The 52,921-nt window shown below is 63.9% G+C and carries 43 protein-coding genes and 1 tRNA gene (2 of these 44 cut by a window edge); 15 read left to right on the top strand and 29 right to left on the bottom strand.

What is annotated here, in order from left to right:
• Nucleotides 1-974, top strand: partial view of a M23 family metallopeptidase gene (locus tag H2509_RS16485; RefSeq protein WP_182167264.1) — the 3' portion only. It extends 994 nt beyond the left edge of the window; 974 of the gene's 1,968 nt are visible here — the last part of the coding sequence; its start codon lies beyond the left edge, outside the window; its stop codon occupies nt 972-974.
• 88 nt (nt 975-1,062) lie between these two features.
• On the opposite strand, the gene clpB is transcribed toward H2509_RS16485, so the two are convergent.
• From clpB to H2509_RS16465, 4 genes are all read right to left on the bottom strand, one after another.
• Nucleotides 1,063-3,660, bottom strand: a complete 2,598-nt coding sequence (gene clpB / locus H2509_RS16480) for an ATP-dependent chaperone ClpB (protein WP_182167262.1) — start codon at nt 3,658-3,660, stop codon at nt 1,063-1,065.
• A 164-nt stretch (nt 3,661-3,824) separates the two neighbouring features.
• Nucleotides 3,825-5,018: an adenylate/guanylate cyclase domain-containing protein gene (locus H2509_RS16475; RefSeq protein WP_182167260.1), complete on the bottom strand. Its 1,194-nt coding sequence runs from the start codon at nt 5,016-5,018 to the stop codon at nt 3,825-3,827.
• A 417-nt stretch (nt 5,019-5,435) separates the two neighbouring features.
• Entirely contained in the window at nt 5,436-6,047 is a 612-nt protein-coding gene (locus tag H2509_RS16470) for a L,D-transpeptidase (RefSeq protein WP_182167258.1), read from the bottom strand.
• Between the two features lie 102 nt (nt 6,048-6,149).
• Nucleotides 6,150-7,067: a sugar kinase gene (locus H2509_RS16465; RefSeq protein WP_182167256.1), complete on the bottom strand. Its 918-nt coding sequence runs from the start codon at nt 7,065-7,067 to the stop codon at nt 6,150-6,152.
• 141 nt (nt 7,068-7,208) lie between these two features.
• On the opposite strand from H2509_RS16465, the gene H2509_RS16460 reads away from it, so the two are divergent.
• Nucleotides 7,209-7,991 (top strand): alpha/beta fold hydrolase, encoded by a 783-nt coding sequence (locus tag H2509_RS16460; RefSeq protein WP_182167254.1) that lies wholly within the window; start codon nt 7,209-7,211, stop codon nt 7,989-7,991.
• Nucleotides 7,992-8,013: 22 nt separating this feature from the next.
• On the opposite strand, the gene H2509_RS16455 is transcribed toward H2509_RS16460, so the two are convergent.
• Together H2509_RS16455 and H2509_RS16450 are read right to left on the bottom strand one after the other, a co-directional pair.
• Nucleotides 8,014-9,198: an NAD(P)/FAD-dependent oxidoreductase gene (locus tag H2509_RS16455; protein WP_182167252.1), complete on the bottom strand. Its 1,185-nt coding sequence runs from the start codon at nt 9,196-9,198 to the stop codon at nt 8,014-8,016.
• A gap of 105 nt (nt 9,199-9,303) precedes the next feature.
• A complete protein-coding gene (locus tag H2509_RS16450; RefSeq protein WP_182167250.1) occupies nt 9,304-11,136 on the bottom strand; it encodes a PHA/PHB synthase family protein in 1,833 nt (610 codons plus the stop codon).
• A gap of 339 nt (nt 11,137-11,475) precedes the next feature.
• Here H2509_RS16450 and H2509_RS16445 point away from each other — a divergent pair, with 339 nt between their 5' ends.
• The gene (locus H2509_RS16445; protein WP_182167248.1) at nt 11,476-11,985 is read left to right on the top strand and encodes a phasin family protein; all 510 of its coding nucleotides are present in this window, start codon (nt 11,476-11,478) and stop codon (nt 11,983-11,985) included.
• Between the two features lie 26 nt (nt 11,986-12,011).
• Here H2509_RS16445 and H2509_RS16440 read toward each other — a convergent pair whose 3' ends face one another.
• The 4 genes from H2509_RS16440 to H2509_RS16425 all read right to left on the bottom strand — a co-directional run bounded on the left by H2509_RS16440 (nt 12,012) and on the right by H2509_RS16425 (nt 14,545).
• Nucleotides 12,012-12,491 carry a DUF1178 family protein gene (locus H2509_RS16440; protein ID WP_182167245.1) on the bottom strand — a complete coding sequence of 160 codons (480 nt, stop codon included), beginning with the start codon at nt 12,489-12,491 and terminating at the stop codon, nt 12,012-12,014.
• Nucleotides 12,488-13,342, bottom strand: a complete 855-nt coding sequence (locus tag H2509_RS16435) for a carbon-nitrogen hydrolase family protein (RefSeq protein ID WP_182167243.1) — start codon at nt 13,340-13,342, stop codon at nt 12,488-12,490. The genes H2509_RS16440 and H2509_RS16435 overlap by 4 nt, the downstream gene beginning before the upstream one ends.
• 27 nt (nt 13,343-13,369) lie before the next feature.
• Entirely contained in the window at nt 13,370-13,627 is a 258-nt protein-coding gene (gene grxC / locus H2509_RS16430; protein WP_182167241.1) for a glutaredoxin 3, read from the bottom strand.
• Between the two features lie 123 nt (nt 13,628-13,750).
• Nucleotides 13,751-14,545 (bottom strand): ComF family protein, encoded by a 795-nt coding sequence (locus H2509_RS16425; protein ID WP_328805099.1) that lies wholly within the window; start codon nt 14,543-14,545, stop codon nt 13,751-13,753.
• 119 nt (nt 14,546-14,664) lie between these two features.
• Here H2509_RS16425 and H2509_RS16420 point away from each other — a divergent pair, with 119 nt between their 5' ends.
• Nucleotides 14,665-15,552 carry a class I SAM-dependent methyltransferase gene (locus H2509_RS16420; protein WP_182167239.1) on the top strand — a complete coding sequence of 296 codons (888 nt, stop codon included), beginning with the start codon at nt 14,665-14,667 and terminating at the stop codon, nt 15,550-15,552.
• 19 nt (nt 15,553-15,571) lie between these two features.
• Here H2509_RS16420 and H2509_RS16415 read toward each other — a convergent pair whose 3' ends face one another.
• The 5 genes from H2509_RS16415 to H2509_RS16395 all read right to left on the bottom strand — a co-directional run bounded on the left by H2509_RS16415 (nt 15,572) and on the right by H2509_RS16395 (nt 19,407).
• Nucleotides 15,572-15,796 (bottom strand): Flp family type IVb pilin, encoded by a 225-nt coding sequence (locus H2509_RS16415; RefSeq protein WP_328805098.1) that lies wholly within the window; start codon nt 15,794-15,796, stop codon nt 15,572-15,574.
• Nucleotides 15,797-15,863: 67 nt separating this feature from the next.
• Nucleotides 15,864-16,262, bottom strand: a complete 399-nt coding sequence (gene mutT / locus H2509_RS16410) for an 8-oxo-dGTP diphosphatase MutT (protein WP_182167237.1) — start codon at nt 16,260-16,262, stop codon at nt 15,864-15,866.
• Between the two features lie 75 nt (nt 16,263-16,337).
• Entirely contained in the window at nt 16,338-17,114 is a 777-nt protein-coding gene (locus H2509_RS16405) for a GNAT family N-acetyltransferase (protein ID WP_182167235.1), read from the bottom strand.
• A gap of 16 nt (nt 17,115-17,130) precedes the next feature.
• Nucleotides 17,131-18,363 carry a bifunctional glutamate N-acetyltransferase/amino-acid acetyltransferase ArgJ gene (argJ, locus tag H2509_RS16400; protein ID WP_182167233.1) on the bottom strand — a complete coding sequence of 411 codons (1,233 nt, stop codon included), beginning with the start codon at nt 18,361-18,363 and terminating at the stop codon, nt 17,131-17,133.
• Nucleotides 18,364-18,498: 135 nt separating this feature from the next.
• Nucleotides 18,499-19,407, bottom strand: coding sequence for a peptidylprolyl isomerase (locus H2509_RS16395; RefSeq protein WP_182167231.1), 909 nt, complete (start codon nt 19,405-19,407; stop codon nt 18,499-18,501).
• A 303-nt stretch (nt 19,408-19,710) separates the two neighbouring features.
• Here H2509_RS16395 and secA point away from each other — a divergent pair, with 303 nt between their 5' ends.
• A complete protein-coding gene (secA, locus tag H2509_RS16390; RefSeq protein WP_182167229.1) occupies nt 19,711-22,497 on the top strand; it encodes a preprotein translocase subunit SecA in 2,787 nt (928 codons plus the stop codon).
• 208 nt (nt 22,498-22,705) lie between these two features.
• On the opposite strand, the gene H2509_RS20815 is transcribed toward secA, so the two are convergent.
• The 5 genes from H2509_RS20815 to H2509_RS16365 all read right to left on the bottom strand — a co-directional run bounded on the left by H2509_RS20815 (nt 22,706) and on the right by H2509_RS16365 (nt 29,714).
• Nucleotides 22,706-23,587 carry a DUF4167 domain-containing protein gene (locus H2509_RS20815; RefSeq protein WP_182167221.1) on the bottom strand — a complete coding sequence of 294 codons (882 nt, stop codon included), beginning with the start codon at nt 23,585-23,587 and terminating at the stop codon, nt 22,706-22,708.
• A gap of 462 nt (nt 23,588-24,049) precedes the next feature.
• A complete protein-coding gene (gene prmC, locus H2509_RS16380) occupies nt 24,050-24,940 on the bottom strand; it encodes a peptide chain release factor N(5)-glutamine methyltransferase (protein WP_209002004.1) in 891 nt (296 codons plus the stop codon).
• On the bottom strand, nt 24,937-26,010 hold the full coding sequence (prfA, locus tag H2509_RS16375; protein WP_182167219.1) for a peptide chain release factor 1: 1,074 nt from the start codon (nt 26,008-26,010) through the stop codon (nt 24,937-24,939). The genes prmC and prfA overlap by 4 nt, the downstream gene beginning before the upstream one ends.
• Nucleotides 26,011-26,101: 91 nt before the next feature.
• Nucleotides 26,102-28,369, bottom strand: coding sequence for a phosphoenolpyruvate--protein phosphotransferase (gene ptsP, locus H2509_RS16370; RefSeq protein WP_182167217.1), 2,268 nt, complete (start codon nt 28,367-28,369; stop codon nt 26,102-26,104).
• A 94-nt stretch (nt 28,370-28,463) separates the two neighbouring features.
• Nucleotides 28,464-29,714, bottom strand: a complete 1,251-nt coding sequence (locus H2509_RS16365) for an aspartate kinase (RefSeq protein WP_182167215.1) — start codon at nt 29,712-29,714, stop codon at nt 28,464-28,466.
• 204 nt (nt 29,715-29,918) lie between these two features.
• On the opposite strand from H2509_RS16365, the gene ubiG reads away from it, so the two are divergent.
• Both ubiG and H2509_RS16355 read left to right on the top strand, forming a co-directional pair.
• Nucleotides 29,919-30,677 carry a bifunctional 2-polyprenyl-6-hydroxyphenol methylase/3-demethylubiquinol 3-O-methyltransferase UbiG gene (ubiG, locus tag H2509_RS16360; RefSeq protein WP_182167312.1) on the top strand — a complete coding sequence of 253 codons (759 nt, stop codon included), beginning with the start codon at nt 29,919-29,921 and terminating at the stop codon, nt 30,675-30,677.
• A 15-nt stretch (nt 30,678-30,692) separates the two neighbouring features.
• Complete coding sequence (locus H2509_RS16355; RefSeq protein ID WP_182167213.1) at nt 30,693-31,379, top strand: alpha/beta fold hydrolase; 687 nt, start codon at nt 30,693-30,695, stop codon at nt 31,377-31,379.
• 11 nt (nt 31,380-31,390) lie between these two features.
• Here H2509_RS16355 and H2509_RS16350 read toward each other — a convergent pair.
• Nucleotides 31,391-31,467: transfer RNA gene (locus H2509_RS16350), tRNA-Arg, on the bottom strand.
• Between the two features lie 369 nt (nt 31,468-31,836).
• Between H2509_RS16350 and H2509_RS16345 the strand changes: the two genes are divergently transcribed.
• Together H2509_RS16345 and H2509_RS16340 are read left to right on the top strand one after the other, a co-directional pair.
• A complete protein-coding gene (locus tag H2509_RS16345; RefSeq protein WP_182167211.1) occupies nt 31,837-32,733 on the top strand; it encodes a thermonuclease family protein in 897 nt (298 codons plus the stop codon).
• Nucleotides 32,734-32,804: 71 nt separating this feature from the next.
• Nucleotides 32,805-34,253, top strand: coding sequence for a M48 family metalloprotease (locus H2509_RS16340; RefSeq protein ID WP_328805097.1), 1,449 nt, complete (start codon nt 32,805-32,807; stop codon nt 34,251-34,253).
• 57 nt (nt 34,254-34,310) lie between these two features.
• On the opposite strand, the gene H2509_RS16335 is transcribed toward H2509_RS16340, so the two are convergent.
• From H2509_RS16335 to H2509_RS16315, 5 genes are all read right to left on the bottom strand, one after another.
• Nucleotides 34,311-35,186 (bottom strand): RNA polymerase factor sigma-32, encoded by an 876-nt coding sequence (locus H2509_RS16335; RefSeq protein WP_182167207.1) that lies wholly within the window; start codon nt 35,184-35,186, stop codon nt 34,311-34,313.
• Between the two features lie 514 nt (nt 35,187-35,700).
• A complete protein-coding gene (locus H2509_RS16330; RefSeq protein WP_182167309.1) occupies nt 35,701-36,291 on the bottom strand; it encodes a CarD family transcriptional regulator in 591 nt (196 codons plus the stop codon).
• Between the two features lie 451 nt (nt 36,292-36,742).
• The gene (gene fdxA / locus H2509_RS16325; protein ID WP_182167205.1) at nt 36,743-37,081 is read right to left on the bottom strand and encodes a ferredoxin FdxA; all 339 of its coding nucleotides are present in this window, start codon (nt 37,079-37,081) and stop codon (nt 36,743-36,745) included.
• A gap of 279 nt (nt 37,082-37,360) precedes the next feature.
• Nucleotides 37,361-37,738, bottom strand: coding sequence for an RNA-binding S4 domain-containing protein (locus tag H2509_RS16320; RefSeq protein WP_182167203.1), 378 nt, complete (start codon nt 37,736-37,738; stop codon nt 37,361-37,363).
• Nucleotides 37,739-37,775: 37 nt separating this feature from the next.
• The gene (locus H2509_RS16315) at nt 37,776-40,892 is read right to left on the bottom strand and encodes a helicase-related protein (RefSeq protein WP_209002003.1); all 3,117 of its coding nucleotides are present in this window, start codon (nt 40,890-40,892) and stop codon (nt 37,776-37,778) included.
• 723 nt (nt 40,893-41,615) lie between these two features.
• On the opposite strand from H2509_RS16315, the gene pyc reads away from it, so the two are divergent.
• Complete coding sequence (gene pyc, locus H2509_RS16310) at nt 41,616-45,059, top strand: pyruvate carboxylase (protein ID WP_182167201.1); 3,444 nt, start codon at nt 41,616-41,618, stop codon at nt 45,057-45,059.
• A 79-nt stretch (nt 45,060-45,138) separates the two neighbouring features.
• Nucleotides 45,139-45,534 carry a DUF2794 domain-containing protein gene (locus H2509_RS16305; protein WP_182167199.1) on the top strand — a complete coding sequence of 132 codons (396 nt, stop codon included), beginning with the start codon at nt 45,139-45,141 and terminating at the stop codon, nt 45,532-45,534.
• An 82-nt stretch (nt 45,535-45,616) separates the two neighbouring features.
• Here the strand turns inward: H2509_RS16305 and H2509_RS16300 are convergent, their stop codons facing one another.
• The 3 genes from H2509_RS16300 to H2509_RS16290 form a co-directional block, all read right to left on the bottom strand.
• Complete coding sequence (locus H2509_RS16300) at nt 45,617-46,372, bottom strand: Bax inhibitor-1/YccA family protein (protein WP_182167197.1); 756 nt, start codon at nt 46,370-46,372, stop codon at nt 45,617-45,619.
• 220 nt (nt 46,373-46,592) lie between these two features.
• Nucleotides 46,593-49,184 carry an ABC transporter permease gene (locus H2509_RS16295; protein WP_182167195.1) on the bottom strand — a complete coding sequence of 864 codons (2,592 nt, stop codon included), beginning with the start codon at nt 49,182-49,184 and terminating at the stop codon, nt 46,593-46,595.
• Between the two features lie 4 nt (nt 49,185-49,188).
• Nucleotides 49,189-49,926 carry an ABC transporter ATP-binding protein gene (locus H2509_RS16290; protein ID WP_182167193.1) on the bottom strand — a complete coding sequence of 246 codons (738 nt, stop codon included), beginning with the start codon at nt 49,924-49,926 and terminating at the stop codon, nt 49,189-49,191.
• A gap of 108 nt (nt 49,927-50,034) precedes the next feature.
• Here H2509_RS16290 and H2509_RS16285 point away from each other — a divergent pair, with 108 nt between their 5' ends.
• The 4 genes from H2509_RS16285 to H2509_RS16270 form a co-directional block, all read left to right on the top strand.
• Complete coding sequence (locus H2509_RS16285) at nt 50,035-50,673, top strand: arylesterase (RefSeq protein ID WP_235975022.1); 639 nt, start codon at nt 50,035-50,037, stop codon at nt 50,671-50,673.
• A 75-nt stretch (nt 50,674-50,748) separates the two neighbouring features.
• Complete coding sequence (locus H2509_RS16280) at nt 50,749-51,801, top strand: aldo/keto reductase (RefSeq protein ID WP_182167189.1); 1,053 nt, start codon at nt 50,749-50,751, stop codon at nt 51,799-51,801.
• A 233-nt stretch (nt 51,802-52,034) separates the two neighbouring features.
• Nucleotides 52,035-52,616 carry an RNA 2',3'-cyclic phosphodiesterase gene (gene thpR, locus H2509_RS16275; RefSeq protein ID WP_182167187.1) on the top strand — a complete coding sequence of 194 codons (582 nt, stop codon included), beginning with the start codon at nt 52,035-52,037 and terminating at the stop codon, nt 52,614-52,616.
• Nucleotides 52,617-52,677: 61 nt separating this feature from the next.
• On the top strand, nt 52,678-52,921 hold the 5' end (the start) of the coding sequence (locus H2509_RS16270) for a hypothetical protein (protein ID WP_182167185.1). 389 nt of this gene lie beyond the right edge of the window; the window shows 244 of its 633 coding nt (coding positions 1-244); its start codon is at nt 52,678-52,680; its stop codon lies beyond the right edge, outside the window.

Below are 52,921 nucleotides of genomic sequence, written 5' to 3'. Positions count from 1 at the left end.
ACGGCACCGACAGGCTGCGCCCGGAACGGGTGAGCCTATACGAGGATACCGCCCACAAGGCGACCGTGGCGCGCTCGGACAACGGCAGTTTCGTTGCCGCGGAAGCGCCCTCCACCGTCCTGGCCGACGCCTTCGCCGAAGCCGATCGGCTCGGATATGCCGGCCCCACACCCTCGCTCTACGACAGCCTCTACCAGACCGCGCTCGAACAGCAGGTGCCGCCGGAGTTGATCGCCGAACTGGTGCGGGCCTTCTCCTTCGATGTCGATTTCAAATCGCCGGTCAAGCCGGGCGATTCCTTCGAGGTCTTCTACGGCCTGCAGGAGGAGGAAACGGATGCGCCGCCGGAAATCCTCTATACTTCGCTGACGACCGGGGGCGTGTCGCGGCGCTTCTACCGTTACAGGACGGCCGATGACGGCACGGTCGATTTCTATGACGAGACCGGCAAGAGCGCGAAGAAGTTCCTGGTACGCAAGCCCCTGTCTGGCGGGCGCTTCCGGTCTTCCTTCGGCCTGCGCCGCCATCCGATCCTCGGCTACATGAAGATGCATAACGGCGTCGACTGGGCCGCATCGCGCGGCACGCCGATCATGGCGGCCGGCAACGGCACCATCGTAAAGGCGCGCTGGGTTTCGGGCTACGGGCGGCGGATCGAGATCCAGCACGCCAACGGCTATGTCACCACCTATTCGCACCAGACGAAATTTGCCCCCGGCATCAAGGAGGGCCAGAAGGTCCGCCAGGGCCAGGTGATCGGCTATGTTGGATCGAGCGGCCTGTCCACCGGGCCGCACCTCCATTACGAGGTCATGGTCAACGGCCGCTTCGTCAATCCCATGCGTATCCGCCTGCCGCGCGGACGGGTGCTCGACGGCGAGGTGCTCGCCAATTTCGAGCGCGAGCGCGAGCGTATCGACACGCTGATCGCCCGCGGCGCCGGCCCGTCGCGGGTCGCGGCCGTCACACGCTGACCGCACCTTCCCTGCAAGATGACGAAAGCCGGAACGGGCTGCCCGTTCCGGCTTTTTCCTTTCGACTGGAACGACCTTGCCCGCCCGATCAGGCAGCCGCCGAATTGCCGGCCTCGTGACTGAACAGCAGTCGGTCGCTGCCGGCCGACACGTCGACCGCCTGCCCGTCGGCAATCTCCCCGGCAAGCAGCTTCTCGGCCAGCGGATCCTGCACGTATTTCTGGATCACGCGCTTCAGCGGCCTTGCCCCGTAGGCCGGGTCGTAGCCTTTCTGCGCCAGCCATCCGCGCGCGCCCTCGTCGAGCACCAGGCGGATCTTGCGATCGTCCAGCAGACGCTGCAACCGGGTGAGCTGGATATCGACGATCGCCGACATTTGCGCCCGCTGCAGGCGGTGGAACAGGATGATCTCGTCCAGCCGGTTGAGGAATTCCGGCCGGAAGTGACCGCGCACCACCTCCATCACCTGGTCGCGCACCGCGCTTGAATCCTGCCCCTCCGGTTGGGCCGCCAGATATTCGGAGCCGAGATTCGACGTCATCACGATCAGCGTGTTGCGGAAATCGACCGTGCGGCCCTGGCCGTCGGTCAGGCGTCCGTCGTCGAGCACCTGCAGCAGCACGTTGAAGACGTCGTGATGCGCCTTCTCCACCTCATCGAAGAGCACGACCTGGTAAGGCCTGCGACGAACGGCCTCGGTCAGGGCGCCGCCTTCCTCGTAGCCGACATAGCCGGGAGGCGCGCCGATCAGCCGGGCAACGGAATGCTTCTCCATGTATTCCGACATGTCGATGCGCACCATCGCCGTTTCGTCGTCAAACAGGAACGCGGCCAGCGCCTTGGTCAACTCCGTCTTGCCCACGCCAGTCGGGCCCAGGAACATGAAGGAGCCGATCGGCCGGTTGGGATCCTGCAGGCCGGCCCGTGCTCGCCTGACCGCGGTGGAGACCGCATGCACCGCCTCGCTCTGGCCGACGACGCGCCTGGCGATCTCGTCTTCCATGCGAAGCAGCTTCTCGCGCTCGCCCTGCAGCATCTTGTCGACGGGAATACCGGTCCAGCGGGAGACCACCTGCGCGACATGGTCCGTCGTCACAGCCTCTTCCACCATCGCTTCGACGTCAGCTGCCGTCTCGACGTCCTTCACCTTGCGTTCAAGGTCGGGGATGACGCCGTAGGCGAGTTCGCCCGCCTTGGCGAGGTCGCCCCGGCGCTGCGCCTTTTCTAGGTCGATACGCGCCAGGTCGAGCTGCTCCTTCAGCTTCTGCGCAGTGCCAAGCTTTTCCTTCTCCGCGACCCAGCGCTGGGTGAGGACGGCGGATTCCTGCTCAAGCTCCGACAGCTCCTTCTCCAGCTTCTCCAGTCGGTCCCTGGTCGCCTTGTCGGTTTCCTTCTTCAGCGCCTCGCGCTCGATCTTGAGCTGGATGATGCGCCGGTCGAGCTCGTCCAGTTCCTCGGGCTTGGAGTCCACCTGCATGCGCAGCCGGCTCGCCGCCTCGTCGATCAGGTCGATCGCCTTGTCGGGAAGGAAGCGATCGGTGATGTAGCGGTTGGAGAGGGTCGCCGCCGACACGATCGCCGTATCGGTGATCCGCACGCCGTGATGCAGCTCGTATTTCTCCTTGATGCCGCGCAGGATCGAGATCGTGTCCTCCACGGTCGGCTCGCTGACGAAGACCGGCTGGAAGCGCCGGGCAAGGGCGGCGTCCTTCTCGACATGCTTGCGGTATTCGTCGAGCGTCGTGGCGCCGACGCAGTGCAACTCGCCGCGGGCAAGGGCCGGCTTCAGCAGGTTGGAGGCGTCCATCGCCCCTTCCGCCTTGCCGGCGCCAACCAGCGTATGCATCTCGTCGATGAACAGGATGACGCCGCCGGCGGCCGCCTGCACTTCCGAGAGCACGCCCTTCAGCCGCTCCTCGAACTCGCCGCGATACTTGGCGCCCGCGATCAGCGCTCCCATGTCGAGGGCTAGCAGGCGCTTGTCCTTCAGCGATTCGGGCACGTCGCCATTGACGATCCGAAGGGCCAGCCCTTCGGCGATCGCCGTCTTGCCGACGCCCGGCTCGCCGATCAGCACCGGGTTGTTCTTGGTGCGGCGCGACAGTACCTGGATCGTGCGGCGGATCTCGTCGTCGCGGCCGATCACCGGATCGAGCTTGCCGTCCCGCGCGACCTGCGTGAGGTCGCGGGCATATTTCTTCAGCGCGTCATACTGGTTCTCCGCCGAAGCCGTGTCGGCGGTCCGTCCCTGGCGCAGCTGGTTGATCGCCTCGTTCAGGCCGTTGGCGGTCACACCCGCCTTCTCCAGCGCCTTGCCGGCGGCGGTCTCCTTCATCATGGCGATCGCCAGCAGCAGCCGTTCGACGGTGACGAAACTGTCGCCCGCCTTCTCGGCGATCTTTTCCGCCTGATCGAAGAGCTTCGCCGTCTCCTGCGTCAGGTAGAGCTGGCCGCTGCCGCCGGAGACCTTCGGCAGCTTGGCCAGTGCCTGCTCCACGGCAAGCTGGGCATCCTTCGCCCGCCCACCGGCACGCTCAATCAGGCCGGCGCATAGGCCTTCCGGATCGTCCAGCAGCACTTTCAGCAGGTGTTCGGGCGCAAATTGCTGGTGTCCCTGTCCCAGCGCGTGAGCCTGCGCGGACTGAACGAAACCGCGCGCCCTTTCGGTATATTTCTCGAAATTCATGATCGACCTCCTGACCACGCCGCTCCCCAAAGGCAAGCCGGCGTATCGAAGTGCGAGCCCGTCAAACAGCACCCGCACGGCCCTTCCGCCTCAAACAGGCAATGGCCGCGCTCTCGATATAGTGTTGCAGATCGACAACAAAAAGGGGTTGATCTTGCGCAAATTCAGTTGGACCAGCCAACGCTGAACAACGAGATTGGCTGCCGCATACCGGCGAGAGTATGCATGCCGGCTGGCTGGAAATCCCCTTGAGCCACTTCCGCGATTTCCGCGGTCACCAACACCGCCAATCCCAGTTCCTTGGTCAGCGCCTCCATGCGGGCGGCCGCATTCACCGTCTGGCCGATGACGGAGAAGGTCAGCCGGTCGGCAATGCCGATATTGCCGAACATGACCTGTCCCCGTGACAGTGCAACCCCGCAACGCAACGGCACGTCCCCGCCCTCATTGACTTTGTCGAGACGCTCATGCACGCCGGCAACCGCCGCAAGCGCCCGCCTCGCAGCTTCCTCGAACCCGCCACCGTCGATGGGAAAGACGGCAAGCACCGCATCTCCGATGAAGTCGAGGATCTCGCCGCCCTCGGCTATCACCGCACCGGCAGTCGCATCGAAATAGGCATTCAGTCGCTGCAGATAGGGTTTCGGCCCCAGTTCCTCGGCAATGCGGGTGGAATCCCGCATGTCGCAGTAGAAGATGACTGCATCGATCAGGTCGCCGTCGCCATGGCGGATGCGCCCGGAAAGCACTTGATGTCCGGCGCGCCGCCCCAGGTAGGTATGGGCGATGTTTTCCGCGATCCGGGACTGTATCGCCGCCCTGCAGGCAAGCCCGAGCCGGAGCTGGATATACTCTATGGCATCGATTTCCTCGTCGGTGAATCCGCCGGGCTGCGTCGTGGCCCAGGAAACGATGATGCCGGTCCGCTTCACGTCCTCGACTTCGAAGGGCAGGTGAAAGGCCGTCGCGATGACCAGATAGTCGGTAAAGCCTTCCGCTGCGAGCTGGCGGCACAGGGGAAATTCGATAGGCGAGTTGCCGTCGGCAAGGCGGCGGCGCAGCCGCGGTTCGTCGCCGATCATCACTGCGCGGATCGGGCTTTGCAGCCACTCGTCGGATTCGCCCTCGCGATGCAGATAGGCCTCATGCTGCACGTCCCTGTCCGGCAGCCACAGCGCGCTCTCCGCCTCGATCAGCGGATGCAGTGTCGCCCAGGTCAGCATGCTGCGATCCACCGGCACGCGCGCGCGCCGAAGCCGGTGGCAGGTGCCGGCGAACATCTCCGCCACGTCCGGCGAGCCCAGCGCCTCGCGGATCAGCCAGTCTTCGATTTCTTCCAGTGCGGGTGTGGTCTGCATTGCTTGACCGATACGGTATAGCCGTCTGGACGACAAGATTCTCCCGCATGGGTGCTACGTCAACAGCTAGGTGACCGCAACGCGGACTCCGGCCCCATTTAAGAGCTAATTCCGGAAGTTCGAGCTCGTTTCGTGCGGGGAAATCGACACCGGTGTAGTGGGCGCTTGCGAAAGACCTCGGCCGTCATGCCGGACAAGGAAGGCGCAGCTGACTGCCGATCCCCAACTCAGAAATCAGAGCGGGCAATCCCGCTCTTTGATCAATTCAAAACGCGCTTCGCACTATAGACGTCTGGATTCCGCTTGGGCGGTCGGACTGCGTCCTCCTTGGCGCGCAATGACGGGAGTGCAGGGCCGACACCCAACTCACTCCTCAACCAAAAGTGTATTTTGCAGGGAACAGAAGCGGTGCTCTTCCTACAGCACCACCACCTTCGTGCCGATCTTCACCTTCTCGTAGAGATCCTGCACGTCCTCGTTCAGCATGCGGATGCAGCCGGAGGAGACGGCCTGACCGATCGACCAGTCCTCGTTGGTGCCGTGGATGCGATATTCGGTGGCGCCGAGATAGAGTGCACGGGCGCCAAGCGGGTTCTTCGGGCCGCCGGGAACGTGACCCGGCAGCTTGCGGCCCTTCGCGGCCTCGCGGCGGATCATCTCCGGCGGCGGCGTCCAGCCCGGCCATTCCGCCTTGCGGGTGACCTTTTCCGTGCCCGACCAGAGGAAGCCCTCACGCCCCACGCCGATACCGTAGCGCAGCGCCTTGCCGCCCGGCATTACGTAATAGAGCCAGCGGTCGTCGGTATCGACGACGATTGTGCCCGGTTGTTCCGCGGTGCGGTAGCGCACGACCGTGCGGCGATACTTCTCCCGCGCGATGGCGCCCGCCGCCTCCGGCGTGATGCGATAGGTGACCCATTTCTTGGCGGACGTATCGAAAAAGGTCTGCGTCGCGCCTTCGGCGGCTGCCGGGCCGGCCAGGGCGGCAAGAATTGCGAAGGCGGCGAAAGTGGATCCGGCTTTCGTCATCGGGCGATCCCTTGAATGAACTGACTGAAGGTCAGGGCGAAGAACCCTGCTCACTTAAGGTTAATATTGGGGCTTTTTCGTACCAAAATGTAAACAAGGCCGTCAGGTATTATTTTGCAGGAACGCGAGAACGTCCTTGCGGTAGGGCAGTGGCGCAACAGCACCAAGGCCCGTGACGGAGAGCGCGGCGGCGGCATTGGCATGGCGCGCTGCCTGGAAGGCGTCGCCGCTCGCCAGATATTCGGCGAGAAACGCGCCGTCGAAGGCGTCGCCCGCCCCCGTCGCATCGACGAGCCGCATCTTGTGCGGCGGCAAATGCTCCATCCGTTCGGGCGTTGCAATCAGCACACCGTCACCGCCCAGTGTCACCGCAACGATCTTCGGCCCCATCGCCAGATAGAAGGCGGCAATCTCGGCGGCATCCGTCAGACCGGTCAGCATCCGCGCATCGTCGAGCCCGGGCAGCAAGATATCGGCAAGGGCGACGGTCGCATGAATCACGGCCCTCGCGCGGTCGAGCGGCCATAGCGAAAGGCGCAGGTTGGTATCGTAGGAAATCAGGCCGCCGGCCTTTTTCACGATCTCGACTGCCGTGAAGGTAGCGTCGCAGGCGCTCGCCGAGATTGCCTGGCTGATGGCGGAAAAATGCAGCGCCTTGCAGGCGGAAAGCGCTTCGGCGGGCAGATCCTGCGGCTGCATGAGGCTTGCGGGCGATCCGGCTCGCCGGTAGGTGAAGCGGTGGCCGTCCTTGCCGTGGGTGACGAAATAGAGGCCGGTCGGTGCGCCGCTGCGAGCCACGGTTTCCGTCGAGACCCCCTCCGCCTTCCACAGGTCCATAAGCATGTCGCCGAAGGCGTCGGTGCCGACGGCCGAGACATAGCCGCTGGACAGGCCCTGACGGCGTGCCGCAATTGCCGCGTTGGACGTGTCGCCGCCAAAACCTTGCGTATAGTCGCCGCCCGCCTTTCGCTGATTGAGCTCGATCATCGCTTCGCCCAGGCACAGAAGATCAACGGACATGGCGCTTCCCATCGGATTTGGCGTAGATGGCCAAGGTGTAGTGACGCAGCGCAGCCAAGGCAAGCGGGGTCATTTCAGTGCACTCGCCCTTTTGCCTCGCCTATGCGAAAAGGGGCGGATATCACAATTGGAGTAGCCTGGATGGACACGTCGTCGCCTGTCGAAACACTGCCCCACGTCGATCGCGGCAAGGGGGAAGGCGCACCGATCGTGTTGCTGCACGGCTTTGGCGGCGATGCGCTGACCTGGAACAATATCCAGGCCGGGCTTGAGGGACGGCGGCGCACGATCGCCTTCGACCTGCCGGGCCACGGCCGGGCGCTTGGCTGGCCGGTAATCGGCAATGCCGGGGTTTCGGCACGTGCCGCAAGCGCTTCGATGAAGACACTCGGCCTGGAGCGCGTGCATCTGGTCGGTCATTCGATGGGCGGCGCCGTGGCGGCGCTGATCGCCCTGAAGCAACCGGAAACGGTGGCGAGCCTGACGCTGCTTGCACCCGGAGGCTTCGGCCCGGAAATCAATCACAAGCTGCTGCGCCGCTATGCGGCGGCCAAGGAACTGCATGAAATCGAGGTCGTGCTCGAGCAGTTCTTCGGCTGGGAATACGACCTGCCGCGCATGCTTGCCCGCCATGTCGCGGAGACGCGAGCAAGACCGGGCGCGACGGAAACCCTGCAGGAAATCGTCGAGGACCTGATCGATGGCAAGGTGCAGAAGGTCCTGCCGCGAGAGGACCTTGCCGCGCTCGGCCTGCCGATCAAGGTGATCTGGGGCACGCAGGATAGGGTGCTGCCGACCCGCCAGTCGCACCGGCTGCCCGGAGTGATCGCCACCCACGTCTTCGAGCGGGTGGGCCACATGCCACATCTGGAAATCCCCCGTGAGGTCATCCGCCTCATCCGGGAAATCTCTGCGTTCGAATAAGCTCAAGCGGCGGGCGCGCCGGTCACGCCGCCGGCAGCAGATCCGCCCGCCACGCTTCCCCGATCGACCGGCGCGCGAGCATGTGCGAGCGGGGGTGGTTGATGCTGTCGACGGCGATCAGCCTGCCCGCCGCCAGATAGGCTACATAGAAGGAGCCGGATGCCGGATCGCCGACGGTGACGGCCTCGTCGTAATCTTGCGAGAGCCCGGCGATCTGCAGCTTCGTGGCATATTGATCCGACCAGAACCACGGCACGGGGTCGTAGTCAACCGGCTTGCCGGCCATATCGGAGGCAACCGCCTTGGCCTGGTCGATCGCGTTCTGCACGCTTTCCAGGCGGATGGAACGGCCGTAGCGGGCCGAATGGAAGCGGGTGCAGTCGCCTGCGGCATGGACGTTCTCGTCCGAGGTGCGGCCGCCGCCATCGACGAGGATGCCGTCCGAAACCTCGATGCCGGCCTTGGCGGCGAGTTCGTCATTGGGCGCAGCACCCACGGCGACCAGCACCATGCCACAAGGAACCACCGTGCCGTCGGCGAGGCGTACACCCTCGACCTGCGACGCGCCCTCGAAGGCCGCGACGCCAGCGCCAAGACGCAGGTCGACGCCGTTTTCGCCATGCAGGTTTTCGAAATAGGCGGAGACGGCGGGCGACACGACGCGCTTCATCACCCGGTCCTGCGCTTCCAGCACGGTCACCTCGACGCCGAAGGAACGGGCAACGGCGGCAACCTCAAGCCCGATATAGCCGCCGCCGACGACGGCGATGCGGGAGCTTTGCTTGAAGAGCGGGCGCATGGCATCGACGTCGGCAATGCCGCGCAGGGTCACCACACCGGGAAGATCGGCGCCGGGCAGCGGGATCGACCGCGGCCGCGTGCCGGTGGCGAAGACCAGTCGGTCGTAGGAGATCGGCTCGCCCGCCTTCGGGTAGACGCGCTTTTCCCTGCAATCGACCGCCTCGACCGGGGTGGATAGCCGGAGCCCGATGCGCTGCGTCTCGTAGAAGGCGGCGGGGCGCAGTTCCAGCCCTTCCGCCTCCATCTCGCCTGCGAGGAATTTCTTGGACAGCGGCGGGCGCTGATAGGGCAGCCAGGGCTCGTCGCCGACGAGCAGGATCTCGCCTTCATGACCGGAGGCGCGCAACGACTGCGCGAGCTGGGCACCGGCCTGTCCGGCTCCGAGAATGACGACCCTGTCCTGCATTACATCCCTCATCCGTCCATCTCACCCGCCCTTATCACGGCGGGCGGCAGCGCGCCAACCGCCGTGAACGGCCTGCAAGACGAAACGGACTTTCCGTCCGGCAACCTATTTCATCAGGACGTAGCTGCCCGGCGCGTCCTGCAGCACGGGAAAGCCCTTTTCCGGCGCTCCGACGGACGGCGGGGCGACCGGCGCGCCCGAGCGGGCGTCGAGCCAGGCTACCCAGGCCGGCCACCAGGACCCTTCCCGCTCTTTTGCATGGGCAAGGAAGCTGTCGGGATCGAGATAGCCGTCGTGCCGGTCTCGGGTGGCGATGCGGTAATGGCGCCCCTTGTGGCCGGGCTCGGAGACGATGCCGGCATTGTGGCCGCCGGCAGTGAGGATGAAGGTCACTTCGCTGTCGGCGAGATAGTTGATCTTGTAGACCGACCGCCAGGGCGCGACGTGGTCGTGCTCCGTGCCAACGGCGAAAATCGGCACGTCGATATCCTCGGCGACGACCGGCACGCCGCCGACCCTGTAGCGGCCTTCGGCGAAGTCGTTCTGCAGGAAGAGCTGGTTCAGGTATTCCGAATGCATGCGGTAGGGCATGCGGGTCTGGTCGGCGTTCCAGGCCATAAGGTCAAACATCGGCGTCCGCTCGCCGAGCAGGTAGTCGCGCACCACCTTCGACCAGATGAGGTCGTTGGAGCGCAGAAGCTGGAAGGCGCCCGCCATCTGCCTGGTGTCGAGGAAGCCCTGCTCCCACATCATGTCTTCAAGGAAGGTGACCTCGCTCTTGTCGATGAAGAGGGTGAGTTCTCCCGCCTCGGTGAAGTCGACCTGCGCGGCGAAGAGCGAGAGGCTCGCCAGCTGTTCGCCGTCAGTATGGGCGAGGGCCGCCGCGAAGATGGCCAACAGCGTGCCACCCAGGCAATAGCCCGTCATGTGGATGCGGCTGGCGCCGGTGATCGCGAGGCTTGCCTCCAGCGCGGCGGAGACACCGAGCTGCAGATAATCGGTCATGCCGAGATCGCGGTCTTCCTTGCCGGGATTGCGCCAGGAAACCATGAAAACGGTGTAGCCCTGGCCGGTGAGGTAGCGCACCAGCGAGTTATCCGGCGACAGATCGAGGATATAGTACTTCATGATCCAGGCCGGCACGATGAGAACCGGTTCGGGCCGCACCTCGTCGGTGGCCGGCTCGTACTGGATGAGCTCGATCAGATGGTTGCGGTAGACGACCTTGCCCGGCGTGACGGCGAGCCGCTCGCCGACGGGATAGTTTTCCGCGCCGGCCGGCGGCTTCTGGCCGATCAGCCTCTCGAGGTCCTCCAGGAGATTGTATGTCCCCTGCAGGAAGTTGTTGCCGCCGGTCTGCTGCGCCTTTTCGATCACCTCCGGGTTGGTCCAGGGGAAATTGGCCGGCGAGAAGACGTCGAGGATCTGGCGCGTGGCGAATTCCACCACGCGCTCGTGATGGGGCGAGACGCCGCGCACGCCCGTCGTGGCGTTGTGCCACCACTGCTGCTGCAGCAGAAAGCTTTGCGAGATCACGTTGAAGGGGAAGCGGTCCCAGCCCTCGTGGTCGAAGCGGCTGTCCTGGGCCAACGGTTCGATGCAGCGGTGGCCGCTGTTTGGTGCCTGGGCGCAGGTGCACAGATAGCGGCCAAGGCGCATCCACTTGCGCAACGCCTTCTCGCCGAGCTTCATCTGCTTGCCGGGCGAGCCCGCGAGATGGGTCATCCAGTCGAAATAGGCAAGGCCGAGAGCGGCCGGCGAGATGCCTGCGGTAGCGCGGGCGAGGGTGGCGCGCGCCGTGCGGTCCATCACTTCGGCGAAGACCTCGGCGGAATAGCTGTCGTCCTCGTTGACGGCGGGCGGCACCATCGCGCGGCTAAGGTCCTGAGCCATCTTGAAAAAGGCCGGAACGGGAAGGGTGACGGCATTTTCGGCCATTTAAAAACTCCGCGAAAGAGCCACTTCGAGACTTGCGTAGGGGCATTCTTCCTTTGTAGCATTCCCTTACGGAAACCAAAGCCGATGCCCGCAATCGGGGGACGGGATCGAGTTCTACACGAAGGATGCGACAGTCTATCGCAGGAGATGACAGTCATTTCCGCGAGCGCATTGACAAGGATCAACGTGAGCGACGGCATCTGGAAGTCCTATCTTTGAAGCTGCATGATCTCCGGCCGCCGGCAAAGGCGATGCGGACCGAATAGAGGCGCCGGGGACATGAGATCCCGCCTGTCGAAGGGTGGGAAGTGCCGGGTTTTGAGTAGCAGGAGGGGTCACATGCTAGGCTTGTTCTTCGACGCATACCGAAACGAGACAGCGACGAGCGAGCCATGCTGGACGCAGGCCTTGCAGAACTGGGCGATGCCCAGCTGGGACTGGGCCCAGGCATACGACCGCTTCGAATACACGCTTGCCAACGTGCCGGTGCTCGCCAACCGGGCGATGCTGACCGGGATGGAGGCGATGGTCGACCTGCAGCTCGAGTTCCTGCGCCGGCGATTTCATGCGAATTGCGACTGCGTGAACTCCATGCTCGCCTGCGAGGATCCGGAGGAGGCGGTGAACGTGGCCACCGACTACTGGCGGCAATTCGTCGGTGATTGCGAGAAGCAATCGAAAGACGTGCTGGCGGCAATCGCGGACGGTGCCGACCGTACCTGTGTCACCGAGGCTGCCGGGGATACCGGGCAAAGGCGCCGGCGCACCGCGCGGCGGAAGACGCCGGACGGCACGGTAATCCCGCTCGACCGGGCGGTGAGCGCGCCGGCCCGCGATAAGGCGGCCTGAACCGTATTCAGCGGAGATGGGAGCAGTCAGTTCCGCTCTTCGGGCAGAACCGGGAGCGGGACGACCGCGATGCCTTCGTCCACCAGTTCGCGCACGGAATCGGGCGACGCTTCGCCGTATATGCCGCGGCTTTCGACCTCGCCGTAATGGATCTTGCGCGCTTCCTCGGCGAAGGCCTCGCCCACATAATCGGACTTCGCGACCAGCTCGCGCTTGATCTCGCGCAGCTTCTCGATCAGTTCCGCCTGCGACGGGCCGGCGGCCATGGTCTCCGCCGCTTCGGCCGGCTTGCCGGTGCTGCTTGCGGCAACCGCCTCCGCGACGGCTACCGACCGTTTGCGGCTCGTCGAGACGTTCGGAGCCATCAGCGCCTTGCCGACCTCATGGGAACCGCAAGCCGGGCATGAAAGAAACTGGCGCGCCTTCTGGCTTTCGAAATCGTCGGAACTGCGGAACCAGCCGTCGAAGGCATGGCCGTGTGCGCAGGCAAGGGAGAAACGGATCACGGCGCCGCCTCCGCAAGGCCATCGACCTCCACGGGATCGAAAGCCTGCTCGTTGGCGATCGCGGGAATGCGGCGGCGCGCTTCCGCCACCTTCGCCGTGTCGATTTCCGCCAGGATAATTCCGGGTTCGTCATTGTCCCGCTCGGCGACGATTTCGCCCCAGGGAGCGACGACGAGGCTGTGGCCGAAAGTCTCGCGGCCGTCCTCGTGGAGGCCGCCCTGCGCTGCGGAAATCACGAAGGCGCCGTTCTCGATGGCGCGCGCCCGTTGCAACACATGCCAATGGGCCTTGCCGGTCTGTCGCGTGAAGGCGGCCGGCGCTGTCAGCACCTGCGCGCCGAGGCGGGCCTGCGAGCGGAAGATTGCCGGGAAACGGATGTCATAGCAGATCGCGATGCCGAGCCTGGCGAAGGGAAGATCGGCGACTATGCTTTCCCTGCCCCGCTCATAGGTATTGGATTCCCGCCAGCTTTCGCCGTTCGGCAGGTCGACGTCGAACATGTGGATCTTGTCGTAGCGTGAGACGAGAGCGCCGTCGGGCGAAAACAGGAAGCCGCGATTGGCGGCCTTCGTCTCGCCCGTGCGGATGGCAAGAGAACCGATATGCAGGAAGATCTTCAGGTCGCGTGCCAGCGCCTGGAAGGCGTGCACGCCGGGATCCTCCTCCTCGGCAACGATCTTCTGGAAGAGGGAAGCGCGGTTCGACTCCAGGAGGTTGGTCATCTCCGGCGTCTGGACGTAGGTCGCGCCCTCGCGCGCCGCCGCCCGGATCAGCGTTGCGGCCGCGTCGATATTGTCAGCGACATTGCGCCCCGACCGCATCTGCACGGCGGCGGCCACAAAGCTGCTCATGGCTTGCCTCTCCTTCCGGCCGCCCGATCAGGCGGCCAGCAGCGGATCGAGTTTGCCAGCCCGGTCCAGCGCATGCAATTCGTCGCAGCCGCCGACATGGAAATCGCCGATGAAGATCTGCGGGAACGTGGAGCGGCCCTTCGCCTTCTGGATCATTTCCGTGCGCTTCGTCGCGCTGCCGGTCGCGTCGATCTCATGGAAGTCGACGCCCTTTTGCGCCAGAAGGCGCTTGGCCTTTGCACAGTACCCGCAGAAGTCGCGGGTGTAGATCACCACCTTCTTCATCAAGTCACCCTGGCTGGCAGCGCCGCAAACGATCACCGGCGCCGGCAATTTCACTTTCGGCGAACATATATTGGGTTTGGAAGATTTCGTACAAGGCTACGCGCAAGTTCAACAAAATGTGCGCTATCCGGCGGGAATGTCCGCATCCGCGAGCGCGAAGGTGAGCACGTCGACGCGGGTGGCGCCGGACCGCTTCAGCACGCGGGCGCAGGCGGAAACGGTGGCGCCGGTGGTGAAGACGTCGTCGACGATCACGACCGGCCGGCCGGCGACAAGGCCCGCCGCATCGGGCGAGACGCGAAAGGCGCGGCGCACGTTCTGCGCCCGTGCCCGGGCGCTCAGGCCGACCTGTCGCGATGTGGCGCGCACCCGCTCGAGCGCGTCGAGGCGAAGCGGAACGTCGGACATCCGCGCAACCTCGCGGGCAAGGAGGGCAGCCTGGTTGAAGCGCCGCTGCCATAACCGCGTGCGATGCAGCGGTACGGGCATGACGAGGGGCTTGTCCTTTAGAAGCTCGGCGCCGGCTCGTGCCATCCACCTCCCCATGGCACGGGCAAGGGCTGCGCGATCGGCGTATTTGAGGCCGTGCACCAGATCGCGCGCAGGCCCGGAAAACGCGCAGGCGGCGCGGGCACGGTCAAAGACCGGCGGCGAGGCGATCGCCTGCGGAGACAGAGCCCCTTCGCCAAGGTCGAAGGAGAAGGGCCTGCCGAGCCGCATGCACCAGGGCGGCGACAGAAACGGCGTCCTTGCCCAGCAGGAACCGCACAGGGCGTGGTCTTCGGCAAGCGGTACGTTACAGGAAAGGCAGGTGGGCGGCAGGACGAGGCGGGCCGTGCGGCGGGCGCCGGCCGCAAACCCGGCTAACAGACCCGCGAGGCCATTTGCCTGCCGGGCTTCTGCATCGTGTGGCTCCACATCGACCTCCGGCCGGCGGGAACGCCGGTTGGCGGTAATTTCAGCAAATGATTTTTGACCTTGCGGCGGTGCAGGTCCATAACCCTGCCGATCAAACCTTCGACAGACGGGACCTATCGATGAGCCAGAACGCGCCGTTCGACCGCGCGCTGCTTGCAGCGCGCCGCAGGAAAGCGCTTCGGGGAGACCGCGCCGGGGCGGATTTCCTGCTTGCCTCGGTCTGCGAGGACCTGGCCTTCCGGCTGATGCCGGTGATGCGCCGTTTCGACATCGGCGTCGATCTTGGCGGCCATGCCGGGCTCGTGACGAAGATGCTGGAAGGGTCCGGCAAGGTGGGCCGCGTGATCCGCGCCGATCTTTTTGCCGCCGACCCCGACCTGCCGCCTCCGCATCTTGTCGCCGACGACGCGGTGATTCCCTTTCGCAACGAAAGCCTCGACCTTGTCGTTTCCGCCCTGTCGCTCCAGTTCGTGAACGATCTGCCCGGCACGCTGGTGCAGATCCGCAGGGCGCTGCGCCCGGACGGCCTGTTTCTGGCCGCCCTGCTTGGCGGCGACACGCTGATCGAGCTGCGTGACGTAATGCTCAAGGCAGAGCTGGAGCTGACGGGAGGGGCCTCGCCGCGCGTTGCTCCCTTCGCCGGCACCCGCGACCTCGGCGCCCTGCTGCAGCGGGCCGGCTTCGCGCTTCCCGTCGCCGACCAGGATACGCTGACGGTGCGCTACGACACGCTCTTCGACCTGATCGCTGATCTGCGGCGGATGGGCGCGGCGAATGTGCTGACGCAGCGCAGCCGGAGGCCCGTGGGACGCGAATTTTTCCGCCGTGCGGCGGAGATCTACGCGCAGGACCATGCCGATGCAGACGGACGCATCCGCGCGACATTCCAGATTATTTCGCTGGCGGGATGGGCGCCGCATGAAAGCCAGCAGAAGCCGCTCAAGCCGGGCTCGGCCAGGATGCGGCTTGCGGATGCGCTGGCTGCGACGGAGAAGCCGAAGGACTGAGTTTCCTGCGCGGTTGGCGTCAGCCGCCGGCAGCGGCTGCCATTGCCGCCGCAATCGATCCGTAAAAATTGTCCTGCAGCGTATTGCCGATCGTGATGAGCGACGCAATGATCGCCAGAGCGATCAGGCCTGCGATCAGGCCGTATTCGATTGCCGTCGCACCCTTCCGGCAACGGGCAAAGCGCTGCGGCAGGTAGTCGCCGGCTTCCGCCTCGCGAGCCATGCTTACGCTTGAATTTGCCATCGTCGTCGCGCCTCTCGATTGGATGCATCCCGAAGCGCGCTTGAACGCGGTCTTGCCGGAATGCCCTTCAGCCGAGATCGATCAGATGGGGGATCAGCGGTTCGTCTGCCGGCGGCATCGGATAGTCGCGAAGCCTTGCGGCACGCACCCACTTCAGCGCCTGGCCTTCCCGCCCGGTCACGGTTCCTGACCAACGTCGGCAAACATAAAGTGGCATCAGCAGATGAAAATCCTCGTAAGCGTGGCTCGCGAAAGTCAGGGGAGCAAGGCACTCTTTCTTTACCGTAATGCCGAGCTCCTCGTGCAATTCGCGGATCAGCGTATCTTCGGGCCGCTCGCCGGCTTCCACCTTGCCGCCGGGAAATTCCCAGAGTCCCGCCATCGATTTGCCCTCCGGACGTTGGGCGATCAACACGCGGTTGTCGGCATCGAGAAGGGCGCAGGCCGAGACGAGAAGCAGTTTCATGTCGAGAGGCGTTCCGTTTTCGGACGGTCCGGAAAGGATCTCCAAACCATAGCTGCAGATTGCCGTTAAGAGATTTCAGCCGACCGGGCTTCTGTAGTGATAGCTGTAGAGCGGCACGAAGCCCATGCTCTGATAGAGCGCACGTGCCGCAGCGTTTTCAGCGGTGACCTGCAGCCAGGCAATCGCCGAGCCTTGATCGCGACCGACGGAGAGGCAGGCGGCGACGAGCGCCCGGCCAAGCCCCATGCGGCGCATCGCGGGTGCGACGGCGACGTCATAGAGGCCGATGAGGTCGCGGTCCAGCGTCGCAATCGCCGTGCCGACCGGCTCGCCCGCCCCGGACCTTGCCACGAGCAGCGCGCACGGGATGGAAATGCGGGCAAGCGACGCGCCGAGCCGTTCGACGGCTTGCGGTGTCGCCGCCTCCGTCCGCGTCCCGCCGATCGTGGCAAAGGCGGCAAGCCAGCTCTCAAGCGGTTCTCCGGTAATCCCGATGTCAGCCTGCTGGGCGCCGTGGTTGTGGAAGTCGGCAAGGCGCAATCCCCACACGTCGGCATGGCCATGGGCCGGCCAGCCTGCAGCGTCGCAGAAATCGGTAACTGCTTGCGGCGCGAGCGGCGTCCACCGCAGGTGGAAGGCCTCGCCAGCAGCTTCCAGCTGCGAGCGGGAACGGGCGAGCCGTTCCTGCAGCGAGGCGTCGTCCTCGCGCGCCAGGAAATTCAGCGAATTGACCCGCCGCGCCGGGTTGCCCGGCGAGATGCGGGTGATCCAGCTGCCGTCGAGATGGATCCTTTCGCTCGGAAAGCCGTTGAAATTCGCTTCCTCGATACGCCGGGTGAGGTCGAGATCCACGGGGCCGGTCCAGCTTTCAGGAGCGGTAGTCGCCGTTGATGGCGACATAGTCCTTGGTGAGGTCGCAGGTCCACACCGTCGCCTTGCCCGCGCCGAGGCCGAGATCGACCTTCAGCAGGATCTCTTCCTCGCGCATCGCCGCCGATGCCGCCTCTTCGGAATAGTCCGGGTCGCGCTCGCCGTCGACGGCGACGCGGATGTCACCGAACCAGATGGCGAGGCGGTCGCGGTCGGCCGGCTCGCCCGCCTTGCCGACGGCCATGACGACGCGGCCCCAGTTGGCGTCCTCACCGGCGATTGCCGTCTTCACCAGCGGCGAATTGGCAATCGACAGAGCGATGCGCTTGGCGGAAGCATCGCTTTCGGCGCCTGAGACGGTGATCTCCACGAACTTGCGCGCGCCCTCGCCGTCCTTGACGATCCAGTGCGAGAGTTCCCGCGTCAGGTCGGCCAGTGCTTCGCGGAATTCGCCAAGCCGCGGATCGTCGACCCGGGTGACCGGCGCACCGCCCGCCTTGCCCGTAGCGAAGAAGAGCAGCGTGTCGGAGGTCGAGGTGTCGCTGTCGACCGTGATGGAATTGAAGCTGCCCGGCGTTGCCTCTCCCAGAAGTGCCTGCAGCACGGGAGCTGCGATCGACGCATCGGTGAAGAGGAAAGAGAGCATGGTCGCCATGTCCGGGGCGATCATTCCGGCGCCCTTGGCGATGCCGTTCAGCGTCACGGTCGTATCGCCGAGCCCGACGCTGCGGGTCGCCACTTTGGGAAACGTGTCGGTGGTCATGATCGCGCGCGCCGCGTCGAGCCACGGACCGCTTGCTGCATCCGCCGCCATTCCGTCGACGACGCCGGCGAATTTCTCCGCCGGCAGCGGCTCGCCGATCACGCCGGTCGAGGCGAGGTAAATCTCCGACGGCTTGCAGCCGACGGCTCTTGCGACGATATCGGCGGAAAGGGTGACGGCCTCGCGCCCCTTCTTGCCGGTGAAGGCATTGGCGTTGCCGGAATTGACCAGAAGCGCCCGCGCCTTGCCGCTTGCAAGATTGTCGCGGCACCAGTCGACCGGAGCGGACGGGCATTTGGAACGGGTAAAGACGCCGGCGACTTCCGCCCCGTCGTCGAAGAGCATGAGCAGGACGTCGGTGCGGTTCTTGTACTTGATGCCGGCCGATGCGGTCGCGAAACGAACGCCGTCGATTGCCGGGGCATCCGGGTAGGACTTCGGGGCGAGCGGCGAAACGGCATCCGACATTTCAGTCTCCTGCGTGCTGTACGGCCCTGTTTCCCGGCGGCTCCGCAAAAGGCGAACCCGGATAACAGGAAGCCGCCCCGGATTTCGGGGCGGCTCTTTCTACACCAAGTTCTTCGTCATCGGAAAAAGCGAAAATCAGTTTTTCGGCGTTTCCTGTGCACCGCCCTCGGAGCCGTCCTGCGGCTGTTCTTCCGCCGCCGGCTCCAGGATTTCGATCTTGGTCTCCGCCTTCAGCTTTTCCATCACTTCCGCATAGCGGTTGCGCAGCAGGTCCTGGCGGATACGCTCGGAAACGGCGGGAAGCTCAGGCGCCGGCTGCGTGCGTTTGTCTTCCACCTTGATCACGTGCCAGCCGAACTGGGTCTCGACCGGCTGCTTGGTGATGGCGCCGACCTCCAGCTCGAAAGCCGCGTCCTCGAAAGGCTTTACCATCTGCCCGCGGGTGAAATAGCCGAGCGAGCCGCCGTTCGGGCCCGAGGGGCCGGTGGACTTCTCCTTCGCCAGTTCGGCGAAGTCCTTGCCGCCCTCCAGCTCCTTGATGGCGGCTTCCGCTTCTTCCTTGGTCTTCAGAAGAATGTGGCTGGCGGAAATCTCGTCCTCGCCGCTGTAGTTCTCGAACTCCTGGTCATAGGCAGCCTTCACGTCGGCATCCGTGACCTTGTTCTCCACCTCGCGTACCAGATAGGCGTTGCGCAGGGCTCGCAGCTTCAGAAAATCCAGCTGGCGCTGGAAGTCTTCCTCCTTGTCGATGCCGGCGGCTTTCGCCGCATTCGCCATCACTTCCATGTCAACCACGATGTCCGTCAGCACGCCGCGCCACTGGGTCGGCGGCAACTGCTGGAGCTGGGTGGCGAAGTCCTGCGATGCGAAGGCGAGATCGGCCTCCGTCACTTCGCTGTCGCCGACGCGCGCCACGACATCGCCGGCTTCCTGGGCGTAAACGGATGAGAGGGAGGCGCTGAGCGTGGCGGCCGCTACGAGAGCGGCGGCGAGGGTGCCGGTGGCGCGCGCGCGGGACTTGGCCGCGAAGGAAAGCTGGATCATGGGATGTCCTCTGGTAAACTTCGTCGATCGCGTCCGGTTGCGGCGCGGCGGCGCGAGAGAGTTGCGCAAAACAGGCAGCGTTGACAACCTGTAGACCCCCTCTTATCTCTCGGTCGTCCTCATCTTTGGGTGAGGGAGGTGTTCTCGCGATCGGCCCCGGTGTCGCCACCCAATGCGGCGGTAATACGGCCAGTTGCCGACGACGCGACCGCAGTCAGAAATCCCAGGGCCGCGAAAACGGGCTATCCTCGGCGCAAATCCGCCCAGGTCCAGTTCTCGGGCCAGCAAAGGAAGGACCGCCTCATGGCCGGCCTCGGTGCAATCGCCCGCAAGATTTTCGGTTCAGCCAACGACCGCAAGGTCAAGCAGCTGCGCGCCACCGTGGCGCAGATCAACGCGCTGGAGGCCGAACTTCAGGGGCTGAGCGACGAGGCGCTGAAGGCCCGCACCGATATTTTCCGCAAGGAGATTGCCGACGGCAAGCGCCTGGAAGACCTTCTGGTTCCGGCCTTCGCCACCGTGCGCGAGGCCGCTCGCCGCGTGCTCGGCCAGCGCCACTACGACGTTCAGTTGATCGGCGGCATGGTGCTGAACAACGGCGAGATCTCCGAGATGCGCACCGGCGAGGGCAAGACGCTGGTGGCCACCGCGCCGGTCTATCTCAACGCGCTCACCGGCAAGGGCGTGCACGTGGTCACCGTCAACGACTACCTTGCCAGTCGCGACGCCGAATGGATGGGCCGCGTCTACCGCTTCCTCGGCCTCAGCGTCGGCGTCATCGTGCACGGCCTGTCGGACGATCAGCGCCGCGCGGCCTACGCCGCCGACGTGACCTACGGCACCAACAACGAATTCGGCTTCGACTACCTGCGCGACAACATGAAATACGATCGCGCGTCGATGGTTCAGCGCGGCCACAATTTCGCGATCGTCGACGAGGTGGACTCCATCCTGGTCGACGAGGCGCGCACGCCGCTGATTATTTCCGGTCCGCTGGAGGACCGCTCCGAGTTCTACAACACGGTCGACGCCTTCATTCCGCACGTCACGGAAGAGGATTTCGAGCTCGACGAGAAGCAGCGCTCGGCAACCTTCACCGAGGCCGGCAACGAGAAGCTGGAGCAGCTTCTCAAGGCGAACAACCTGCTGAAGGGCGACAGCCTCTACGACGTGGAGAACGTCGCCGTCGTGCACCATCTGCAGCAGGCGCTGAAGGCGCACAAGCTGTTCCAGCGCGACCGCGACTATATCGTCCGCAACGGCGAAGTCGTCATCATCGACGAGTTTACGGGCCGCATGATGCCGGGCCGGCGCTATTCGGAAGGCCTGCACCAGGCGCTGGAGGCCAAGGAAAAGGTGGCGATCCAGCCGGAGAACCAGACGCTGGCCTCCATCACCTTCCAGAACTATTTCCGCCTCTACGACAAGCTGGCCGGCATGACCGGCACTGCGGCGACGGAAGCGGAGGAATTCCTCGACATCTACGGCCTGGAAGTGGTCGAGATCCCGACCAACCTGCCCGTCAAGCGCATCGACGACGACGACGAGGTCTACCGGACGGTCGAGGAGAAGTACAAGGCGATCGTGGCGCTGGTCGACGACTGCCGCGAGCGCGGCCAGCCGATCCTGGTCGGCACCACGTCGATCGAGAAGTCGGAACTGCTTGCCGCCTACCTGAAGAAGGAAGGCTACAGCCAGGTCGACGTGACCGATCCGAACGCCTTCGCGCGCCTCTACGACGCCGAGAAGGCGGGCAACGAAAAGCTCTTTGCGGTACTGAACGCCCGCTATCACGAGCAGGAAGCGGCGATCATCGCCGAGGCGGGCCTGCCGGGCGCCGTCACCATCGCCACCAACATGGCCGGCCGCGGCACCGACATCCAGCTTGGCGGCAATCCGGAAATGCGCTTCGCCAAGGAGCTTGGCGACATGCCGGAGGGCGAGGAGCGCAAGGCGCGCGAGGCGGCGATCCGCGCCGAGATCGAAGCCTTGAAGCAGAAGGCGATCGCCGCCGGCGGTCTCTACGTGATCGGCACGGAGCGGCATGAAAGCCGGCGCATCGACAACCAGCTGCGCGGCCGTTCAGGGCGCCAGGGCGATCCCGGCCACTCCAAGTTCTTCCTGTCGCTGCAGGACGACCTGATGCGCATCTTCGGCTCCGACCGCCTGGACGGCATGCTGCAGAAGCTCGGTCTCAAGGAAGGCGAGGCGATCATCCATCCGTGGATCAACAAGGCGCTCGCCAAGGCCCAGCAGAAGGTCGAGGCGCGCAATTTCGACATCCGCAAGAACCTGCTGAAATTCGACGACGTGATGAACGACCAGCGCAAGGTGGTCTTCGATCAGCGCATCGAGCTGATGCAGGGCGAGGCGATCGCCGACACGGTGGCCGACATGCGCCACGACGTGATCGAGGATCTCGTCGCCCGTCACATTCCGGAGAAAGCTTATCCCGAGCAGTGGGATACGCAGGGGCTCGCGGAGGAGGTGCGCAACATCCTCGCCCTTGACCTGCCGGTCGTCGACTGGGCCAAGGAAGAAGGCATTGCCGACGAGGAAGTGAAGGAACGCCTGCGCAAGGCGGCCGACGCGGTGATGGAGCGCAAGGCAAGCGAATACGGCCCCGAGATCATGGGGCAGGTGGAAAAGGCGGTGCTGCTGCAGACCCTCGACCACTTGTGGCGCGAGCACCTGGCCAATCTCGATCACCTGCGCTCGGTGATCGGCTTCCGCGGCTATGCGCAGCGCGATCCGCTGCAGGAATACAAGACGGAATCCTTTACCCTGTTCGAGGCGATGCTCGCCAATCTCCGCCAGGCGACGACGGCGCAGCTGATGCGGCTGGAACTGGTGCGCGAACCCGCACCCGCCATGCCGACGGAAGCGGACCTGCCGGCCATGGAGGCGATGCACGCCAATCCGTCGACCGGCGAGAACGAGTTCACCCAGCCACAATTCCTGGCCGAAGCGGTCGGTGCTGGCGAGCGCGACCCGGAACGCCCCGAAACCTGGGGCAAGGTCGGCCGCAACGAAACCTGCCCTTGCGGGTCGGGCAAGAAGTTCAAGCACTGCCACGGTGCGCTGGTGTAAGGGCCTGTATTCCCGGTTCCGCCGTCATCCCGGCCCGTGTGCGCGTTAGCGCATCATGAGAGCCGGGATCCAGATATCTTCCGCGCGAATGCGCATCCATTCATCCTGCGCTGTCCGGCATCCTCACCTCGCAGCGAACCAAAAGAAAAAGGCGCAGGCCTGCGCCTGCGCCTTTCCAGATCTTCAAGTCTGCCCGAAGTTCGAAAACTCAGGCTTCCGTCGCCGCCGGGCTCTCGCTGTCGGCATCGGCCTTCTTGGCCGTGCGGGAGCGGGTCGTCGTCCGGCGGGCGCGCGGCTTGCGTTCCGCCGTCTCGCCGCCGGCTTCCGGCCCGCTGTCGCCCTCGTCGCTTGCAGCGTCCCTGGGGGCAACTGCTTCCCGCGCAGGAGCTTCGGCCTCAGCGGCGCGGCTCCGGCCTTCCGGGCCTTCCTGCTGTATCTCGCCACGGCCGCGCATGCCGCCCCGGCCGCGAGTGCCCCGCATGCGACGGCGCGGATTTGTATCCTCCGACTCGTCCGACTGCGTTTCGTCGCTGCCTTCCTCGGCGTGCTGCTGCGCACCGTAGGAGCCGTTGGCATGGCCGCTGCGGCCGGTATCGCCCGCCTTGATGTTCACGCCGGGATTGTGGTCGACGAAGGGCTGCGGCGCATCGACGGGAATGAAGCTGCGGGGCGCCTGCCCCTCGCGCTGCTCCCGGTGGCCTTCGCGATGGCCTTCACGATGTCCCTCGCGGTGGCCTTCCCGCTGGCTTTCGCGATGATAGCTCTCGCGGCGCTCTTCCTGGAACTCGCCCTCGTCCTCCGCCTCTTCGAAGCGCTGGAGCGACGTCGACGGCTGAGTCTGTCCCTGTGCCGCCGCAACGATACGCAGGTAGTGCTCGGCATGCTGATAGTAGTTCTCGGACATCACCCGGTCGCCGGAAGCCTGCGCGTCACGGGCAAGCTGCTGATATTTCTCGGCGATGTGAAGGGCAGTGCCGCGGATCTTCACGTCGGGACCGTTGGATTCGAAGGTCCGGGTCAGCGGATTCGGGCCCTTGCGGCCACCACCACGTCCCCGCATGCGCTGCTTGTTCTGATTTCCTGGTCTCATTCTGCCGTTATCTCTCACGAACGGCGGCCACCTTTGCAGGCCGGCCTGGTAAACGGCACCTCCTGGAGGGCCGTCCGCACATACCGTGCAGGTTCAAATGTCCGCACAAGTACAGTCTTTCCGCCGCTCTGCCCGAAACGGACAATGCGGCGGCATACCCGGATGCGATGATATCCAGAGGGATATCGCATCCAAAGGATCAGTCGTTCAATCGCAACAGACCGATGCCACAGAAAAACACCATGGAGCGCCGTATTCGACCCGGAACTCCGATTGGCTTGCGATCGCACGGCCACGGCATCGTAGCCGCAACCCCTGGCAGGAGCATGCCGCCCCTGAACCCGATCTCAACTCTAACCCCGGAGAATTCGATCACCCTCATGGGGTATCGACAGGGTCGAAACTAGCCGGTTCCGCGCGCTTTTCCAAGCGTCTTTTTTTTCTTCGGCCTTTAGCGGCAAATCAGTTGGCAAGGGTTGCGCAAACGACACGGTCTCTTCCACCGAGATCTCGATAAACCGCGATATCCGCAAATCCGCGCGACGTCAGCAACGCCTTCAGCGCGGCTGCCTGCTCGTATCCGATCTCGAAAAACACGCCCCCGCCCGGCCGCAGGATTCGAACCGATTCGCTCACGATCACCCGATAGGCTTCCATACCGTCGCGCCCGCCATCGAGCGCCAGCCGGGGATCATGGAGCCGCACCTCCGGTGCCAGCCGCCCCACGTCTCCAGACGGTATATAGGGCGGATTGCTGACAAGGAAATCAAACTCAGGCCCCAGCGCGGCCGTAAAATCGCAGCGTATCGGAAAAAACCGCTCGGCGACGCCATGCCGGCGGGCGTTGCCCCGCGCCGTCCGCAAGGCTTCCTCCGACAGGTCGGTCGCGATCGCGACGGCATTCGGCAATTCATGCAGGAGGCTCACCGCGATCGCCCCGGTCCCGGTACCGATATCGGCGAAGCGCCAGGGGCGATTGCGATCCGGCAGCCGGGCCAGGACCTGCTCGACCAGCGTCTCCGTATCCGGCCGCGGTTCGAGGGTTTCCGGCGAAAGCGTGAAGGCAAGGCCCCAGAACTCCCGTTCGCCGACGATCCGCCCGACCGGCGTGCCGGACAATCTTCGCTCCAGAAGCGGCGTCAACCGCGCCAGCATGCCGGCATCGACAGGTTCATCCGGGTGAAGGACCACATGCGACGGAGCGAGACCGAAAGCGACAGCGATGATCACTCTGGCGTCGAGGTCCGCCGTATCCATCCCCGCGTCCCGGAAGACCTTGCGCACGAAACGGTACAGCCCGCCGAGCGTGCGGCAGCCCGCATCGAAATCCGGCAGGGGGGCCGGCGCCGTCAAAGCCCCTCCGCCGCCAGAAGCTTCGCCTGGTGATCGAGCGTCAGCGCCTCGACGACCTCGTCGAGTGCTTCGCCTGCAATCACCTGCTCCAGCTTGTAGAGGGTGAGGCCGATGCGGTGGTCGGTCACCCGCCCCTGCGGGAAGTTGTAGGTGCGGATGCGCTCGGACCGGTCGCCGGAGCCGACCTGCAGGCGCCTCGCCTCCGTTCGCTCGGATGCCGCCCGCTCCCGCTCGACATCATAGATTTTCGCCCGCAGCAACTGCATCGCCTTGGCGCGGTTCTTGTGCTGCGAACGCTCGTCCTGCACCGCGACGACGATCCCCGTCGGCAGGTGAGTTATTCGCACGGCCGAATCGGTCGTGTTCACGTGCTGACCGCCCGCGCCGGATGCCCGGAACGTATCTATCCTCAGATCGCTGTCGTTGACCTCGATATCGACATCCTCCGCCTGCGGCAGCACCGCCACTGTCGCCGCCGACGTGTGAATGCGGCCTCCGGATTCCGTTTCCGGCACGCGCTGTACCCGGTGCACGCCCGATTCGAACTTGAGCCTGGAAAAGACACGGTCACCGGAAACCGAGGCGATCACTTCCTTGAAGCCGCCGACCTCGCCCTCGCTTGCCGAAAGCACTTCAACTTTCCAGCCTTTCAACGCGGCATAGCGCTGGTACATCCGGAAGAGATCGCCGGCGAAGAGAGCAGCTTCGTCACCCCCCGTCCCGGCGCGGACTTCCAGGATGACATCGTGTGTATCGGCCTTGTCCTTCGGCAGAAGGCCGATCTTGACCTCCTGTGTCAGCCGCTCGACATCGGCCTCTGCTTCCTCCCGTTCCGCTTCGGCAAGCTCGCGCATATCGGGCTCGACCACCGGATCGGCGATCATCGCCTCGATGCCGGCGAGGTTTTCCTCCGCCGCCTTCAGCGCCTTTACCCTGGAAACCAGAGGCTCCAGCTCCGCATAATCGCGCGAGAGCCGGATATAGGTATCCGGATCAGGATTTTGCGTCATATGGTGCTCGATTTCCGCGAAACGGTTGAGCAGGCCATCGAGTTTGTTCGCCGAGATCATCTGGCGACATCTCCATCAAGAAGCGAAATGACAGGGGGAAGTCGCGCCGTCCGGCCTGCCAGCCGGGAACGCCCTTTCTCCACCGCTATATCTAGATTGCGATATCCTGCTCGCCCGCAAACTCGGCAAGAACCTGGCGCAGGTCGATCCGGTCGGCTCCCGCCTCCAGTTTCGGCAGGAAGCGCGCAGTCAGCCGTCCGACGTCGACGGACCGGACCATCGCCTTGACCGGCCCGAGCGAGGAGGCCGACATCGACAGATCGCGATAGCCGAGCGCAATCAGCGCCATGGCTTCAAGCGGCCTGCCCGCAAGTTCGCCGCAAAGGGTGATCGGGACACCGGCGGCCTTGGCCCTCGAAGAAATGCGATGAAGCGCCCTCAGGAAGCTGGGGTTCATCGTGTCGAAGCGATTGGCAACGCGCGTGTTGCCCCTGTCGGCCGCAAAGAAGAACTGGAAGAGATCGTTGGAGCCGATCGAGACGAAATCGACCTGACCGAAAAGTTCATCGAGTTGAAAGAGGAGGGAAGGCACCTCCAGCATCACCCCCAGTCGTAACTGCTCCGGCACCGGGTGGCCGTGCCGGCGCAGGTGGCGCAATTCACGCTCCACCATTCCCTTTGCCTGCACGAATTCCGAGACGTCCGCCACCATGGGGAACATCATCTTGAGTTCGCGCCCCGCGGCGGCGTGCAGCAACGCCCGGATCTGGGTACGCAGGATCGCCGGCCGATCGACGCCAAAGCGGATCGCGCGCCAGCCCATCGCCGGATTCTCCTCCTGGATGGAGCGCAGATAGGGAAGCACCTTGTCGCCACCGATATCGAGCGTGCGGAAGGTAACCGGCTTGCCATCCGCCGTATCCAGCACCTTGGCATAAAGCGCTTTTTGCTCGCTCATGCGCGGGAAGGACGACGCGACCATGAACTGCAGTTCGGTGCGGAACAGGCCGATGCCGCGTGCACCCGATTCCGCCATGGCAGGCAGGTCGATCAGAAGGCCCGCATTCAGCTGCAGCGAGACTTCCACGCCATCCCGCGACACGGACGGCTTGTTGCGCAGCCGCCGGTACTGCGCCTGACGCCTGGCACGGAAACGGACCTTCTCGGCATAGGCATGCTCGACATCGCTCGGAGGGCGCAACTGCACCTGGCCGCTTTCGCCGTCGACGATGATGGCATCGCCCGACTCCGCGAGGCTGACGATATCCAGCACCTGGCCCACGGTCGCGATGCCGAGTGCGCGTGCCACGATCGTCACATGGCTCGTCGGCCCGCCTTCTTCCAGCACCACGCCGCGAATCCGGTCACGACCGTAGTCGAGCAATTCGGCCGCGCCCATGTTGCGGGCAACGATGATCGCATCCTTCGGCAGGCTCTCGGAGATGGGACCGTGCGGCCGCCCCATCAGTTCGCGGATCAGGCGATTGGCCAGATCGTCGAGATCGTGCAGCCTCTCGCGAAGGTACGGGTCGGTCTGGCGCATCATTCGCGCGCGCGTGTCGGACTGAACCTTCTCGACCGCCGCCTCTGCGGTGAGCCCGTTCTTGATCGCCTCCTCGATCTTGCGGATCCAGCCGCGATCATGGGCGAACATGCGGAAGGCTTCCAGCACCTCGCGGTGCTCGCCATGCGCGCCGAGATCGCCATTGCTCAGCAGATCGTCGAGCGAGATACGCAGGCGGTTGATTGCGTTTTCAAGACGGCGAAGCTCCCGTTCGCTGTCTTCCGCGATCAGGTTGGTGACCACAACGCGCGGTTCGTGCAGCACCACATGGCCAAGGCCGACGCCTTCGGCCAGCGGCACGCCCTTGAACTGCATCGGGCGCGTGAGGTCGAGTTTCGTGCCCTGCTGGACGATCGTTTCCAGTTCGCCGGCCGCGACCATTTCCGCGATCACCATCGCGGTGGTCTGCAGCGCCTCCACCTCGTCTTCGAAATAGGTGCGGTGCGACTTGTTCTGGACGACGAGCACGCCGAGCGTGCGTCCGGCCCGCAGGATCGGCACGCCGAGGAAGGAATTGTAGACTTCCTCGCCCGTTTCGGGGCGATAGGCGAAGGCGGGATGCGCCTGGGCGTTCGGCAGGTTCAACGGGCGCGCATCCGCGGCGATCAGGCCGACAAGGCCCTCGCCAACGCGCAGGCTCGTCTTGTGGACGGCGTCGCGATTGAGACCCTCGGTGGAGTAGAGTTCCAGGACACCGTCCGCCCGCAGGATATAGACGGAGCAGACTTCCGCAACGACGTTCGCTGCGATCAGGACGACGATCTTGTCCAGCCGTTCCTGAGCGTTGATCGGCTCCGCCATGACTTCGCGCAGGCGCCGCAACAACACACGTGGCCCGGCGAGGCTGCTCCGCATCACGCGCCGATTCCTTTCCCGGCAAAGGGTGCTGTCCGCAGCGCGGAAAGCACCAGGCTACCGGTCACGGCCATCCGCGACCATGGCGGACAGCTTACCCGTCTAGTCCGTATAGCGAATGGAGAGTCCGTACCGCAAGCTCAGTATATGCCGAATCGATGAGCACCGAGATCTTGATCTCGGACGTTGTAATCGCCCGGATATTGATCCCCTTTTCGGCAAGGCCGCGGAAACATTGGGCAGCGATGCCTGCGTGAGAGCGCATGCCGATGCCGATTACCGACACTTTCACGACATTGCGCGCGCCTTCGATGGCGCCGAAGCCGACCGATTCGCGTCGTTCTTCCAGCACCTTCATCGCCCGGTCGTATTCGGTTTCCGGCACGGTGAAGGTGATGTCCGTGGTCTTGCCGTCCGGCGAAATGTTCTGGACGATCATGTCCACATTGATATTAGCTTCCGCCAGCGGACCGAAGACGGCATGGGCCACGCCCGGCTTGTCGGCCACGTTGCGGATGGAGATCTGCGCTTCGTCCTTGGCGAAGGCAATCCCGGTCACGACTTGCTGTTCCACGATCTCGTCCTCGTCGCAGATGAGAGTTCCCGGCGGCAGGTTGCCGATGCCCGTCTGCGGGGCGTCGGGGTCATCGAAGCTGGAGCGCACGAAGGTGCGCACGCCATGCACCATCGCCATTTCGACCGAGCGCACCTGCAGCACCTTGGCGCCGAGCGAAGCCATTTCAAGCATTTCCTCGAAGGCCACGCGGTCAAGTCGGCGGGCGGTCGGCACGATGCGCGGATCGGTCGTATAGACGCCATCCACATCGGTATAGATATCACACCGGTCTGCCTTGATGGCCGCGGCAATCGCCACCGCGCTGGTATCCGAGCCGCCGCGCCCGAGCGTCGAAATCCGGTTGTCGGGGGCAACGCCCTGGAAACCGGCGATAACCGCCACCTGGCCCTGCGATATCCGCTCGATCAGGCGCTCGCCGTCGATCTCGCCGATACGTGCGGCGCCATGCGCGCCGTCGGTGCGCATCGGGATCTGCCAACCCTGCCAGGAGCGGGCGTTGACCCCCATTTCCTGCAGCACGATCGCAAGCAGTCCGGAAGTTACCTGCTCGCCGGAGGCAACCACCGCATCGTATTCGCGGGCGTCGTGCAGGGGCGCCGCCTGGCGGCAGAGATCGACCAGCATGTTCGTTTGCCCGGCCATGGCCGAAACGACGACGGCGACCTGATGCCCGGCGTCGACTTCCCGTTTCACGTGGCGGGCGACATTGCGGATGCGATCCAGATTGGCGACGGACGTACCGCCGAATTTGAGAACCAAACGGGCCATCGAAATCGTATCAACCTAAGCCGGTGACTGAACGGCGCGGGCTGCGCCGGCGAAATTGCGCGGTATGCATACAGATTGCCGACCGTCCCCGCAACTGCCACGCTTGACAAAGACGGACAGAGGGCCGACCAACATCCGACCGCCTGCATGGGCGGCACGTAGGGGAGCGATCGGATGAAGACCGTGACAGACGGGCGGCAGGCCATGGGCGGCACGGTGGACGATGCGGAAGTCGCGCGCTTTTCCGCCATGGCGGCCGAATGGTGGGACCCGACCGGCAAATTCCGCCCGCTGCACAAGTTCAACCCGGTTCGCCTCGCCTATATCAAGGAAAAGGTGTGCGGGCGCTTCGGCCGCGATGCCAATTCGGCAGACGCCTTCAAGGGGCTGCGGTTCCTCGACATCGGCTGCGGCGGCGGGCTGCTGAGCGAGCCCATGGCGCGGCTTGGCGCCGATATCGTCGGCGCGGATGCCTCCGCTACCAACATCGAGGTTGCGCGTGTCCATGCCCGGCAATCCGGCCTCGCGATCGATTACCGGGCAACCACTGCCGAGGCCCTGGCGGAAGCGGGCGAGAACTTCGACGTCATCCTCAACATGGAAGTGGTCGAGCATGTCGCCGACGTGCCGCTTTATCTTGAGGCATGTGCGAAGATGGTGCGCCCCGGCGGCCTGATGTTCGTCGCCACGATCAATCGCACCCTGAAAGCCTACGCGTTGGCGATCGTGGGCGCGGAATTCGTGCTTCGCTGGTTGCCGCGCGGCACCCATACGTTCGAGAAGCTGGTCCGGCCGGAAGAACTGGAAGGACCGCTTGCGGCCGGCGGGCTCGATCTCGTCGATACAAGCGGCGTCACCTACAATCCGCTTTCCGACCGCTGGGCACGCTCGAGCGACATGGACGTCAATTACATGATGCTCTTCGCCCGGCCCGGCGTGCCGACTGGTAGCGGTGGAATTTGATCAGGGAGCCCAGGCATGACGCCGCTCGTTCTCGTACCTGGACTTCTTTGCACCGAAGCACTCTATGCGCCGCAGATTGCGGCACTCGCCGACCGGCCGATCCTGATCGCCGACCATCGCCAGCACGACACGATCGAGGCGATTGCCCGCGATATTCTGGGCAATGCGCCGGAACGCTTCGCACTGGCCGGCCTGTCGATGGGTGGTTACATCGCGCTGGAAATCATGCGGCTTGCGCCGGAACGCGTCGAGCGCCTCGCCCTGCTGGACACCACGGCGCGACCGGACGTACCGGCCCAGACCGAAACGCGCCTGCGGCTGATCGAAATCACCGAGAACGGCAATTTCGAGCGCGTGGCGCCGATGCTGTTCCCTGCCTTCGTGCACGACAACAGGCTGGAAGACGAAACGCTTCGCCGGATCGTGACCGACATGGCACTGGAGACCGGGCCGGCCGCCTTCATCCGCCAGCAGCGCGCGATCATGGCTAGGGACGACGCCAGGCCGCGGCTTGGCGCAATTGCCTGCCCGACCCTCGTTCTCGTCGGTGACGGCGACAAGCTGACGCCGCCCGATCGCTCGCAGGAGATCCATCACGGAATTGCGGGAAGCCGGCTCGAAATCATCGCCGATTGCGGCCATCTCTCCACGCTGGAGAAGCCCAAAGCGGTGACTTCGGCGCTGCTGGCATGGCTTGCGTAAGATGGAATTGCTGGTGACCCCGACAGGATTCGAACCTGTGACCCTCAGATTAGGAATCTGATGCTCTATCCTGCTGAGCTACGGGGCCAACCGGTCTCCTAAATGCCCCATCGCGATCCGCCTGTCCAGATCGGCAAATGGATATCCCGGAACTCCCTTCGCTCCCCGGCCGTATCACCCTGTTGCGAATTGAGGCGCCAATATCCGGCACCTCTCCGGAATTCCCATTCGGCGGGCAATATCGAATTTCTGTATTTTGACGGATCCCTGCCCTTCTGCCGCCACCATTGCACAGCATCTACACCACGAGATGAACAGGCGAGCCAGGCTCTTCCTTCCGGAGCTGGAATCACGGCAAGGTTGCAATGGGTCGCGCGCGCACCGGACCTGTCCGGACGAGGGGCGGTTATCGCAATTGGGTAGGTTTGAACCATCGGTAGACGCTGCCGGAAAGCCGGTGCGAGCAAGAAGCCCCTCTCGCTCGCCCTTTGCTGTTTGCGCCATTGCGGCGATCGTTCTGCAGTCCCTATCCAGCGTGCCTTCGCGCGCCGGCGCGCAAGGCGAATGCCTTCTTGCATTGGAGAACCAAACCGGCGAGGGCGGGCGTTTACTGGATGTTGCGACGATTGACGCCGGCGGCACGGTCCGAGGCGCAAACGGTACCAACTTCCGACAGACAGACCTCGTGTTCCGGCCGGAGGCGAAGTTCGGCCCGGACGCCCCTGAGATTGCAGCGAACAGCCTGCTGTTTCAGCCGGTTGCCGCGTCTGGCGATCGCTGGGGAAGGCAGGTCGGCAATCTCATTGAAAGCGAAACCGGAGCCCCAATCGCCCTGACGTGGATAATGGCAGGGCGGGCGATCGTGGCGCCCGAAGCTCTTCCCTTGAACTGTCTCGACATGCTTCTGGCCGCGGAGACGGATGCGCGGGAAAAACGAAGGGGTCTGTGGCGAACGGAAAAAATCTTTTGGGCGGGGGATCCTGCACTTGAAGAACGGGCCGGCCAATTCACCCTGGTGGAGGGCAGGCTCCTGTCGATTGGACAGGCAGGGAAGACACACTATCTGAATTTCGGACGCGATTGGTCGAGCGACTTCACCGCAACCATTGATACGAAGCAAAAAAGCGCGTTTGATGCCGCCGGCATCGATCTCGCTGCGTTGAAAGGAAAGAGAGTGCGCCTGCGGGGCGTTATCGTCCGCGACAGGGGACCAGCCATCCGCCTTGAGCATACCGCGCAGATCGAATTGAAAGACAAGGGCATATCCGGCGAGACGGCGTGGCGCCCCAGCAACAAACGGGCAGTTGCCGACAACCGATCGAAACCATCAAAGCAGACCGCCACGGCCAGATGATCCGAACTTCCGCTCGCCTCAGCATTCTCCAGGCTGTGCTCCGCTTTTGCGGAGGATTGCATGGGCTCGGCGTGTTCGCGGGGCGCAGGATCGCCGCGCCGGTATTGCTATCGGCCTTCGTCGCGGGATGCCAGCTCTACGGCTCCGAGCCGATCTCCATCGGCACGCCGGCGCCGGGTCAGCTGCGGCCAAGCCTCGCCAATGATCTCGGCGCTCGCGAGCATCCAAGGGTCGTGGCGACCTATGGCGGCGTCTATGAAGATCCCGGCGCCGAACGTGCCGTCGCGCAGGTTGTCGGGCGGCTGGTCGCTGCATCCGACGATCCGTCACGCACTTATCGGGTGACGATCCTGAACTCGCCGGCGGTCAATGCCTTCGCCCTGCCGGGCGGCTACCTTTATGTGACACGCGGCCTCCTGGCCCTTGCCAACGACACATCGGAAGTGGCGGCCGTGCTGGCGCATGAAATGGCGCATGTGACCGCAAATCACGCGATCGAACGCCAGCAACGCGCCGAAGCGACTGAACTGGCCGGCCGCGTCCTGTCGAACGTGGTGCGCAACCCCGACCAGGCCCGGGCGGCCCTCGTCTCCTCGCAATTGTCCTTCGCCCGGTTCTCGCAGGTGCAGGAACTGAAGGCGGATGTCATCGGAGTGCAAACGCTGGCGAGGGCGGGATACGATCCATTCGCCGCCGCCCGCTTCCTGAACACGATGGGCCGCTTTTCCGATTTCCAGAGTGCCAAGGGAGACAGCAATACCGCGCCGGACTTCCTGTCGTCCCATCCCAGCACGCCGGAAAGGGTGACGCTTGCGGTGCGGGCGGCACGCCAGGTCGGCGCTCCGGGCATCGGCGAACGCGACCGCGACGCCTATCTGACCAAGATCGACGGCATGCTTTTCGGGGACGATCCGCTGGAGGGCTTTACGCGCGGTCGCTCGTTCCTGCACAAGGCGCTCGGCATCGGCTTTACGGTCCCGGAGGGCTTCCTGCTCGAAAACTCGCCCGAGGCGGTCCTTGCCAGCAACGCGGCCGGCACGGCCGTCCGCTTCGACGGCGCCGACCTGACGAAGTTCGACACCCTGACCTCCTATATGACGAGCGGCTGGATCAATGGCCTGATACCGCAAAGCGTGCGCGAGGAGACGATCAATGGCTTGCCGGCGGTAACGGCTTCGGCGATTACCGATGGCTGGTCGTTCCGGATCGCCGTGATCCGCATCGGCCGCACCGGATATCGCTTCATCTTCGCCAGCCGCAATCCGGACGACGCGTTCATGCGCGCTTACGAGCAGACCGTGCAAAGCTTCCGCCAGCTCACTCCGACGGAACGGGCCCGACTCAGGCCTTTGCGTATCAAGATCATTCGCGCGGACGCGGGCGACACGGCGGAGAAGCTTGCCATCGGCATGAGTGGTGTCGAGGCCGCCAGACGTCTGGAGCTTTTTTCCATCCTGAACCAGGTGGAGCCAGGCGCATCGATTCCGGCCGGGACACCGCTGAAGCTGATAATCGACTGAAAAAGCCCGGGCAGTTCCTGCCCGGGCTTATTTTCATCGGGTATGCATACGGTCGGATCAGCCCGAATAGGCAAGCTTGTCGGGCTGCGCTTTCAGCAAGGCTTCCTTCAGCTTCTCAAGAGCGCGATTTTCGATCTGCCGCACCCGTTCCTTGGAGATTCCAAGCTTTTCGCCAAGCGCCTCCAGAGTGGCCCCGTCTTCCGAAAGCCGCCTTTCGCGTACGATGCGCAACTCCCGGTCACTCAACACCGACAAGGCGTTTTGAAGCCAGCGGGACCGGCGCTCCGTATCGATCGCGTTGCCGACCGTTTCCTCGGGCAAGGGCTCTTCGGAGACTAGGAAGTCCTGCCTGTCGGCGCTTTGCCCATCCGATTCGACCATAGGGGCGTTGAGCGATGTATCGGGGCCGGAAAGCCTCGCACTCATGAGCGCGACATCGTTGACCTTTACGCCGATGGCCTCGGCGATCTGGCTGTGCAGCTCTTCCTCGGTAATCTGCGTCGTGCCACGAGTGAGGCGCGCGCGAAGTCTGCGCAGGTTGAAAAACAACGCCTTCTGCGTGGAAGACGTTCCACCGCGGACGATCGACCAGTTGCGCAGGATGTAGTCCTGTATCGACGCGCGGATCCACCAGGTCGCATAGGTGGAGAAGCGCACATCGCGTTCCGGCTCGAAGCGCGAAGCAGCTTCAAGCAGGCCGACGTGTCCTTCCTGAATGAGATCCCCCATCGAGAGACCGAAATTGCGATACTTGGCGGCCACCGCAATCACCAGGCGCATATGGGCCAGCGAAAGCCGGTCAAGCGCTGCCTGATCGCCTTCATCACGCCATTTGAGGGCAAGGGCGTGTTCTTCTTCTCGCGTGAGGTATGGCGCGTTCATCGCCGCCTTTACCAATTGTCGTCGGCTGCCGATCGCGTGGGCGCTTGTCATTGCCACCTCCTCGCCCTTCCTCAGGGCGCATATCCTGGCCGATTTCAACTTTCTCTACGCTTGAATGCCGCCGCCGGATCAAACCTGTCGGCTTTGCAATCCGCCGGCCGGGCTCCCGTCTTGCCGCAGATCGCCTGCATAGGCGGTCAGCCCGGGAGTGACTGCCGGATTGCGGCTCTGCCAGACTTCAGGCCCTTCCAGGAACCTCCGGCTGCTTGAGATATTCCGGCGACCCTTCGCCTATCGTAGGGCTCCATCATAGGGATCGCTTCGAACCGTTTGCCGCCGGGTCCCACAATTCGTGACGCAAGCGAAAGCGAAAAACGCTTCGTTGTCATCAATCATGCCGCCCAAGGCGGCTCGGCTCCAATACAAATTTCCGTGCGTCATCATCAGGCATTCTTATGACGCCCATGAAAACTGAAATATTCTTTTATGTCAAAATTTGCCGGATGCCCGGAAAACGAAAAAAGCCCGGACGCGCCGGGCTTTTCCGTTAACCGAAAACAACCCGTCAGGCCGCTTCTTCCTGTTCGTCGCCATCTTCCTCAAGCTCCGCCACCGGAGCTTCGGCGGCTTTCCGGCCGACGCCCTTGGTCAGATTCTGTTCAATCTGACGAATGGCCTCGGTTTCAGAGCTCTTGTTGACGGCGGCGATTTCGCGCGCCATCCGATCGAGCGCGGCCTCGTAAAGCTGCCGCTCGGAGTAGGACTGCTCCGGCTGGCTCTCGGAGCGGTAGAGGTCGCGAACGACTTCCGCTATCGCGATAAGGTCACCGGAGTTGATCTTGGCTTCATATTCCTGGGCGCGGCGGCTCCACATCGTCCGCTTGACGCGCGGACGTCCACGGATGGTTTCCAGCGCCTTCTTCACGGAAGCGGGTTCGGAGAGCTTGCGCATGCCAACCGAGGCAATCTTGGCCACAGGCACGCGAAGCGTCATCTTGTCCTGTTCGAAGTTGATCACCAGAAGCTCCAGGGCGTAACCCGCCACATTCTGCTCTTCTATTGCGGTGATCTGCCCGACGCCATGGGCCGGATAAACAATATACTCGCCGGTCTTGAAACCCTGTCGCTGCGCGGCCTTCTTCACGGTTGTCGCCATTCGATTATCAAACTCCTGCGCAGTAGCCGGCCACAACCGGCCGGGGAAGCGGCGCTTCACAGAACGCCCTTCGAACGATTGAAAACGCGAACCTGCGCGCTGACATGGATTTCATGCCGCCGGGCTCGGGCGCTTTTCGATGATTAGCCGGTCGGAACCTCAGGTCCTGGGATTGCGTGGCACTTTCATGTTAGCCGCAGGCGCAGTTCCAGATGAACCGCGACCATAAAAAAACCTCCGCTGGGAGGAGAGACCGAACGTCCTACGACTGTGACACATATATAGCACAATTCTTGTGGATTTCAAAGCAGATGTGCGAAGCCGACTATCCGCCGGGCATCAAATTAACCATTCCCCAACGTCAGAAAAAGCAAAGGCCGGCTGTTCCCGGCCGGCCACGGAGAAAGGTTTCCCATTCCCGAAATTCAAAAAAAGCGAAGACCGGCGCAGATCAGTCGCCCTGGCCAGGCTCCTCAGAAAAGTATTTCTCATATTTTCCTGTCTCGCCGTCAAATTCCTTTGCATCGGCCGGCGCATCTTTCTTCACCGTTATGTTCGGCCAAAGCGCAGCATAACGGGTGTTGATCTCAAGCCAGTTCTCAAGCCCCGGCTCCGTGTCCGGCTTGATCGCCTCAGCCGGACATTCGGGTTCGCACACGCCGCAATCAATGCATTCGTCCGGGTGGATGACCAGCATGTTCTCGCCCTCGTAGAAGCAGTCAACGGGGCAAACCTCCACGCAGTCGGTATACTTGCACTTGATACAGTTGTCGGTGACGATGTAGGTCATCGCAGTCCTCTCATGTCCGCGGCTTTCAATGCGCGGGCCGAAATCCAGTAGCCTGCACACGGGCAGCTTTCCCGAAACGGGTGGCCGTAGTCGCGACTGCGATGCGGCACTTCCCTGGCGGGGAAACCCTGTGCAGGGATGCACCAGGCGGCAGGACCAGCGTGGGTGCATCAATGCAGCGATTGGGTAGCGCCTTTGCGCGTTGCCCGCAAGGTCGCAGGCCCTTCAAATAGGGCTGAAGGCGGCACAGGATTTCCTTCCGGGGAGTATTTCCGGAATTCAGTCCTCTCCCCGTCGGAGTGCGTCAATTTGACGCCGGTCACGCTTGGTCGGGCGACCGGTTCCGGGGTCGCGCGCGCCCTCCTCCCGCACCGCGTCCGTTTTCGGCGGTAATGCCGGAGAAAGGTCTTCGTAAAGCAGTTGCGCCTCGACCGCCGGGCCGCGCCGGGTGCCGATGCCCAGGATCCGAAGCACCAGCACGCGCCTTTCGAGCGCGATGGTCAGCACGTCGCCGATGCGCACCTGCTTGCTTGCGGCATCGATCTTCTCGCGGTTGACGCGGACATGGCCGGAAATCGCAAGTTTCTGGGCAAGGCTGCGGGATTTGGTCACCCGCGCATGCCACAACCACTTGTCGATCCGCTGTGCCGTCTCCACGTCCGTCCCTCTAACGCCTTGCGAAAGCGCCGGCGGCTCAAGACTTGTCGCCGTTGCCCTTTTCCAGGCTGTTCTTCAGCGCCATCAGGGCCGCGAACGGCGAATCCGGATCGATCGGCTTGTCGCGCTGGGGCGCCGGCTTGCGCGGTCCGCCCTGGTGATGCGGACGTCCCTGCCCCCGGTCGTGACCGCGATCGCGGCCAAAACCGCGCGCGTTGTCCCCCCTTCCGCCTTCAGTTCGCTTGCCGCTTCGTGCGCCATTCCTTGCTTCGCCGTGCTGATGATCCGATCCGCGTTCCCCGCCGTGGCGGCGGTTTCCGCCTTGTCGGCCGTCGCGACGCTGTTCCTGCCGGTGTTCGCCTGAGCGGCCATGCGGGCGGCGGTCACCGCGGCCCGGACGCCAGATCTCCACCGTCACCGTCTCCGAAGCGGTCTCGGATGCAGCGTCTGCGGCAGCCGGTTCGGCGATCTCATCTCCGGCACCGTCGATCCTGTCGATCGCCGCAGCTTCGTCTTCCGGTGCTTCGGCGCTTTCGGATCCAGCCGATACCGCAGCGGATTCCTCAATAGCGGCATCCAGGGCAACGGCGACAGCCGCCGGCTCTCCGGCAGGTTCACCTGTCTCCCCGCCCGTCCCCGCAACGGTCTCGTTCTGCGCTTGGGTGGCGGCGACAACGGGACGCTCGATTTCCCGGGTCTCCGAACGGTATCCGAGAGACTTCAGCACCGCGGCGAAATCCTCGCCCGCGCAGCCGAGCAGCGAAGTCATGGCGATGGTTATCGTAAAGGCGCCCCCCTGGGGCACGGCGCCATCCGGCGGCGCAACCGTCTTGTCGAGCGGTTTCCAGGCGATCAACGGCCGGATCAGATCGGCAAGGCGCTCCAGGATATCGATGCGCACTGCGCGCGGCCCGCAGACACGGAAGCCGACGACCTTGTAGAGATCGTGGGAGATTGCCGGGTCGACCGGCATGGAGGTGCGCCCGGAAGCGGAAAGCTGCGGCAGCTCGGCAAGGCCGGGCATGTCGGGACTGCCGTGCCTGAGCGCCCAGAGTTCCGCGATCAACTGACTCGGCGCCGGCTTCAGCAGCGCGGGTACGTAGATATGATAGGCTCCGAAACGCACGCCGAGCTTGCGCAGCGATGCGCGCATCGTCTGGTCCAGTTGACGGATGTCATCGGCAACTTCGCTGCGCTCCAGAATGCCGAGCCCTTCCACCAGGCGGAAGGCGATGCCCCGGGCGAGACCTTCCAGACCTTCGGCGCCTTCCAGATCACGCAACGGCTTCAGCAACGCGTCGACATGCGCCTTGACCCATGTCGCGAGACGCTCCTGCACGCCGTCGCGGGCCGGGCCGGTCAGGGTTTCGTCGGCGAGCGTGAGGATGGACGGGGCGAGCGTGGTTTCCCCGGCGATGAGCCGTCCCACCGGTTCGCCCTGCCAGCGGATCGTTCCATCGGCCGAGAGAGCGAAATCCTCGTTCGGCGCGCGCGACAGGCGCCCGGCACGCGCCTCTATCTCCGTCACCAGCGCCTTTTGCGCCGCCGCCCGCACGGCCTTGGCATCCGACCCCTCCGCGCCTGTATCCGGCGCGAACCGGAATCCCTGCAGCTGGCCGACATGCTGACCTTCGACAAGCACGTCGCCGGTCCCTGTGATCTCCGCTTCGAGCATCGCGTTTTCTCTCAAACGTCGCATCAATACGCTGGTTCGCCGATCCACGAAACGCTGGGTCAGCTTTTCGTGCAAGGCATCTGATAGTCGGTCTTCTATAGCCCGTGTAACCCCTTGCCAATGAGCAGGATCACGCAGCCAGTCGGCACGGTTTGCCACAAAAGTCCAGGTTCGGATATGGGCGATACGGTTGGCCAGCGTATCGATGTCCCCGTCAAGGCGGTCGGCAAGGCTCACCTGATGGCTGAACCAGTCGTCGGGTATGGCTCCCTGCCTGGTCAAATAACCATAGAGCGTTGCCACCAGATCGGCATGGTTGGCAGGCGCGATCTTTCGATAGTCCGGCACCTGGCAGACGTCCCACAACAGGGAAATCCGCTTCGGGGAGGTCGCAAGGGCGCGGATGTCAGGATCGCGCGCCGCATGCTCCAGCGCCACCATGTCATCGGCGGGAGGCGCACGTGTCAGCCCCTGCTCGACGGGCACCATCTCAAGGGTCCGCACGAGAGTATCGAGCGAGGAAAAATCGAGCCGGGTGTTACGCCACTGGAACACCTTCAGCGCATCGAACCGGTGGGATTCGATGGATTCGACAAGCTCGTCGTCGAAAGGGTCGACCCGACCGGTCACACCGAACGTCCCGTCGCGCGTATGCCGTCCGGCACGCCCGGCAATCTGCCCGATTTCAGCGCGGCTCAAGGCGCGGTACTGATAGCCGTCGAACTTCCGGTTTCCGGCGAAGGCAATGTGGTCGACATCCAGATTGAGACCCATGCCGATGGCGTCGGTCGCAACCAGATGCTCGACATCGCCGTTCTGGAACAGTTCCACCTGCGCATTGCGGGTTCGCGGGCTCAGCGAACCGAGAACGACCGCCGCGCCGCCGCGCTGACGACGGATCAATTCGGCGATTGCGTAGACTTCACCGGACGAAAAGGCGACCACGGCCGAGCGTGCCGGCAGCCGCGTTATTTTCTTGGAGCCGGCATAGGAGAGCACCGACATGCGCGGCCGGGTGATCACGTTGATGCCCGGCAACAGCCTTTCCAGCAGCGGCCTGGCGGTCGCCGCCCCAAGCAGAAGCGTTTCCGCCCGCCCGCGCAGGTTCAGGATACGGTCTGTAAAGACATGCCCGCGCTCCAGGTCGCCGGCGAGCTGCACCTCGTCGATCGCCACGAAATCCGTGTCGAGATCAAGGGGCATGGCTTCGACGGTGGAGACCCAGAACCGGGGGTTCCGCGGAACGATCTTTTCTTCGCCGGTAATGAGCGCAACCGTATCCGCACCCTTCTTCTCGACAATCCGCCCGTATACCTCCCGCGCGAGCAGCCGAAGCGGCAGGCCGATCAACCCGGAGGGCTGGGCCACCATGCGCTCGATCGCAAGGTGCGTCTTGCCGGTATTGGTCGGCCCGAGAACGGCGGTGACCGTGCGGGCGCGCGCAGCCGGCGGAAGCGGCGAATATCCGGTTTGGAACATCACTGGGGTCGGTCTTGCGTCAAACGCCTTCTGAAGAGCATCCCGCCGCAATACGGGCGACTGGAGCACTGACGATCCGGATCGAAACATCCGTTTGATCAGGAACCGCTCCAGCTGGAACTCCAGGTTCCTACGAACCCGTGTCCTATCACAGTCGCCGAAGCAATGTCCCGCATCTTTTTCGGCACCGAATCGACGCGCGTATTCGTTGCGGAAGCAGAACATGGAACGAGTCCTGAACAAAGAAGGACCGAATCGCTGACTCGCACAGATTCATCTTTCGTTCCCTACAACATCTTGCGACGATTCAATTTTCCGCCGCGAAATCCTGAATCCGCTCAGAATTTTAGCGAGAAATGAGGTGGCGAGCCCTCATGAGCCCGAATTCCGTCAAGCGTAAAATTTCGGTAAATCCGATAAGGGGATTTTTAGACGCCGGCTTAACGCGATGACCGGAACAGGAACAACCGATGGACGAATCGCTTACCGAAGCATGTTCTTTCTTTGTTCATGCAACATGTAGGCTGAAGGACCGGCTCATACACCAGATAGGCACGGCGCCGGTTTCCGCCTGTGAAGATCGGAGATTCGATCGTTAACCTAATTGTCTTGAATTTGAACGGGCTCATGCCTGCCGCATAGGCACTCTGCCCAAGGCTTGAGCTTTTCGCGTTCCCCGGCCTTTGGTAGAAGGCCACAACATGCCAGTTCGGGGAGACGCCTTTGGCCATTCGCAAGATTCTCGTCGCCAATCGTTCCGAAATCGCGATCCGCGTCTTCCGCGCCGCCAACGAGCTTGGCATGCGAACGGTGGCCGTCTTCGCCGAGCAGGACAAACTGGCCCTGCATCGCTTCAAGGCGGACGAGGCTTATCAGATAGGCCAGGGGCTGGGACCGGTCGAGGCCTATCTGGCAATCGACGAAATCCTGCGGGTCGCGAAGGAATCCGGCGCGGATGCCATCCACCCGGGCTATGGCCTGCTTTCGGAAAGCCCGGAATTCGTGGAAGCCTGCGAGAAAGCCGGCGTCATCTTCATCGGCCCAAGGCCCGAGACCATGCGCCGCCTCGGCAACAAGGTCGCCGCACGCGACCTGGCGGTCGCGGCCGGCGTACCGGTAATGCCCGCGACAGATCCGCTTCCCGATGACATGGAAGAGGTAAAGCGGCTTGCCGCCGGGATCGGCTATCCCTTGATGCTGAAGGCATCGTGGGGCGGCGGCGGACGCGGCATGCGCGTCATCCGCAACGAGGCTGAACTGCTGCGCGACGCAACGGCCGCCAAGCGCGAGGCGAAGGCCGCCTTCGGAAAGGACGAGATCTATCTCGAAAAGCTCGTCGAGCGTGCCCGTCACGTGGAGGTGCAGATCCTCGGCGACAAGCACGGCAATCTCGTCCATCTCTTCGAGCGCGACTGCTCGATCCAGCGCCGGCACCAGAAGGTCGTCGAACGCGCGCCTGCTCCCTATCTCGACACGGCCAAGCGGCAGGAGCTTTGCGGCTACGGCCTGAAGATCGGCCAGGCGGTGAATTACGAGGGCGCCGGAACGGTTGAGTTTCTTATGGATGCCGATACCGGCGCCGTCTATTTCATCGAAGTCAATCCGCGCATCCAGGTCGAGCATACCGTCACCGAGGAAGTGACCGGCATCGACATCGTCAAGGCGCAGATCCGCATCGCCGCCGGCGCGATGATCGGCGATCCCGCCTCCGGGGTGCCTGTCCAGCAGGACATCCGCCTCAACGGCCACGCGCTCCAGTGCCGCATCACGACCGAGGACCCGGAGCAGAACTTCATTCCCGACTATGGCCGCATCACCGCCTATCGGGGCGCGACCGGTTTCGGCATCCGGCTCGACGGCGGCACGGCCTACTCGGGCGCGGTGATCACCCGTTTCTACGATCCGCTGCTGGAAAAGGTCACCGCGTGGGCGCCGACGGCAGAGGAAGCCGCCCAACGCATGGATCGGGCGCTGCGCGAGTTCCGCATCCGCGGCGTGGCCACCAACCTGACGTTCCTTGAAAACATCATCGGCCATCCGGATTTTCGCGCGAACCGCTACACGACCCGTTTCATCGACGAGACGCCGGCGCTGTTCGCGCAGGTCAAGCGCCAGGACCGCGCAACCAAGCTGCTGACCTATATCGCCGACGTGACGGTCAACGGCCACCCGGAGACGAAGAGCCGCCCGCGTCCGTCCGTCGAAGCCGCAGCTCCTCAGATCCCGCGCTATGCGGGCGAGCCGCGCAAGGGCACCCGTCACCTGCTGGACGATCTCGGGCCGCAGGGCTTTGCCGACTGGATGAAGGCGGAACGGCGCACGCTTGTCACCGACACGACCATGCGGGACGCCCATCAGTCCCTGCTCGCCACAAGGATGCGGACGCACGACATCGCCGCGATCGCCGATGCCTATGCCAGGGGCCTGCCGGAACTCTTCTCGCTGGAATGCTGGGGCGGAGCGACCTTCGATGTCGCCATGCGGTTCCTGACCGAGGATCCCTGGGAACGCCTGCGCCTCGTGCGCGAGAAGGTGCCGAATGTCCTGCTTCAGATGTTGCTGCGCGGGGCGAATGGCGTCGGCTATGCCAACTATCCCGACAATGTGGTGCGCTACTTCGTGCAGCGCGCCGCCGCTGCCGGCATCGACCTGTTCCGCGTCTTCGACTGCCTGAACTGGGTGGAGAACATGCGCGTCTCCATGGACGCGGTGATCGAGGCCGACAAGCTCTGCGAAGGCGTCATCTGCTACACGGGCGACCTTCTCGACAGCGCGCGGCCGAAATACGACCTGCGCTACTATGTGTCGCTCGCCAAAGACCTGGAAAAGGCCGGCGCCCATATACTGGGGCTGAAGGACATGGCCGGCCTGCTGAAACCGCAGGCCGCCCGCATCCTCTTCAAGGCGCTCAAGGAAGAGATCGGCCTGCCGATCCACTTCCACACCCATGACACGTCCGGCATTTCGGCAGCGACGGTGCTTGCGGCGGTGGAGACGGGTGTCGATGCCGTCGATGCCGCCATGGACGCCTTTTCCGGCATGACGTCGCAGCCCTGCCTTGGTTCCATCGTCGAAGCGCTGAAGGGCACGGACCGCGACACGGGTCTCGACACCAAGGCGATCCGCGAGATCTCCTTCTACTGGGAGGCGGTCCGGTATCAGTATCGCGCCTTCGAGAGCGACCTGAAATCGGGCGCTTCCGAAGTCTATCTGCACGAGATGCCGGGCGGCCAGTTCACCAACCTGAAGGAACAGGCGCGCTCCCTTGGCCTCGAAACCCGCTGGCACGAGGTGGCGCAGGCCTATCACGACGCCAACCTGATGTTCGGCGACATCGTCAAGGTCACGCCGTCCTCCAAGGTCGTCGGCGACATGGCGCTGATGATGGTATCCCAGGGGCTTTCCGTTGCGGATGTGGTGAATCCCGGCAAGGAAGTCGCCTTCCCCGAAAGCGTCGTGCAGCTGATGCGCGGCGATCTTGGCCAGTCGCCCGGCGGTTGGCCGAAGGATCTTCAGGCCAAGGTACTGAAGGGAGAAAAGCCGATTATCGTGCGGCCCGGCTCGCTGCTGGCCGATGACGATCTGGAGGCCCGCCGCAAGGAAGCCGCCGACAAGGTTGGTCGCGCCATATCCGACGACGACCTCGCCTCCTATCTGATGTATCCGAAAGTCTTCACCGATTTTGCCAGGGCGCAGGATACCTACGGCCCGACCTCGGTCTTGCCGACACCCGTCTATTTCTACGGGCTTGAAGTGGGCGACGAGATCCTTGTCGACCTGGAGCCCGGCAAGACGCTGGTGATCCGCTGCCAGGCAATCGGCGAAACGGATACGGAAGGCCAGGTGAAGGTCTTCTTCGAGCTGAACGGCCAGCCGCGCAACGTCAAGGTGCCCGACCGGGCTCACGGCGCGGGCGCAGCCGCGGCCCGCCGCAAGGCCGAAGGCGACAATGCCGCGCATGTGGGAGCGCCGATGCCGGGTGTCGTCTCGACAATCTCCGTCAAGCCGGGTCAGGAAGTCGCCGCAGGCGATGTCCTGCTGTCCATCGAAGCTATGAAGATGGAAACCGCGCTTCACGCCGAGCGTGCCGGCAAGGTCGCCGAAGTCCTCGTCGGTCCGGGATCGCAGATCGACGCGAAGGACCTGCTGATCGTATTCGAGGGTTAGGGTCAACCGGAGGGCATTGCGAAGGCTTGCGCTGTTCCGGCGAAGGACGCATCATGTCAGAACAATGACAGGAGGCGCCATGAGCGAGTTCGACGAGGAAGCGCAGCACCGCGGGGCAGCAGCGCTCCATCAGGCGCCGCCCCGCACGTCTGCAATGCCGCCAATCCGCCAGCAGGTGGCATTCCACCGCCGGGAACTCGATCAGATCCTCAGAATTTACGGCTACATGGTCGCCAATGGTGAATGGCGCGATTACGCGATCGATCACCTGAAGGACAAGGCGGTGTTTTCCGTCTTCCGGCGCTCGTCCGAAATGCCGCTTTACCGTATCGAGAAGGATCCCAGGAACGCTCGCCGTCAGGGTGCCTATTCGGTCGTCGGCGCCGGCGGCATGATCCTGAAGCGCGGTACGGACCTGGCGCAGGTCCTCAAGATTTTCGATCGCAAGCGGCACCTGAGCCTCGTGGAGGCCTGAAGGACGGCGCTGCAGGGGTCGATCGAATGCAAAAAAGGCGCGGGGTTCCGCGCCTTTCTTGTTTGTGCCCTGCGTGTCGCGCTTATTCGCGATTGCCGAAAAGCTGCAACAGCATGAGGAAGAGGTTGATGAAGTCGAGATACAGCCTCAGCGCGCCCATCACCGACTTCTTCACGGCGACTTCGCGACCGTCGCCGGCGTAATACATTTCCTTGATCTGCTGGGTGTCGTAGGCCGTGAGACCCGCGAATACCAGCACGCCGATCACCGAAATGGCGAACTGCAGCGCCGAAGAGGCAAGGAAGATATTCACCAGCGAGGCGATGATGATGCCGATCAGGCCCATGAACAGGAACGAGCCCCAGCCGGACAGGTCCTTCTTCGTCGTGTAGCCGAAGATGCTCAGCGCACCGAAGGAAGCCGCGCTGATGAAGAAGACCCGCGCGATCGACGCCCCGGTATAGACCAGGAAGATCGACGACAGCGACAGGCCCATCAACGCCGCATAGACCCAGAAGGTGGTCTGTGCAGTGGACGCGCTCATCGACTGAATGCGGAAGCTAAGGAAAAAGACCATGGCGAGCGGCGCCAGCATGATCACCCACTTCAGCGGGCTGAGGTAGATGGTCTGGCCGAACGCGGTCAGTCCGCCGGTCGCCTGGTCGATGGCGAAATAGACGGTCCCAAGCGCGAAAACGCCCGTGATGGCAAGGCCGAGCGCCATATAATTGTAGACGCCCAGCATATAGGCGCGCAGGCCCTCGTCATAGACGCCGGCCTCGGCGCGCGTGCCGGCCGTGGCATACCGAACGTTGGTGTTGCGGTCGAAGGTCGACATCGGTTTCCTCTCTTTGTGATTTCCCCACGAGCCTCAAGCAGCATCGCTGCCGCAAAGCCCCGCACCCGCATAAATCGCGGGCCAGATATGATATGGCGTGTTTTTTCCGCCGAACAAGACGCAAATGTCGGTCGGCGAGATTAACATTTGCTCATTATAGCCGCTTTCCGATCCCAGCGTTAATGTTTGAACGCAGAAGGCCGGACGTCGCCTTTGATCGTCAAAGGTTGCGCAGCACCGGTGCGGGCCTTTCACCCAGGATCCGCCACGTTCCGAAAAGGCCGAATCCGATCGTGAGAACAGCCGCGATGACCGCGGCTCCGCCAGCGGTCGCCGGCAGGAACGTGAAGCCAAGCCCCATGATCTGCGTCACGACGAAGCCGGCCGCGGCAGTTCCCGCCATGACCGCGAACACCGCCGTGACCAGTCCAAGCGCCGCATATTCCAGCAGATAGGCGGATATCAGCCTGCGCCGGGTCGCCCCGAGCATCTTCAGGACCACCGCGTCGTAGATGCGATGGCGATGGCCCGCCGCAAGGGCCCCGGCCAGCACGAGGACGCTTGCAACCAGCGTGACCGAAGCCGCGCCCCGGATCGCCCAGGCAAGCTGCGCCACCAGCGCATTCACCTGATCGAGCGCGTCCTTCACCCTGACGGCCGTCACCGTGGGAAAGGCTGTCGTCACCTCTTTCAGCAGCGCGATTTCGCGTTCCGTAGCGGCATCGCCCGCCGCGCCGTCATCCCAGGTGACGGTCGCCAGATGAGCATGCGGAGCGCCGATGAAGGTGTTGGGCGAAAACACCATCACGAAGTTGATGGCAAGCGATTCCCACTCCACCGCGCGCAGATTGGCTATCCGCGCTGTCACGGGCCGGCCGAGAACGTTGACGGTCACCGTATCGCCGATCCCGAGCTTCAGGGCTTCGGCAACCCCGCTTTCGAAGGAAACGAGCGGCACGCCGCTATAGTCCTTCGGCCACCATTCCCCTGTGATCAGGGTCGAATTGTCGGGAATCTGGTCCGAATAGGTGATGCCGCGATCGCCGCGCAGCGCCCAGGCACCGCTCGGATCAGGGCGGATCTGCTCCGCCGGAACACCGTTGAGGTCGGTGATCCGCCCGCGCAGCATGGGCGCCGTTTCAATCGCCGCACCTGTTGCCGCGTTGGCCAGGAAGGCGTCGAAGGCCTCCTTCTCCGCATTCTGGATATCGACGAAGAAGAAACTCGGCGCCTTTTGGGCAATGGTCGAGCCAAGCTCGCGGCGCAGGTTGCCGTCGATCAGCGCCAGGGCGACGAGAAGCGTCAGACCGAGTCCGAGGGACAGCACCACCGACGGCGTCAGCGCTCCCGGACGATGGATATTGCCCAATGCCAGCCGCAGTTCGGTGGAGCGGACCGCCGGCAGGCGCCGGGCCGCCGACATGATGAAGCGGGCAACCGCCATCAACACCACGAAAGCAGCCGCCGTCGCCCCGATATAGACGAAGGCGATCCTCTTGTCGGCCGCAAGCCAGAGTGCAAGGCCGGCCAGAACCCCGACAGTCACGGCGGTCGCCAGCATATAGCGCTTGCGCGGCAGGCTGCGGCCGTTGCCGAGATCGTCGCGAAACAGCGCGCGCGGCGGCACGTCATGGGCACGCCCCAAAGGCCAGAGCGCGAAGGCGAGCGCGGTCAGCAGACCGTAGACGAGACCAAGCCCCAGCTCCGCCGGATAGAAGCCGGCCGATGCCTTGATCGGCAGAACCTGCGACAGCAATCCGGCCGCCGCGAAAGGGACTATCGCGCCGATGACGAGCCCTATCGCAATGCCGATGGCCGCGAGCGCAAGGATCTGGCAGAGATAGACGCGGAAAACGAACCCCCCGGATGCCCCGATACATTTGAAGGTGGCGATGACGCCGCGCTTCGCATCGAGAAAGGCGCGCACCGCATTGGCGACGCCGACACCGCCCACGACAAGGGCGGTAAGGCCGACCAGCGTCAGGAACTGGGAGAAGCGATCGATGTTGCGCTGCAGGCCCGGCGCGGCATTGGCGCGCGAGCGGATACGCCAGCCGGCCTGCGGGAAGGCCTCGCCCGCGTCCTGTCGAATGGCCGCAATACGGCTTTCGGTGGTGTTCGGCTCCAGCCGCAGCCGATAGGTCCAGCGAACGAGACTGCCAGGCTGTACAAGCCCGGTGTCCTCCACCGCGTCATCGGAAATCATCAGCCGCGGGCCGAATTCAAGGCCGCCGTCGAGCTTGTCGGGCTCCATCTCAATCGTGTCCGCGACGCGGAACCTGGCCTTGCCGAGGGAGATCTCGTCGCCGATCGCGAGATCCAGGCGGGCGAGCAGCGCCAGATCCGCGACTGCCCCCCATACGCCGTCGCGCTTCGCCAGCGCATCGTCGAGCCGGCCGCCGCCCGAAAGCCTCAGCGAGCCGTATAGCGGATAGGCATCGTCGACCGCCTTCAGTTCGACGAGCGACTGGTTCACCGTCTCCGGCACGCGAGCCATCGCCCGCATGGTGGCCACGCGGCCGACAGTTCCAAGCGAGGAAAGGTAGGCCAGTTCGTCCGCATCCGCCTGCCGGTGCACCAGCGAAAACGCCATGTCGCCGCCCAGGATGGCGGTTCCTTCCGACTGAATGCCGGTCGTCAGCGAGCGGGAGACAGACGTGACGCCTGAAATTGCCGCAACGCCCAGCGCGATGCAGGCGATGAAGATGTAAAATCCGCCAAGTCCGCCGCGCAATTCGCGCAAGGCGAAACGGAGAGCCAGAAAGGAGCCGTTTCGCCGGCTCCACAAGCGGGTGGAAACGAAACCCGGCATCTCCTTACGCCCTTTCGGCAGTCAGGGCTTCAGCCTCGAAGGGCTCTATCGTGCCGGAACGCACCCGCACCACTTGGTCGCAGCGGCGCGCGAGCTGCAGATCGTGGGTGACAAGCACCAGGGTCATGCCGCGTCTGGAGCAGGCCTCGAACATCAGTTCGATGATCTGCGCCCCTGTCGCATCGTCGAGATTCCCGGTCGGCTCGTCGGCGATCAGGATCGCCGGTTCCACGACAAGCGCCCTTGCGACGGCGACACGCTGCTGCTCACCGCCCGAAAGCTGCGCGGGATAGTGATTGAGCCTTTCGCCCAGCCCGACTGCGGCGAGCTCCGCCTTCGCCTTTTCGAACGCACGATTGTCGCCGGCAAGCTCAAGCGGAACCGCCACGTTTTCCAGCGCCGTCATGTTCGGCACCAGGTGGAAGGATTGAAACACGATGCCGACATTGCGGCCGCGAAAACGGGCAAGCGCATCCTCGCCAAGCCGCGTCAGCCTTTCGCCGGCCACTTCAACCTCGCCCGTATCGGCGCGTTCGAGGCCGGCCATCACCATCAGCAAGGTGGATTTGCCCGAGCCGGACGGGCCGACAAGTCCGACCGAGCGCCCGCGCCCGATGGTCAGGTCGACACCTTTCAGGATGTGGACGCGACCCGCTCCGCTGCCGAGGCTCAGATGCACACCTTTCAGCGCAATGACCGGATTGGGAGAAGAAGCGTCTGCGCCGGCTGGTCCGTTCAGCATCTGATACCCTATATAAAGCGTCTGTCGTTCGGCATCGGCCGGAAAGCCGCAACCACATTTGCTGCGATATGGGGCGCCGCCGCCGCCCGATCCAGAGGATATTGGACGTTGAGACGCTCTGTTACATTTTTTCTCCAACTGTTCTGCCTGCTCGCTTTCGCAACTTTCGGTTCCGCGCGCGCCGAGCCTTTGACGATCGTCGCCTTCGGCGACAGCCTGACAGCCGGTTACCAGTTGCCGCCTCAAGAGGCTTTTCCCGCCCAGCTCCAGGACGCGCTGAATGCGCGCGGCTATGACGTGAACGTGGTCAATGCCGGCGTCTCGGGCGACACCACGGCGACCGGCCTTGCCCGGCTGGACTGGTCGATCCCGCAAGATGCGGACGCGGTGATCGTGGAATTCGGCGGCAACGACGCCCTGCGCGCCCTCCCTCCGGAGGCCGCCGGAAAGAACCTGGACGCGATAGTAAGCCGGCTTACGGAACGCGGAACGGCGGTGCTTGTCGCCGGCATGCGGGCACCCCGCAATCTGGGCGAGGATTATGCCGCCCGCTTCGACCCGATCTTCGCGGAGATCGCGGAAAAGCATGGAGCGCTCTACTATCCCTTCTTCCTCGATGGCATTCCGATCGGCCCGGAAACCGTATTGCCGGACGGCCTGCACCCGACGGGCAAGGGCGTCGCCATCATTGTTGAACGGATCCTGCCGGCGGTCGAGCAACTGATTGCCCGCGCGAAAGCGTCCTGATCTCCCCGCTCCCCGCGCCTGTTCGAACCGGCCGGTTCACCTGAAAATCCCGCTTGATAGACAAGGAAAGTCATTATGGAAAAACGGCGCCTCGGCCGCACCGACATCATGGTCTCGAGCCTGTCGCTGGGCACCATGACCTTTGGCGAGCAGAACAGCGAACACGAAGGCCATGCGCAGATGGACCTCGCCTTCGAGCATGGCGTCAACCTGCTGGATGCCTCCGAACTCTACCCGATCCCGCCGAAGCCCGAGACGCAGGGCCGCACCGAGGAAATCATCGGCTCGTGGATGAAGGGTCGCGGCAACCGCGACAGGGTGATCCTGGCGACGAAAGTGCTGGGACGTTCCGACAATACCTGGTTTCGCGACGACGGTTCGCCGACAAGGCTGACCCGGCCCCAGATGGAAGAAGCCCTGAACAAGAGCCTGAAGCGGCTCGGCACCGACTATATCGATCTCTACCAGCTTCACTGGCCTGACCGGCATGTCATCACTTTCGGCTCCAATCCGACCGCATGGGCGCATGTGCAGCCGGCGGATGACGAAAACAGGATCGAGGCAACACTTGAGGTGCTGGGCGATTTCGTCCGCGCCGGCAAGGTGCGCCATATCGGCCTCTCCAACGAGAGCGCCTGGGGCACCATGACCTTCCTCAAGCACGCCGAAATGAAAGGGCTTCCCCGCGTCGTTTCGATCCAGAACGCCTATTCGCTCGTCAATCGCACTTTCGAAACCGGTCTTGCGGAAGTCGCCACGCGCGAGGACGTCGGCCTTCTCGTCTACTCGGCGTTGGCTCAGGGATACCTCACCGGCAAATATCGCAACGGCGCCCTGCCGAAGGGCGCGCGCAAGACGCTTTTCGACCGCCTGCAGCGTTACGAAAAGCCGGGAGCGGAGCAGGCCATCAACGCCTATCTCGATCTTGCCGGCGATCTCGGAATGGATCCGTCGCAACTCGCCATCGCCTTCGCAAGGTCCCGCTCCTTCGTCACGACCGTCTTGCTCGGTGCGACCTCACTCGCCCAGCTTGAGGTCGACCTTGGCGCCGCCTCGATCGAGGTCACCGCCGAGATCGAAGCCCGCATCAACGCGATCCATCAACTTACCGGCAATCCTTGCCCGTGATACTGCCCTTGCGGCAACAGATCGTTAGACGGCATTCCGGTTAGCCGGACGGGCGAATCAATGCGATGACGGCGGAGCAAAAAACTGTCGCCGTCATCGGCTCTTCATCGTCGACGCCTAGGGAGTAGGCCGAAAATCCGAACGATTCCAAAGAGCTCCGAATAAGCTCTTGCGCATCGCAAAAATTGCGCGCCTGATGGATACAAGGAATCGAAACAGCGGAGGGTTACGCCATGCCCCGACTGTTCACCGGACTGGAAATCCCGGCCGAAACCGGCATGTTCCTGTCCATGCTCCGCGGAGGCCTCAGAGGCGCGCGCTGGATCGATCCGGAAAACTATCACCTTACCCTTCGTTTCATCGGCGATATCGACGACCGGATGGCCGACGAGGTCGTCGATGCTCTCGATCGCATCCACCGCAGGCCGGTGGAGATCCGCATCGACGGGCTCGGCTCCTTTGGAAACGGCAAGCCGCATTCGATATGGGCGCGTGTGGTACCGAATCAGGCGCTGATGGAATTGCAGGCGGAACAGGAGCGCATCCTTCAGCGGCTCGGCCTGCCCGCCGAGCGGCGCAAATACGTTCCTCATATCACCATCGCCCGCATGAAGGGCGGCACCACCAACGAGGAAGCCGCCCGCTGGCTTGCCGAACGGGGCCACTTCCAGGCGCCTTCCTTTACGGCCGGGCGTTTCGTGCTCTTTTCCTCGCGTGCAAGCGTCGGCGGCGGGCCCTATCTGGTGGAGGAGGCCTACCCCCTGGAGGCCGGCGGCCTGCCGTCCTATCGCGGGTTCTACTCCAACGTGACTTGATCGCTGCATTCAGCGACATGCATATTGGGCCGGACACTCCGACAGGTCCGGCTCAATTTTCATGTTTTTGCAGAAAGATATCGAAGCGCTCGATAGCCAGCGTAGCAAGCTCGGCTTTCTCTCCATTCATGAGACGGTCGCCCTGGCGGATCGGGGCGTAACGATCCTCGATCCGTTCTCCACGCTCATATCGAGACCTGTGAAAATCGGAGCCGGCACGATCCTCTATCCATCGCTCATCCTGGAATGCGGCGAAGGCGGCACGCTCACCATTGGCAACGGCAATGTTTTCTGGCCCGGCGTCC

The organism is Stappia albiluteola (genome assembly GCF_014050225.1).
Lineage (GTDB): Bacteria > Pseudomonadota > Alphaproteobacteria > Rhizobiales > Stappiaceae > Hongsoonwoonella > Hongsoonwoonella albiluteola.
Note: the sequence above shows the minus strand (reverse complement) of the source record. Positions and strands in the feature narration are given on the sequence as shown.

Bases quoted from the DNA above. Each gene is read 5' to 3' on its own strand.
- H2509_RS16415 (WP_328805098.1), bottom strand. From the start codon at position 15,796: ATGGCAAATTCAAGCGTAAGCATGGCTCGCGAGGCGGAAGCCGGCGAC.
- H2509_RS20815 (WP_182167221.1), bottom strand. From the start codon at position 23,587: ATGAGACCAGGAAATCAGAACAAGCAGCGCATGCGGGGACGTGGTGGT.
- H2509_RS16470 (WP_182167258.1), bottom strand. From the start codon at position 6,047: ATGACGAAAGCCGGATCCACTTTCGCCGCCTTCGCAATTCTTGCCGCC.
- H2509_RS16435 (WP_182167243.1), bottom strand. From the start codon at position 13,342: ATGAGCAGCTTTGTGGCCGCCGCCGTGCAGATGCGGTCGGGGCGCAAT.
- clpB (WP_182167262.1), bottom strand. From the start codon at position 3,660: ATGAATTTCGAGAAATATACCGAAAGGGCGCGCGGTTTCGTTCAGTCC.
- H2509_RS16395 (WP_182167231.1), bottom strand. From the start codon at position 19,407: ATGATCCAGCTTTCCTTCGCGGCCAAGTCCCGCGCGCGCGCCACCGGC.
- H2509_RS16305 (WP_182167199.1), top strand. From the start codon at position 45,139: ATGAGCGAGTTCGACGAGGAAGCGCAGCACCGCGGGGCAGCAGCGCTC.
- H2509_RS16355 (WP_182167213.1), top strand. From the start codon at position 30,693: ATGACGCCGCTCGTTCTCGTACCTGGACTTCTTTGCACCGAAGCACTC.
- H2509_RS16280 (WP_182167189.1), top strand. From the start codon at position 50,749: ATGGAAAAACGGCGCCTCGGCCGCACCGACATCATGGTCTCGAGCCTG.
- H2509_RS16335 (WP_182167207.1), bottom strand. From the start codon at position 35,186: ATGACAAGCGCCCACGCGATCGGCAGCCGACGACAATTGGTAAAGGCG.
- H2509_RS16420 (WP_182167239.1), top strand. From the start codon at position 14,665: ATGAGCCAGAACGCGCCGTTCGACCGCGCGCTGCTTGCAGCGCGCCGC.
- H2509_RS16290 (WP_182167193.1), bottom strand. From the start codon at position 49,926: ATGCTGAACGGACCAGCCGGCGCAGACGCTTCTTCTCCCAATCCGGTC.
- H2509_RS16445 (WP_182167248.1), top strand. From the start codon at position 11,476: ATGCTAGGCTTGTTCTTCGACGCATACCGAAACGAGACAGCGACGAGC.
- H2509_RS16365 (WP_182167215.1), bottom strand. From the start codon at position 29,714: ATGGCCCGTTTGGTTCTCAAATTCGGCGGTACGTCCGTCGCCAATCTG.
- H2509_RS16330 (WP_182167309.1), bottom strand. From the start codon at position 36,291: ATGGCGACAACCGTGAAGAAGGCCGCGCAGCGACAGGGTTTCAAGACC.
- ptsP (WP_182167217.1), bottom strand. From the start codon at position 28,369: ATGCGGAGCAGCCTCGCCGGGCCACGTGTGTTGTTGCGGCGCCTGCGC.
- ubiG (WP_182167312.1), top strand. From the start codon at position 29,919: ATGGGCGGCACGGTGGACGATGCGGAAGTCGCGCGCTTTTCCGCCATG.
- grxC (WP_182167241.1), bottom strand. From the start codon at position 13,627: ATGAAGAAGGTGGTGATCTACACCCGCGACTTCTGCGGGTACTGTGCA.
- thpR (WP_182167187.1), top strand. From the start codon at position 52,035: ATGCCCCGACTGTTCACCGGACTGGAAATCCCGGCCGAAACCGGCATG.
- H2509_RS16450 (WP_182167250.1), bottom strand. From the start codon at position 11,136: ATGGCCGAAAATGCCGTCACCCTTCCCGTTCCGGCCTTTTTCAAGATG.
- H2509_RS16455 (WP_182167252.1), bottom strand. From the start codon at position 9,198: ATGCAGGACAGGGTCGTCATTCTCGGAGCCGGACAGGCCGGTGCCCAG.
- argJ (WP_182167233.1), bottom strand. From the start codon at position 18,363: ATGTCGGATGCCGTTTCGCCGCTCGCCCCGAAGTCCTACCCGGATGCC.
- fdxA (WP_182167205.1), bottom strand. From the start codon at position 37,081: ATGACCTACATCGTCACCGACAACTGTATCAAGTGCAAGTATACCGAC.
- H2509_RS16295 (WP_182167195.1), bottom strand. From the start codon at position 49,184: ATGCCGGGTTTCGTTTCCACCCGCTTGTGGAGCCGGCGAAACGGCTCC.
- H2509_RS16315 (WP_209002003.1), bottom strand. From the start codon at position 40,892: ATGTTCCAAACCGGATATTCGCCGCTTCCGCCGGCTGCGCGCGCCCGC.
- mutT (WP_182167237.1), bottom strand. From the start codon at position 16,262: ATGAAACTGCTTCTCGTCTCGGCCTGCGCCCTTCTCGATGCCGACAAC.
- H2509_RS16465 (WP_182167256.1), bottom strand. From the start codon at position 7,067: ATGTCCGTTGATCTTCTGTGCCTGGGCGAAGCGATGATCGAGCTCAAT.
- H2509_RS16475 (WP_182167260.1), bottom strand. From the start codon at position 5,018: ATGCAGACCACACCCGCACTGGAAGAAATCGAAGACTGGCTGATCCGC.
- H2509_RS16460 (WP_182167254.1), top strand. From the start codon at position 7,209: ATGGACACGTCGTCGCCTGTCGAAACACTGCCCCACGTCGATCGCGGC.
- secA (WP_182167229.1), top strand. From the start codon at position 19,711: ATGGCCGGCCTCGGTGCAATCGCCCGCAAGATTTTCGGTTCAGCCAAC.
- H2509_RS16300 (WP_182167197.1), bottom strand. From the start codon at position 46,372: ATGTCGACCTTCGACCGCAACACCAACGTTCGGTATGCCACGGCCGGC.
- prfA (WP_182167219.1), bottom strand. From the start codon at position 26,010: ATGATCTCGGCGAACAAACTCGATGGCCTGCTCAACCGTTTCGCGGAA.